General features: G+C 60.1%; 57 protein-coding genes and 2 pseudogenes (2 of these 59 only partly in view). 37 read left to right on the forward strand and 22 right to left on the reverse strand.

What is annotated here, in order from left to right; translation table 11 throughout:
• From CFE47_RS18935 to CFE47_RS18945, 3 genes are all read right to left on the reverse strand, one after another.
• Positions 1-340 carry the 5' portion of a superoxide dismutase gene (locus CFE47_RS18935; protein ID WP_017125974.1) on the reverse strand. It extends 257 nt beyond the left edge of the window, so 340 of the gene's 597 nt are visible here — the first part of the coding sequence; it begins with the start codon at positions 338-340; the stop codon falls past the left edge of the window.
• A gap of 178 nt (positions 341-518) precedes the next feature.
• Positions 519-1,118 carry a LysE/ArgO family amino acid transporter gene (locus tag CFE47_RS18940; RefSeq protein ID WP_185707982.1) on the reverse strand — a complete coding sequence of 200 codons (600 nt, stop codon included), beginning with the start codon at positions 1,116-1,118 and terminating at the stop codon, positions 519-521.
• A gap of 5 nt (positions 1,119-1,123) precedes the next feature.
• A complete protein-coding gene (locus tag CFE47_RS18945) occupies positions 1,124-1,525 on the reverse strand; it encodes an ACT domain-containing protein (RefSeq protein ID WP_286839363.1) in 402 nt (133 codons plus the stop codon).
• A gap of 98 nt (positions 1,526-1,623) precedes the next feature.
• Between CFE47_RS18945 and CFE47_RS18950 the strand changes: the two genes are divergently transcribed.
• The 10 genes from CFE47_RS18950 to CFE47_RS18995 all read left to right on the forward strand — a co-directional run bounded on the left by CFE47_RS18950 (position 1,624) and on the right by CFE47_RS18995 (position 12,871).
• Positions 1,624-2,517 carry a LysR family transcriptional regulator ArgP gene (locus tag CFE47_RS18950; RefSeq protein WP_185707979.1) on the forward strand — a complete coding sequence of 298 codons (894 nt, stop codon included), beginning with the start codon at positions 1,624-1,626 and terminating at the stop codon, positions 2,515-2,517.
• 52 nt (positions 2,518-2,569) lie between these two features.
• Positions 2,570-3,568 carry an NAD-dependent epimerase/dehydratase family protein gene (locus CFE47_RS18955; RefSeq protein ID WP_185707977.1) on the forward strand — a complete coding sequence of 333 codons (999 nt, stop codon included), beginning with the start codon at positions 2,570-2,572 and terminating at the stop codon, positions 3,566-3,568.
• 123 nt (positions 3,569-3,691) lie between these two features.
• Complete coding sequence (locus tag CFE47_RS18960; protein WP_185707975.1) at positions 3,692-4,522, forward strand: ATPase; 831 nt, start codon at positions 3,692-3,694, stop codon at positions 4,520-4,522.
• 279 nt (positions 4,523-4,801) lie between these two features.
• Positions 4,802-6,061 (forward strand): D-mannose isomerase, encoded by a 1,260-nt coding sequence (locus CFE47_RS18965; RefSeq protein WP_286839366.1) that lies wholly within the window; start codon positions 4,802-4,804, stop codon positions 6,059-6,061.
• 104 nt (positions 6,062-6,165) lie between these two features.
• On the forward strand, positions 6,166-7,452 hold the full coding sequence (locus tag CFE47_RS18970; RefSeq protein WP_185707971.1) for an ABC transporter substrate-binding protein: 1,287 nt from the start codon (positions 6,166-6,168) through the stop codon (positions 7,450-7,452).
• An 80-nt stretch (positions 7,453-7,532) separates the two neighbouring features.
• Complete coding sequence (locus CFE47_RS18975; RefSeq protein WP_053257700.1) at positions 7,533-8,441, forward strand: carbohydrate ABC transporter permease; 909 nt, start codon at positions 7,533-7,535, stop codon at positions 8,439-8,441.
• Positions 8,434-9,279 (forward strand): carbohydrate ABC transporter permease, encoded by an 846-nt coding sequence (locus CFE47_RS18980; RefSeq protein WP_185707969.1) that lies wholly within the window; start codon positions 8,434-8,436, stop codon positions 9,277-9,279. Before CFE47_RS18975 ends, CFE47_RS18980 begins: the two co-directional genes overlap by 8 nt.
• A 2-nt stretch (positions 9,280-9,281) precedes the next feature.
• Positions 9,282-10,442 carry an ABC transporter ATP-binding protein gene (locus tag CFE47_RS18985; RefSeq protein WP_185707967.1) on the forward strand — a complete coding sequence of 387 codons (1,161 nt, stop codon included), beginning with the start codon at positions 9,282-9,284 and terminating at the stop codon, positions 10,440-10,442.
• Positions 10,443-10,527: 85 nt separating this feature from the next.
• Positions 10,528-11,874 (forward strand): carbohydrate porin, encoded by a 1,347-nt coding sequence (locus CFE47_RS18990; RefSeq protein WP_185707965.1) that lies wholly within the window; start codon positions 10,528-10,530, stop codon positions 11,872-11,874.
• Between the two features lie 151 nt (positions 11,875-12,025).
• Positions 12,026-12,871: a D-hexose-6-phosphate mutarotase gene (locus tag CFE47_RS18995; protein ID WP_286839371.1), complete on the forward strand. Its 846-nt coding sequence runs from the start codon at positions 12,026-12,028 to the stop codon at positions 12,869-12,871.
• Between the two features lie 113 nt (positions 12,872-12,984).
• Here CFE47_RS18995 and CFE47_RS19000 read toward each other — a convergent pair whose 3' ends face one another.
• A complete protein-coding gene (locus CFE47_RS19000) occupies positions 12,985-13,845 on the reverse strand; it encodes a MurR/RpiR family transcriptional regulator (protein ID WP_185708207.1) in 861 nt (286 codons plus the stop codon).
• A gap of 219 nt (positions 13,846-14,064) precedes the next feature.
• On the opposite strand from CFE47_RS19000, the gene zwf reads away from it, so the two are divergent.
• The 3 genes from zwf to CFE47_RS19015 are packed head-to-tail and all read left to right on the forward strand — an operon-like array spanning position 14,065 to position 16,914.
• The gene (zwf, locus tag CFE47_RS19005; protein ID WP_185707961.1) at positions 14,065-15,531 is read left to right on the forward strand and encodes a glucose-6-phosphate dehydrogenase; all 1,467 of its coding nucleotides are present in this window, start codon (positions 14,065-14,067) and stop codon (positions 15,529-15,531) included.
• On the forward strand, positions 15,518-16,231 hold the full coding sequence (pgl, locus tag CFE47_RS19010) for a 6-phosphogluconolactonase (protein WP_286839373.1): 714 nt from the start codon (positions 15,518-15,520) through the stop codon (positions 16,229-16,231). The genes zwf and pgl overlap by 14 nt, the downstream gene beginning before the upstream one ends.
• A 17-nt stretch (positions 16,232-16,248) precedes the next feature.
• On the forward strand, positions 16,249-16,914 hold the full coding sequence (locus CFE47_RS19015; protein ID WP_185707957.1) for a bifunctional 4-hydroxy-2-oxoglutarate aldolase/2-dehydro-3-deoxy-phosphogluconate aldolase: 666 nt from the start codon (positions 16,249-16,251) through the stop codon (positions 16,912-16,914).
• A gap of 205 nt (positions 16,915-17,119) precedes the next feature.
• On the opposite strand, the gene CFE47_RS19020 is transcribed toward CFE47_RS19015, so the two are convergent.
• The gene (locus CFE47_RS19020; RefSeq protein WP_286839377.1) at positions 17,120-18,295 is read right to left on the reverse strand and encodes an aminotransferase class V-fold PLP-dependent enzyme; all 1,176 of its coding nucleotides are present in this window, start codon (positions 18,293-18,295) and stop codon (positions 17,120-17,122) included.
• 10 nt (positions 18,296-18,305) lie between these two features.
• On the reverse strand, positions 18,306-18,542 hold the full coding sequence (locus CFE47_RS19025) for a DUF3820 family protein (RefSeq protein WP_017139191.1): 237 nt from the start codon (positions 18,540-18,542) through the stop codon (positions 18,306-18,308).
• Positions 18,543-18,747: 205 nt separating this feature from the next.
• On the opposite strand from CFE47_RS19025, the gene CFE47_RS19030 reads away from it, so the two are divergent.
• Positions 18,748-19,215, forward strand: a complete 468-nt coding sequence (locus CFE47_RS19030) for a ferritin-like domain-containing protein (protein WP_286839381.1) — start codon at positions 18,748-18,750, stop codon at positions 19,213-19,215.
• 88 nt (positions 19,216-19,303) lie between these two features.
• Here CFE47_RS19030 and CFE47_RS19035 read toward each other — a convergent pair whose 3' ends face one another.
• Entirely contained in the window at positions 19,304-19,774 is a 471-nt protein-coding gene (locus tag CFE47_RS19035) for a MaoC family dehydratase (RefSeq protein ID WP_105523957.1), read from the reverse strand.
• 54 nt (positions 19,775-19,828) lie between these two features.
• Positions 19,829-20,773 carry an alpha/beta hydrolase gene (locus CFE47_RS19040; RefSeq protein WP_185707953.1) on the reverse strand — a complete coding sequence of 315 codons (945 nt, stop codon included), beginning with the start codon at positions 20,771-20,773 and terminating at the stop codon, positions 19,829-19,831.
• 209 nt (positions 20,774-20,982) lie between these two features.
• Between CFE47_RS19040 and fadD2 the strand changes: the two genes are divergently transcribed.
• Positions 20,983-22,671, forward strand: coding sequence for a long-chain-fatty-acid--CoA ligase FadD2 (gene fadD2, locus CFE47_RS19045; RefSeq protein WP_286839385.1), 1,689 nt, complete (start codon positions 20,983-20,985; stop codon positions 22,669-22,671).
• A gap of 402 nt (positions 22,672-23,073) precedes the next feature.
• On the forward strand, positions 23,074-24,765 hold the full coding sequence (gene fadD1 / locus CFE47_RS19050) for a long-chain-fatty-acid--CoA ligase FadD1 (protein ID WP_286839388.1): 1,692 nt from the start codon (positions 23,074-23,076) through the stop codon (positions 24,763-24,765).
• Between the two features lie 173 nt (positions 24,766-24,938).
• Here fadD1 and CFE47_RS19055 read toward each other — a convergent pair whose 3' ends face one another.
• On the reverse strand, positions 24,939-25,316 hold the full coding sequence (locus CFE47_RS19055) for a hypothetical protein (RefSeq protein WP_135309899.1): 378 nt from the start codon (positions 25,314-25,316) through the stop codon (positions 24,939-24,941).
• Positions 25,317-25,516: 200 nt separating this feature from the next.
• Here CFE47_RS19055 and CFE47_RS19060 point away from each other — a divergent pair, with 200 nt between their 5' ends.
• The 3 genes from CFE47_RS19060 to def all read left to right on the forward strand — a co-directional run bounded on the left by CFE47_RS19060 (position 25,517) and on the right by def (position 27,366).
• On the forward strand, positions 25,517-25,702 hold the full coding sequence (locus CFE47_RS19060) for a CsbD family protein (protein WP_016973106.1): 186 nt from the start codon (positions 25,517-25,519) through the stop codon (positions 25,700-25,702).
• A gap of 170 nt (positions 25,703-25,872) precedes the next feature.
• On the forward strand, positions 25,873-26,823 hold the full coding sequence (locus tag CFE47_RS19065; protein WP_286839394.1) for a YihY/virulence factor BrkB family protein: 951 nt from the start codon (positions 25,873-25,875) through the stop codon (positions 26,821-26,823).
• Positions 26,824-26,826: 3 nt separating this feature from the next.
• Positions 26,827-27,366 (forward strand): peptide deformylase, encoded by a 540-nt coding sequence (def, locus tag CFE47_RS19070; RefSeq protein ID WP_286839396.1) that lies wholly within the window; start codon positions 26,827-26,829, stop codon positions 27,364-27,366.
• A 136-nt stretch (positions 27,367-27,502) separates the two neighbouring features.
• Here the strand turns inward: def and CFE47_RS19075 are convergent, their stop codons facing one another.
• Entirely contained in the window at positions 27,503-28,321 is an 819-nt protein-coding gene (locus CFE47_RS19075) for a class I SAM-dependent methyltransferase (protein WP_286839399.1), read from the reverse strand.
• 60 nt (positions 28,322-28,381) lie between these two features.
• A complete protein-coding gene (locus CFE47_RS19080; protein WP_185707938.1) occupies positions 28,382-28,819 on the reverse strand; it encodes a GNAT family N-acetyltransferase in 438 nt (145 codons plus the stop codon).
• Between the two features lie 301 nt (positions 28,820-29,120).
• Here CFE47_RS19080 and CFE47_RS19085 point away from each other — a divergent pair, with 301 nt between their 5' ends.
• From CFE47_RS19085 to CFE47_RS19110, 6 genes are all read left to right on the forward strand, one after another.
• Positions 29,121-30,050, forward strand: a complete 930-nt coding sequence (locus tag CFE47_RS19085; protein ID WP_286839402.1) for a fatty acid desaturase — start codon at positions 29,121-29,123, stop codon at positions 30,048-30,050.
• A 9-nt stretch (positions 30,051-30,059) separates the two neighbouring features.
• Positions 30,060-30,851 carry a phosphate/phosphite/phosphonate ABC transporter substrate-binding protein gene (locus CFE47_RS19090; RefSeq protein ID WP_286839404.1) on the forward strand — a complete coding sequence of 264 codons (792 nt, stop codon included), beginning with the start codon at positions 30,060-30,062 and terminating at the stop codon, positions 30,849-30,851.
• Positions 30,852-30,959: 108 nt separating this feature from the next.
• Positions 30,960-31,484 (forward strand): sigma-70 family RNA polymerase sigma factor, encoded by a 525-nt coding sequence (locus CFE47_RS19095; protein ID WP_286839406.1) that lies wholly within the window; start codon positions 30,960-30,962, stop codon positions 31,482-31,484.
• The gene (locus CFE47_RS19100; protein ID WP_286839408.1) at positions 31,481-32,419 is read left to right on the forward strand and encodes a FecR domain-containing protein; all 939 of its coding nucleotides are present in this window, start codon (positions 31,481-31,483) and stop codon (positions 32,417-32,419) included. The genes CFE47_RS19095 and CFE47_RS19100 overlap by 4 nt, the downstream gene beginning before the upstream one ends.
• A 235-nt stretch (positions 32,420-32,654) precedes the next feature.
• Positions 32,655-35,291, forward strand: coding sequence for a TonB-dependent receptor (locus CFE47_RS19105; RefSeq protein WP_286839409.1), 2,637 nt, complete (start codon positions 32,655-32,657; stop codon positions 35,289-35,291).
• Between the two features lie 159 nt (positions 35,292-35,450).
• Entirely contained in the window at positions 35,451-36,455 is a 1,005-nt protein-coding gene (locus CFE47_RS19110; RefSeq protein ID WP_286839412.1) for an ABC transporter substrate-binding protein, read from the forward strand.
• Between the two features lie 50 nt (positions 36,456-36,505).
• Here CFE47_RS19110 and gstA read toward each other — a convergent pair whose 3' ends face one another.
• Positions 36,506-37,108, reverse strand: a complete 603-nt coding sequence (gstA, locus tag CFE47_RS19115; RefSeq protein ID WP_286839414.1) for a glutathione transferase GstA — start codon at positions 37,106-37,108, stop codon at positions 36,506-36,508.
• A gap of 96 nt (positions 37,109-37,204) precedes the next feature.
• On the opposite strand from gstA, the gene CFE47_RS19120 reads away from it, so the two are divergent.
• From CFE47_RS19120 to CFE47_RS31805, 3 genes and pseudogenes are all read left to right on the forward strand, one after another.
• Entirely contained in the window at positions 37,205-38,074 is an 870-nt protein-coding gene (locus CFE47_RS19120; RefSeq protein ID WP_286839415.1) for a LysR family transcriptional regulator, read from the forward strand.
• Between the two features lie 167 nt (positions 38,075-38,241).
• Positions 38,242-39,018 (forward strand): annotated as a pseudogene (locus CFE47_RS31800) (PAS domain-containing protein); the annotation flags it as partial.
• Between the two features lie 129 nt (positions 39,019-39,147).
• Positions 39,148-39,561 (forward strand): annotated as a pseudogene (locus tag CFE47_RS31805) (methyl-accepting chemotaxis protein); the annotation flags it as partial.
• A 142-nt stretch (positions 39,562-39,703) separates the two neighbouring features.
• Here CFE47_RS31805 and CFE47_RS19130 read toward each other — a convergent pair.
• Positions 39,704-40,213 (reverse strand): hypothetical protein, encoded by a 510-nt coding sequence (locus CFE47_RS19130; RefSeq protein WP_185707918.1) that lies wholly within the window; start codon positions 40,211-40,213, stop codon positions 39,704-39,706.
• 253 nt (positions 40,214-40,466) lie between these two features.
• On the opposite strand from CFE47_RS19130, the gene CFE47_RS19135 reads away from it, so the two are divergent.
• Positions 40,467-40,883, forward strand: a complete 417-nt coding sequence (locus CFE47_RS19135) for a hypothetical protein (protein WP_286839420.1) — start codon at positions 40,467-40,469, stop codon at positions 40,881-40,883.
• Positions 40,884-40,955: 72 nt separating this feature from the next.
• Here the strand turns inward: CFE47_RS19135 and CFE47_RS19140 are convergent, their stop codons facing one another.
• From CFE47_RS19140 to gntR, 3 genes are all read right to left on the reverse strand, one after another.
• Positions 40,956-41,693: an NAD-dependent epimerase/dehydratase family protein gene (locus CFE47_RS19140; RefSeq protein ID WP_286839422.1), complete on the reverse strand. Its 738-nt coding sequence runs from the start codon at positions 41,691-41,693 to the stop codon at positions 40,956-40,958.
• Between the two features lie 15 nt (positions 41,694-41,708).
• Positions 41,709-42,341, reverse strand: a complete 633-nt coding sequence (locus CFE47_RS19145) for a glutathione S-transferase family protein (protein ID WP_286839424.1) — start codon at positions 42,339-42,341, stop codon at positions 41,709-41,711.
• A 221-nt stretch (positions 42,342-42,562) separates the two neighbouring features.
• On the reverse strand, positions 42,563-43,594 hold the full coding sequence (gntR, locus tag CFE47_RS19150) for an HTH-type transcriptional regulator GntR (RefSeq protein ID WP_286839519.1): 1,032 nt from the start codon (positions 43,592-43,594) through the stop codon (positions 42,563-42,565).
• Between the two features lie 213 nt (positions 43,595-43,807).
• Between gntR and CFE47_RS19155 the strand changes: the two genes are divergently transcribed.
• Complete coding sequence (locus CFE47_RS19155; RefSeq protein WP_185707910.1) at positions 43,808-44,341, forward strand: gluconokinase; 534 nt, start codon at positions 43,808-43,810, stop codon at positions 44,339-44,341.
• Positions 44,342-44,426: 85 nt separating this feature from the next.
• On the forward strand, positions 44,427-45,779 hold the full coding sequence (locus CFE47_RS19160; RefSeq protein ID WP_185707908.1) for a GntP family permease: 1,353 nt from the start codon (positions 44,427-44,429) through the stop codon (positions 45,777-45,779).
• 138 nt (positions 45,780-45,917) lie between these two features.
• Here CFE47_RS19160 and alaC read toward each other — a convergent pair whose 3' ends face one another.
• Positions 45,918-47,129 (reverse strand): alanine transaminase, encoded by a 1,212-nt coding sequence (gene alaC / locus CFE47_RS19165; protein WP_286839427.1) that lies wholly within the window; start codon positions 47,127-47,129, stop codon positions 45,918-45,920.
• 196 nt (positions 47,130-47,325) lie between these two features.
• Here alaC and CFE47_RS19170 point away from each other — a divergent pair, with 196 nt between their 5' ends.
• Positions 47,326-47,808, forward strand: a complete 483-nt coding sequence (locus tag CFE47_RS19170) for a GyrI-like domain-containing protein (RefSeq protein WP_286839430.1) — start codon at positions 47,326-47,328, stop codon at positions 47,806-47,808.
• A gap of 60 nt (positions 47,809-47,868) precedes the next feature.
• Here the strand turns inward: CFE47_RS19170 and CFE47_RS19175 are convergent, their stop codons facing one another.
• Positions 47,869-48,369 (reverse strand): GNAT family N-acetyltransferase, encoded by a 501-nt coding sequence (locus tag CFE47_RS19175; RefSeq protein ID WP_286839432.1) that lies wholly within the window; start codon positions 48,367-48,369, stop codon positions 47,869-47,871.
• Positions 48,370-48,511: 142 nt separating this feature from the next.
• Here CFE47_RS19175 and CFE47_RS19180 point away from each other — a divergent pair, with 142 nt between their 5' ends.
• Positions 48,512-48,991 (forward strand): SRPBCC family protein, encoded by a 480-nt coding sequence (locus CFE47_RS19180; RefSeq protein WP_286839434.1) that lies wholly within the window; start codon positions 48,512-48,514, stop codon positions 48,989-48,991.
• A 1-nt stretch (position 48,992) separates the two neighbouring features.
• Here the strand turns inward: CFE47_RS19180 and CFE47_RS19185 are convergent, their stop codons facing one another.
• Complete coding sequence (locus CFE47_RS19185; protein WP_286839436.1) at positions 48,993-49,718, reverse strand: SDR family oxidoreductase; 726 nt, start codon at positions 49,716-49,718, stop codon at positions 48,993-48,995.
• A gap of 112 nt (positions 49,719-49,830) precedes the next feature.
• On the opposite strand from CFE47_RS19185, the gene CFE47_RS19190 reads away from it, so the two are divergent.
• On the forward strand, positions 49,831-50,673 hold the full coding sequence (locus tag CFE47_RS19190) for a LysR family transcriptional regulator (RefSeq protein WP_286839438.1): 843 nt from the start codon (positions 49,831-49,833) through the stop codon (positions 50,671-50,673).
• A gap of 56 nt (positions 50,674-50,729) precedes the next feature.
• Here the strand turns inward: CFE47_RS19190 and CFE47_RS19195 are convergent, their stop codons facing one another.
• Positions 50,730-51,584: a LysR family transcriptional regulator gene (locus CFE47_RS19195; RefSeq protein WP_286839441.1), complete on the reverse strand. Its 855-nt coding sequence runs from the start codon at positions 51,582-51,584 to the stop codon at positions 50,730-50,732.
• Between the two features lie 89 nt (positions 51,585-51,673).
• On the opposite strand from CFE47_RS19195, the gene CFE47_RS19200 reads away from it, so the two are divergent.
• Positions 51,674-52,135 (forward strand): multidrug/biocide efflux PACE transporter, encoded by a 462-nt coding sequence (locus CFE47_RS19200; RefSeq protein ID WP_185707893.1) that lies wholly within the window; start codon positions 51,674-51,676, stop codon positions 52,133-52,135.
• Here CFE47_RS19200 and CFE47_RS19205 read toward each other — a convergent pair.
• Positions 52,092-52,850, reverse strand: coding sequence for an SDR family NAD(P)-dependent oxidoreductase (locus CFE47_RS19205; protein ID WP_286839444.1), 759 nt, complete (start codon positions 52,848-52,850; stop codon positions 52,092-52,094). The genes CFE47_RS19200 and CFE47_RS19205 overlap by 44 nt on opposite strands.
• Before the next feature lie 105 nt (positions 52,851-52,955).
• Between CFE47_RS19205 and CFE47_RS19210 the strand changes: the two genes are divergently transcribed.
• Positions 52,956-53,852, forward strand: a complete 897-nt coding sequence (locus CFE47_RS19210; RefSeq protein WP_185707889.1) for a LysR family transcriptional regulator — start codon at positions 52,956-52,958, stop codon at positions 53,850-53,852.
• On the opposite strand, the gene CFE47_RS19215 is transcribed toward CFE47_RS19210, so the two are convergent.
• Complete coding sequence (locus tag CFE47_RS19215; RefSeq protein WP_286839446.1) at positions 53,849-54,766, reverse strand: LysR family transcriptional regulator; 918 nt, start codon at positions 54,764-54,766, stop codon at positions 53,849-53,851. The two genes, CFE47_RS19210 and CFE47_RS19215, sit on opposite strands and share 4 nt — an antisense overlap.
• A gap of 120 nt (positions 54,767-54,886) precedes the next feature.
• On the opposite strand from CFE47_RS19215, the gene CFE47_RS19220 reads away from it, so the two are divergent.
• Positions 54,887-55,627 carry the 5' portion of a 5-oxoprolinase subunit PxpA gene (locus CFE47_RS19220; protein WP_286839448.1) on the forward strand. 18 nt of this gene lie beyond the right edge of the window, so only the first 741 of its 759 coding nucleotides appear in the window; its start codon is at positions 54,887-54,889; the stop codon falls past the right edge of the window.

A 55,627-nucleotide genomic window follows, 5' to 3' on the forward strand; every position in this document is an offset into this window, starting at 1 on the left:
TCTTGGTGAATTCTTCTTTGAACTTGTCGAACGAACCGAACGCAGCGTTGATGGCTTCAGCCAGCGCGCCGGTAGGTTGACCGCCGGCGTTTGGCGCCAGGCAGTTCCAGTAGAAAGTGTGGTTCCAGACCTGAGCGGCGTTGTTGAAGATGCCGCCCGAGGAAGACTTGACGATTTCTTCCAGGGTCTTGCCTTCGAACTCGGTGCCAGGCACCAGGTTGTTCAGGTTCACGACGTAGGTGTTGTGGTGCTTGTCGTGGTGGAATTCCAAGGTTTCCTTGGAAATGTGCGGCTGCAGGGCATCGTGTGCGTAGGGCAGCGGCGGCAATTCGAAAGCCATGATGATTCTCCTAATCAGGTCAGTTGCGGTGAGCGCAAGGCCGATCACGGGCGGCCAAACAAGCGTCGGGGAGTTTGTACTCTTTGCGGCGCAGGGGCTGGATCATAGCACCGGGGGTGCGGCAAAACCACGCAACAACTGTGTGGGATAGAGGTTCCAGAGCGTTTTGGAATATTCCCTACGCGGCGATCAATTGGTAGGCCACGCTGAACATCATCACGGCCACCAGCAAGTCCAGCAGGCGCCATGTTGCCGGGCGTGCCAGCCACGGTGCCAGCCACGCGGCGCCCAGTGCCAGGGTGGAAAACCACAGGAATGATGCACTGGCAGCGCCTGCGACATAAGCGCCGGGTTCGGTTTGCTGCGCGCCCAACGAGCCGATCAGCAGCACCGTGTCCAGATACACATGGGGGTTGAGCAGCGTCACCGCCAGCGCACTGAGCATCACCGCGCGCAACGACCGTACCTTGAAGTTGCCGCCTTGCTCCAGACTCTGCTTGGAAAAAGCCCGGCGCAATGCCAGCGTGCCGTACCACAACAGGAACGCCGCACCGCCCCAGCGCGCAACCGCCAGCAACAGCGGGTTTTGCGCCAGTACCGTGGCCAGGCCGAACACCCCGGCGGCGACCAGCAACGCATCGCACACCACGCACAGCGCCGCGACGGGCAAATGATGTTCACGGCGTAGGCTTTGTGCCAAGACAAACGCGTTCTGGGTGCCGATGGCCATGATCAGGCCGAGGGCCACCAACAGGCCATTCAAATAGCTTTGCCACATAGGATCTACTCCGCGTCCGCCGCCAATTGCCGTAGTACCTGCAGGGCGCGTTCAGCATCGGCGCGGCCGACGAACAGGTGATCGTGGTAATAGCCGGCAATCACATTGCAACTAATGCCGGCCTTGCCCAGCGCACTGGCGAAGGCGGCGGTCAGGCCAACGGCTTCCAGGGCTGAGTGCACATTCAAGGTGATCCACGCTGCCACATAGTCGAAGGCCAGCCCGGCCTGTTCCGCTTGTTGGCGCTCGACAATCAGCGTCAGGCCTTCCTGTTCGCGAAAGCTGCCGATCACTTCGCAACCTGTCGGGATACGGTTGTCGGGCAGCGTGCAGAACACGTAGTCGCCGTCATTCAGATGCGGGCTCATGCTGCGCAGCAGGGTCGCCAGGGCGGTTTCGCCAGCCATGTGAAGTTCCTTTGATAGAGATAAGCAATGCTGGCCATTCTCAAGCGCTAAGCTGTATAAGAAAAACCAATATTGCTGATCGCTCATTAGAGAAACTGATGTTCGACTATAAATTGCTTTCCGCCCTCGCGGCGGTGGTGGAACAGGCTGGCTTTGAACGGGGTGCCCAGGTGCTGGGGTTGTCGCAGTCGGCGATTTCCCAGCGCATCAAGTTGCTCGAAGCGCGTATCGGCCAGCCGGTCCTGATTCGGGCCACGCCGCCAACACCGACTGATATTGGCCGGCGCTTGCTCAACCATGTGCAGCAGGTGCGTCTGCTGGAGCGCGACCTGCAAAGCCAGGTGCCGGCCCTGGACGAGGAGGGCATGCCCGAGCGGCTGCGCATCGCCCTGAACGCCGATAGCCTGGCCACCTGGTGGGCTGAGGCCGTCAGCGGTTTTTGCGCAGAACAACACTTGTTGCTGGACTTGGTTGTCGAGGACCAGACCGTCGGCCTCAAACGCATGCGCGCCGGTGAAGTGGCTGCCTGCATCTGCGCCAGCGAACGCCCCGTAGCGGGTGCGCGCAGCTTGCTGTTGGGCGCCATGCGCTACCGGGCGTTAGCCAGCCCGGCCTTTATCGCCCGGCACTTTCCCGAAGGTGTGCGTGCAGATCAGCTCGCGCGCACGCCAGCATTGGTGTTCGGACCGGACGATTTCCTGCAACACCGTTACTTGGCGTCCCTCGGCGTGGATGGTGGTTTCGAACATCATCTGTGCCCATCGTCTGAAGGGTTTATCCGCTTGACTGAGGCTGGCCTCGGTTGGGGGCTGGTGCCGGAATTGCAGGTGCGTGACCAGTTGGCGAAAGGCGTGCTGGTGGAGTTATTGCCAGATAAGCCCATCGATGTGCCGCTGTACTGGCATCATTGGCGCAGTGGCGGGCAACTGTTGGGCTTGTTGACCGACCATCTGGCCCAGGCATGTGGGCAATGGTTGGTGCCGTTGGAGTGATGGCGGGCGTCAAGGCAACAGCGATGAAAAACGAAAGAACACGGGGTAATACATGAAAATTCTGGTCACCGGCGCAAGCGGCTTCATTGGCGGGCGCTTTGCGCGTTTTGCCCTGGAGCAAGGCCTGGACGTGCGGGTCAACGGGCGGCGCGCCGAAGGTGTGGAACACCTGGTCAGGCGCGGCGCCGAGTTTATCCAGGGTGACCTGAATGATGCCGACCTGGTGCGCAACTTGTGCCGCGATGTCGAAGCCGTAGTGCACTGTGCCGGCGCCGTCGGGCTATGGGGCAAGTATCAGGATTTCCATCAGGGCAATGTGCTGGTGACTGAAAACGTCGTTGAAGCCTGCCTAAAGCAGCAGGTGGGGCGCCTGGTGCACTTGTCCTCGCCGTCGATCTATTTCGACGGGCGCGACCATCTTGGCCTGACCGAAGAGCAAGTGCCCAAGCGCTTCAAGCACCCCTATGCCGCCACCAAATACCTGGCCGAGCAAAAGGTGTTCGGCGCCCAGGAATTCGGTCTCGAAGTTCTGGCTCTGCGCCCGCGCTTTGTCACCGGTGCCGGTGACATGAGCATCTTCCCGCGCCTTCTGAAAATGCAGCGCAAGAACCGGTTGGCAATCGTTGGCGACGGCCTGAACAAGGTCGACTTCACCAGCGTGCACAACCTAAACGAAGCGCTGCTCAGCAGCTTGCTTGCTCCAGGCTCGGCGCTGGGCAGGGCCTACAACATCAGCAACGGCGCGCCGGTCCCGGTGTGGGATGTGGTGAACTACGTAATGCGCCAAATGGAAATGCCCCAGGTGACGCGTTACCGGTCCTACGGTTTGTCCTACAGCGTCGCGGCGCTCAATGAAGCCTTTTGTGCGATGTGGCCGGGGCGTCCGGAGCCGGCGTTATCGCGTCTGGGCATGCAGGTCATGAACAAAGATTTCACCCTCGATATCAGTCGTGCCAGGCATTATCTGGATTACGAGCCCAAGGTCAGCCTGTGGACCGCCCTCGACGAGTTCTGCAGTTGGTGGAAAGCCCAGGATCCGGGGTTCAAGTAAGCTCACAACCGGCAACACTTCGGGAACCGAATTCGTGGTTCCGGGTCGATCAGTGCGGCGGGAACGCGGTTTATACTCCCGTCGCTCGGCTTTCCAGCCACCTCACCGATTCAGGGTTGATTCATGCGCAACGATGCTAAAGACGACTTCGACAATGTGCCCAGCCTGCGGGCCGACGTTGGGGATGACGATGATTTCGAGCCCTCGCCCGCCACGTCGGTGCGGTCGCGCAATACACCCGTGGTCAAGGTCAAGAGCGCCAGCACCGGCCCGCTGTGGGCCTTGATCGGTGCACTGCTGATCGCCTTTGCGGGCCTTGCCTGGTGGAGCTTCCAGCAGATCTCCCTGATGGGCCAGCAATTGGTCGCCACCCAGGAAAGCTTTGCACGCATCAGCGAAGAAGCCGCGGGGCGCCTGCAGGACATTTCCGGCAAGGTCGTGGCCAGCGAGGCCAGCGTAAACAATGGCAGCGAAGCGCTGAAGCTGCAGATCAAGCAACTGGAGACCCAGTTGCTGGAGCAGGGCAAGCAACAAGTCGGCGTGGCCGGCCAGGCCACCGAACTGGATAAGCGCCTGGCGCAAATGACCGCCAGCACCACCGACCTGTCCAACGCCAACAGCAAGCTGCAAGGCCAGGTACAGGCCCTGACCGACGCTGTTGCCACCCTCAAGGCGGCGCAAGGGGATACTCAGGTCAAAGACCTGGCTGCTGACGTCGCTGCGTTGAAGAAACAGGGCAATCCGAGCGCCGCTATCGCCCGACTGGAGCAGGACCTGGTGGTGCTTAAAAGCGAGCAGGACAACAAGCCAGCCAACAGCGATGCGCCGACCAATAAAGAGTTCGACGTGTTCCGCATCCAGACCACACGCAATATCACCACCTTGCAGAGCCAGGTGCAGAACCTGCAGCAGCAACTCAATTCTCCGGCGCGGGCGACACCGCTCGGCCAGTGACACCCTACTGTGGTGAGCGGGCTTGTCCCGCGCTGGGTGGCGAAGCCGCCCCAAAACCAGCCACTTTGGTCTTGCTGACACACCGAGCTGCCTGGGTTTAGGGCGGCTTCGCCACCCAGCGCGGGGCAAGCCCGCTCACTACAGAACGCGTTCGGCAAGCATCTCCCCATATTTTTAATTGTCACCAGTCAGTGACATTTCCCTTGCCCTTCGTTACTTGCCCCCACCCCACCCTTGTTTAGACTCCGGTCATCCCGCCAACAATAATAAGGGCCACCCATGACCACCCAACCACTGCCTGCCAGCAGTTGGCTGAACGCACCTGCCCATCACGCCTGGCTCGACGCCGAAGGCCAGCGCCTGCTGGCATTCGCCAAGGCGTCCCGGCTGCCCGACGGCTTCGGCAACCTGGACGATAAAGGCCAACTGCCGGTCAATGCCCACGCCGAAACCATGAACACCGCCCGCATGACCCACAGCTTCGCCATGGCCCACGCCATGGGGCTGCCCGGTTATGCCGAGTTGGTGGCGCACGGTGTCGCGGCGCTCAGCGGCCCATTAAAGGATGCTGAACACGGTGGCTGGTTCGCCACGCCCCATGCCCTCGATGGCAATCGTGGCAAGGCCGCTTACCTGCATGCGTTCGTGGCCTTGGCGGCCAGCTCTGCGGTGGTGTCGGGCGCCCCCGGTGCGCAAACGCTGTTGAACGACGCGATTCATATCATCGACCAGTTCTTCTGGAGTGAGGAGGAGGGCGTGATGCTCGAGTCCTTCGCCCAGGATTGGAGCGGGGTCGAGGCCTATCGCGGCGCCAACAGCAACATGCACGCCACCGAAGCATTCCTGGCGCTGGCCGATGTGACCGGTGATAACCGCTGGCTGGACCGCGCCTTGCGCATCGTCGAGCGCGTCATCCACACCCACGCCGCCACCAACCAGTTCATGGTGATCGAGCATTTCGATGCCCATTGGCAACCGTTGCTTGGTTACAACGAAGACAACCCCGCCGATGGTTTTCGACCCTACGGCATCACCCCTGGCCATGGTTTTGAATGGGCGCGGCTGGTGCTGCACCTGGAAGCCGCACGCCTGCGCGCCGGGCTGGCTACACCGGACTGGCTGCTGAGCGACGCTGAGGGCTTGTTCGCCAGTGCCTGCGAATACGCCTGGGCGGTGGATGGCGCCCCCGGCATCGTCTACACCCTGGACTGGAACCAACGCCCCGTGGTGCGCGAGCGCTTGCACTGGACCCACGCCGAAGCCAGCGCAGCCGCCCAGGCCTTGCTCAAGCGCACCGGCCAGTTGCATTACGAAACCTGGTACCGGTGCTTCTGGGAGTTTTGCGAAACCCACTTTATCGACCGTGTCCACGGCAGTTGGCACCACGAACTCAGCCCACACAACCAACCCAGCAGCAACATCTGGGGCGGCAAGCCGGACCTGTACCATGCCTGGCAAGCGGTTCTGCTGCCTGCGCTACCGTTAGCGCCAAGCATGGCCAGTGCATTGGGGGCCGGATCTTATGTCACCAGCTGGTGACATTTGTACGTCCCTTTGTTACCTGCGCCCTAAACATCCCTGTTTAAACTCCGTGCAGCGCAAGCTCTAGACTTGCATGCATAACAACAAAAAAAGGTACTCAGATGAACGCGATTAATCGCCTCGCCGTCGCTATTTCCATTGCCTCGTTGTTTCCCCTCAGTGCATTTGCCGCCGACTCGAAAGGGACGGTTGAAGTTGTGCATTGGTGGACCTCTGGCGGTGAGAAAGCGGCTGTAGATGTCCTGAAGGCCCAAGTTGAAAAAGACGGCTTCACCTGGAAAGACGGTGCCGTTGCAGGCGGCGGCGGTGCCACTGCCATGACTGTGCTGAAAAGCCGTGCAGTCGCTGGCAACCCGCCTGGTGTAGCCCAGATCAAAGGTCCGGACATTCAGGAATGGGCGTCCACTGGCCTGCTCGACACCGACGTGCTCAAAGACGTCGCCAAAGAAGAAAAATGGGACTCCCTGCTCGACAAGAAAGTCTCCGATACCGTGAAGTTCGACGGTGACTACGTCGCCGTACCGGTCAACATCCACCGCGTGAACTGGCTGTGGATCAACCCGGAAGTCTTCAAGAAAGCCGGTATCACCAAGAACCCAACCACCCTTCAAGAATTCTACGCAGCCGGCGACAAGCTCAAAGCTGCGGGCTTCATTCCGCTCGCCCACGGTGGCCAGCCTTGGCAGGACAGCACCGTGTTCGAAGCGGTGGTTCTGTCGGTAATGGGCGCGGATGGCTACAAGAAAGCCCTGGTCGACCTGGACAACGCCGCGCTGACTGGCCCGGAAATGGTCAAGGCGCTGACTGAGCTGAAGAAAGTCGCGACCTACATGGACGTCGACGGCAAAGGCCAGGACTGGAACCTCGAAGCGGGCAAGGTCATCAACGGCAAGGCCGGCATGCAGATCATGGGTGACTGGGCCAAGTCCGAATGGACGGCTGCCAAGAAAGTCGCCGGCAAGGACTACGAGTGCGTAGCCTTCCCGGGCACCGACAAAGCCTTCACCTACAACATCGACTCCCTGGCGGTGTTCAAGCAGAAAGACAAAGGCACTGCGGCTGGCCAGCAGGATATTGCCAAAGTCGTGCTGGGTGAAAACTTCCAGAAAGTCTTCAGCATCAACAAAGGCTCGATCCCGGTTCGTAACGACATGCTGCATGAAATGGACAAGCTCGGCTTCGACGAGTGCGCCCAGACTGCGGCCAAGGACTTCCTGGCCGATGCCAAGACCGGCGGCCTGCAACCAAGCATGGCGCACAACATGGCCACGACCCTGGCCGTGCAAGGTGCGTTCTTTGATGTCGTGACCAACTACATCAACGACCCGAAAGCCGACCCGGCCGACACCGCCAAGAAGTTGGGCGCTGCGATCAAGTCTGCCAAGTAACGGTTGACCTTGTGAGGGGGACCCCTAACCCCTCACAAGGCCTGTTCCTGTAGTCCTTTTTCCCTGTATTGGATTTCCCCATGAGTTCTGTTGCTGTGTTCAGCAAAGCCTCGCCGTTCGATGCACTGCAGCGCTGGCTACCCAAACTGGTGCTGGCGCCGAGCATGTTCATCGTGTTGGTGGGCTTCTACGGCTACATCCTGTGGACGTTTGTGCTGTCGTTCACCACGTCTACATTCCTGCCCAGCTACAAGTGGGCGGGCCTTGCGCAATACGCGCGGTTGTTCGACAACGACCGCTGGTGGGTTGCCAGCAAGAACCTGGCGGTGTTTGGCGGAATGTTTATCGGCATCACCCTGGTCATCGGCGTGACGCTGGCGATTTTTCTCGACCAGAAAATCCGTCGCGAAGGCTTTATCCGCACCATTTACCTGTACCCGATGGCGCTCTCGATGATCGTTACCGGTACGGCCTGGAAATGGCTGCTCAACCCGGGCATGGGCCTGGACAAACTCCTGCGGGACTGGGGCTGGGAAGGCTTCCGTCTCGACTGGCTGATCGACCCCGACCGCGTGGTCTACTGCCTGGTGATCGCTGCCGTGTGGCAGGCCTCGGGCTTCATCATGGCGATGTTCCTCGCCGGCCTGCGTGGTGTCGACCAGTCGATCATCCGTGCAGCCCAGATCGACGGCGCGAGCCTGCCGCGCATCTATTGGAGCGTGGTGCTGCCAAGCCTGCGTCCGGTGTTCTTCAGTGCGGTGATGATCCTGGCGCACATTGCGATCAAGAGCTTCGACCTGGTAGCGGCAATGACCGCCGGCGGCCCGGGCTACTCGTCCGACCTGCCCGCGATGTTCATGTACTCGTTCACCTTCAGCCGTGGCCAGATGGGCATGGGCTCGGCCAGTGCAATCCTGATGCTCGGTGCGATCCTCGCGATCATCGTGCCTTACCTCTACTCCGAGCTGAGGACCAAGCGTAATGACTAGTCTCGCCTCCAAACCTTCCATCAGCCTGAGCCGCATCGCGATCTACGCGGTGCTGATCTTCGCTGTGCTGCTGTACCTGGTGCCGCTGGTGGTGATGTTGCTCACCAGCTTCAAGACCCCGGAAGACATCAGCACCGGCAACCTGCTGAGCTGGCCGACCGTGGTCACCGGCATCGGCTGGGTCAAGGCCTGGGCCACCGTGGATGGCTACTTCTGGAATTCGATCAAGATCACCGTTCCTGCCGTGCTGATCTCCACCGCCATCGGCGCATTGAACGGTTATGTGCTGTCGTTCTGGCGCTTCCGCGGTTCGCAACTGTTCTTCGGCCTGCTGTTGTTTGGCTGCTTCCTGCCGTTCCAGACCGTGCTGCTGCCGGCGTCGTTCACCCTCGGCAAGATGGGCCTGGCCAGCACCACCACCGGCCTGGTGTTTGTGCACGTGGTCTACGGGTTGGCCTTTACTACACTGTTTTTCCGTAACTACTACGTGAGCATTCCGGATGCGCTGATCAAGGCGGCACGCCTGGACGGTGCAGGTTTCTTCACCATCTTCCGTCAGATCATTCTGCCGATGTCCACACCGATCATCATGGTCTGCCTGATCTGGCAGTTCACCCAGATCTGGAACGACTTCCTGTTCGGCGTGGTGTTCTCCAGTGGCGACTCGCAGCCCATCACGGTGGCGCTGAACAACCTGGTCAACACCAGCACCGGGGCCAAGGAATATAACGTGGATATGGCAGCGGCGATGATCGCCGGGCTGCCGACCCTGCTGGTCTATGTGATCGCAGGCAAGTATTTCGTGCGCGGCCTCACGGCCGGCGCGGTCAAGGGGTAATCATGGCTACGCTTGAACTTCGCAATGTAAACAAGACCTATGGCGCCGGCCTGCCCGACACCTTGAAGAACATCGAACTGTCGATCAAAGAGGGCGAGTTCCTGATCCTGGTCGGCCCTTCGGGTTGCGGCAAATCCACGCTGATGAACTGCATCGCCGGCCTTGAGACCATCACCGGCGGCGCGATCATGATCGGCGACCAGGACGTGAGCGGCATGAGCCCCAAGGATCGCGACATCGCCATGGTGTTCCAGTCCTACGCGTTGTACCCGACCATGAGCGTGCGCGAGAACATCGAGTTCGGCCTCAAGATCCGCAAGATGCCCCAGGCTGATATCGACGCCGAAGTGGCGCGCGTGGCCAAGCTGCTGCAGATCGAGCACTTGCTTAATCGCAAGCCGGGCCAGCTCTCCGGTGGTCAGCAACAACGTGTGGCCATGGGCCGTGCGCTGGCGCGTCGGCCGAAGATCTACCTGTTCGACGAACCGCTGTCCAACCTCGACGCCAAGTTGCGTGTCGAGATGCGTACCGAAATGAAGCTGATGCACCAGCGCCTCAAGACCACTACGGTCTACGTGACCCACGACCAGATCGAAGCAATGACCCTGGGCGACAAGGTTGCGGTGATGAAGGACGGCATCATCCAGCAGTTCGGCACGCCCAAAGACATCTACAACAACCCGGCCAACCAGTTCGTGGCGAGCTTTATCGGTTCGCCGCCGATGAACTTCGTGCCCCTGCGCCTGCAGCGCAAGGACGGACGTCTGGTGGCACTGCTCGACAGCGGGCAAGCGCGTTGCGAGCTGGCGCTGAACGTGACGGATGCCGGCCTGGAAGACCGCGACGTGATCCTGGGTCTGCGCCCGGAGCAGATCATGTTGGCGGCGGGCGAGGGCGACAGTGCGTCGAGCATTCGTGCCGAGGTGCAAGTCACCGAGCCGACCGGCCCGGACACCCTGGTGTTTGTGCAACTCAATGACACCAAGGTCTGCTGCCGCTTGGCACCCGACGTGGCACCGCAGGTGGGCGAGACGCTGACCCTGCAATTCGATCCCTCCAAGGTTTTGCTGTTCGACGCCAATACCGGCGAGCGTCTGGGCACTGCTTCTTCATTGCCTGCACAGGGGCATGCCGACAATGTGGCCCAATTCAAAGGCCGCTGAAGTAGATAAGCTGTTGTTTTAGATAAAAAAAGTAAACCGCGTTAGATAAAAACAGTTTAATAACAATAAAGACGAGGATGTAGGGATGAAAAAGCAACACAACAACACCCGGCTGATCTGCCAACTGTCAGCAGCAGCAGCCCTTGTACTGTCCGCCAATGCGATGGCGGACGATGCATTCAGCGCCGATTCCAAGTGGATGACCGGCGATTGGGGCGGCGAGCGTACCAAGCTGATCGAGCAAGGTATCGACATCAAGGCGGACTACGTCGGCGAAGTCGGTGGCAACCTGCACGGTGGCTACAACAACGACAAAACTGCCCGTTACGCTGACCAGTTCGGTCTGGGCGTAGCACTGGACCTGCAAAAGCTGTGGGGCTGGGATAACACCCAGGCCAAGATCCAACTGACCAACCGTAATGGCGCGAACATCTCCAATGACCGCATTGGCGACCCGCGTGCCGGCACCTTGAGCTCGTCTCAAGAAGTCGATGGCCGTGGCCACATGGTGCGTCTGACCCAGTTCTGGATCCAGCACCAGATGTTCGACAACAAGCTGGATGTGAAACTCGGTTACTTCGGTGAAGGCGAAGACTTCAACACCTTCCCGTGCGACTTCCAGAACCTGTCGTTCTGCGGTTCCCAAGTGGGTAACTACGTGAACACCTGGTACAACTGGCCTGTCAGCCAGGCGGCCATCCGCGTGAAGTACAACATCACGCCTGAGCTGTATGCGCAAATCGGTGCCTACAACCAGAACCCATCGCAGCTGGAGCACGGCAACGGCTTCAAGCTCAGCGGCAGCGGCACCAAGGGCACCGTGATTCCGGTGGAATTGGTCTGGTCGCCGAAGGTCAATGGCCTGCCGGGTGAATACCGTGTGGGTTACTACAAGAGCACCGCCGATGCTGCCGACGTACGTGAAGACGTCAACGGCGGTGACGCTGGCACCACCGGCGCGGCCTACCGTGTTCGCAGCAGCAAGACCGGCTACTGGGGTGTGCTGCAACAACAACTCACCACTCACAATGGCGACGCTTCCCGCGGCCTGAACATCGCAGCCAACGTGACCTTCCACGACAAGGACACCAACCTCGTCGACAACTACCAGTCGGTCATGCTGGTGTACAAAGGCCCGTTCGACGCGCGTACCAAGGATGACGTGGGTATCGGCATCGCCCGTATTCACGCCAACAGTGACGTGAAGAAAAACGCCGAGTTGATCAATGCCGCTGGTGGTTTCACCGATTACGACCAATCGGGTTTCGCACCCCTGCGCAACACCGAGTACAACGTCGAAATCAACTACGGTTTCCACGTCACCAACTGGCTGACCGTGCGTCCCAACCTGCAATACGTCGCCAACCCAGGCGGCGTGAAAGAAGTCGACAACGCGTTGGTAGCGGGCCTGAAAATTCAGTCTACGTTCTAACGCTGTTGCGATAAGCTCCTTCTCTCTGTGCGCATTTTGCGGGTAGCCATGGCTATCCGCTTTTTTTTGGGGAAGGGGAGCACATCTCCCTGTGGGAGCTGGCTTGCCTGCGATCCAGGAGCTCCCACAAAGACATTCAGGACTGTGGCAAATGCACGAGCAACCGCTGCAACGCTTTTTCAAATCCCTGCGCGAACGACCGGTGTTTGCGTGGGAGCGTTTTCAGATGCGTGATGTGTTGGTGATCGACCATCCACTGTGCCAGGCGGTGTTCAGTCGCCAGGGCGCGCAACTGCTGCACTTTCAGCCCACGGGGCAAAAACCCTGGTTGTGGTGCGCGGCCAAGTGGCCACAGGTCGGTGCCATTCGTGGTGGCGTGCCGGTGTGCTGGCCGTGGTATGGCCGTCATCCCAGCGAAAACGCCTGGCCGTCCCACGGTTGGGCGCGCCTGATCGACTGGAAATTGCTCGACAGCAGCACCGACGACGACGGCGTGCGCCTGCACTGGCAATTGCAGCTGTGCGACTGGCAGGTCGACCTGCACGCGCACCTGGGCGAAACCCTGGAACTGCGCCTGAGCACCGAGCATCAGGATGAACTGCCGTGTCAGCTGAGCCATGCGTTGCATGCTTATTGGCGTATTGGTCATGTTGATGAGATAGCGCTGTCTGGGCTCGACGGGGCGCAAGGTTATGACCAGCTCAGTCGCCAAACCTGTCAGCAGGAAGGTGAGCTACGGGTGGACGGTGGCTGCCAGCGGGTGTTCCAGCATGACGGCGAACTGCAGCTTAAAGACCACGCCTGGCAACGCGAACTGTGCATCGACACCGGCGACAGCGCCGACACCGTGGTGTGGCATCCGGGCAGCCGGCCGCTGTTGGGGGTGAGCTTCAACGAGGCATCGGGGTTTGTATGTGTGGAATCGGCGATGGCCGGGGCGAGCCTGGCGCCGGGGGAGAGGGCGCATTTGAGTTTGCAGGCTCGGGCAGGGGTTTAGCGGTGATGCTGATGGCGCTATCGCAGGCAAGCCAGCTCCCACATTTGGAATGCATTCCCCTGTGGGAGCTGGCCTGCCTGCGATAGGGTCGGTACTGCGGGTGGAGATGCCTGCTAGTTAAACTCATCCCCCACCGGATACCGGCTGTCATTCAAGCTCTCTTTGATCTTGCGCAAATGCGGCTGGAAATCCACCCCGCGACGCAAGGTCATGCCGGTTGCCAGTACATCCAGCACCGTCAACTGGATGATCCGCGAGGTCATCGGCATATAGATGTCGGTGTCTTCCGGCAATGGAATGTTCAGGCTTACCGTACTGGCCTTGGCCAATGGCGAGTTCTCAGCCGTCACGCCCAGCACCGAGGCACCGTTGCTGCGGGCGATACGCGCCACTTCCACCAGCTCACGGGTACGCCCAGTGTAGGAAATGATCACGAACAACTCACCCGTGTGGGCCACCGAGGCGATCATGCGCTGCATCAGCACGTCGGCATGGGCGGTAACGGCCAGGTTGAAACGGAAGAACTTGTGCAGTGCGTCCATGGCCACCGGTGCCGAAGCACCCAGGCCGAAGAAGTGGATCTGCCGCGCCTGGATCAACAGGTCCACGGCCTTGCTGATCAGGGCCGGATCCAGGGCCTGGCAGGCGCTGTCCAGGGACGCGATGGCGCTGCCAAAGATCTTCTGGGTGTAGGCCTCGGGGTTATCATCGGCTTCCACGGCGCGGCTGACGTACGCCGCGCCACTGGCCAGGCTTTGCGCTAGCTGCAATTTCAGTTCAGGGTAACCGCTGACGCCGAACGAACGGCAGAAACGGTTGACCGTCGGTTCACTGACCGAGGCGGCTTGGGCGAGGGCGGCGATAGAGAAGCGGGTCGCCTGCTGTGGGTTGAGCAGGATGACCTCGGCGACTTTTTTCTCGGCCTTGTTCAATTCTTCGAGGCGGTTCTGGATCTGTTCCAGAAGATTTCGCACGCGGTCCATTCAGTCTTTCCTTCGGGCGACGATGCAAATAGGGGGTGGCAACCAATCGACCAGTGGTCTTTTGCGGTGGCCTATCCTACTGAGGGTAGCTGAACACCACCACTCGGAATGCGTATTTCGGGAAAATGTTGTGGTTATTACTACATTTTTCCTTGAGTGATGCCTTGAAAAAAGGTATTTGTAGCTTAACTTGATAAAAGAACAAACATCATGCCTTCGATAACCGTAGAACCCTGCACCTTTGCCCTGTTTGGCGCCTTGGGTGATCTGGCGCTGCGCAAGTTATTTCCTGCCCTCTATCAACTCGATGGCGCCGGGCTTCTGCACGACGACACCCGTATCCTGGCCTTGGCCCGTGAGGCCGGTTCCGCGCAGGAGCACGTGGCCCATATCGAAAAAGAGTTGCGCAAGTACGTCGGCAAAGAGCTGGACGAAGCCATTGCCCAGCGCTTCCTGGCTCGTTTGACCTACGTACACGTCGATTTCAAAAATGCTGACGACTATGCCGCCCTGGCGGAAATTGCCGGTACTGCACCGACCCTGATCGCCTACTTTGCTACACCGGCTGCGGTGTATGGGGCGATTTGCGAGAACCTGGCCAAGGTTGGCCTGGCGGAAAACACCCGCGTCGTGCTGGAAAAACCCATCGGTTCGGACCTGGAATCCTCGCGCAAGGTCAACGACGCCGTGGCGCAGTTCTTCCCGGAGAACCGTACCTATCGCATCGACCACTACCTGGGCAAAGAAACCGTCCAGAACCTGATCGCCCTGCGTTTTGCCAACAGCCTGTTCGAAACCCAGTGGAACCAGCATTACATTTCCCACGTAGAAATCACCGTGGCCGAGCAGGTCGGGATCGAAGGCCGTTGGGGCTATTTCGACAAGGCCGGGCAGCTACGGGACATGATCCAGAATCACCTGCTGCAACTGCTTTGCCTGATCGCCATGGACCCGCCGGCCGACCTGTCCGCCGACAGCATCCGTGACGAGAAGGTCAAGGTGCTCAAGGCCCTGGCGCCGATCAGCCCGGAAGGCCTGACTACCCAGGTGGTGCGCGGCCAGTACATCGCCGGCTACAGCGCGGGTAAAGCCGTGCCGGGTTACCTGGAAGAAGACAACTCCAACACCCAGAGCGACACCGAGACCTTCGTCGCCCTGCGTGCCGATATCCGCAACTGGCGTTGGGCCGGGGTGCCGTTCTACCTGCGCACCGGCAAGCGCATGCCGCAAAAGCTGTCGCAGATCGTCATCCACTTCAAGGAACCGTCCCACTACATCTTCGCTCCCGAGCAGCGCTTGCAGATCAGCAACAAACTGATCATCCGCCTGCAGCCGGACGAAGGTATTTCCTTGCGCGTGATGACCAAGGAGCAGGGCCTGGACAAGGGCATGCAACTGCGCAGCGGTCCGCTGCAACTGAATTTTTCCGACACCTATCGCAGCGCGCGGATTCCCGATGCGTACGAGCGGTTGTTGTTGGAAGTGATGCGCGGCAATCAGAACCTGTTTGTGCGTAAAGATGAAATCGAAGCCGCGTGGAAATGGTGTGACCAGTTGATCGCCGGGTGGAAAAAATCCGGTGATGCACCCAAGCCGTATGCGGCGGGTTCCTGGGGGCCGATGAGCTCCATTGCACTGATCACGCGGGATGGGAGGTCGTGGTATGGCGATATCTGATTTGAAACTGCCTCAGGGCGTAACACCCCATGAGTACCGCACGCCGGTGCTGCTGGCCGAAGGCTTGGCCAATGACGTGGCCGAGCAACTGCGCACAGCCATCAGCGCCCGTGGCGAGGCGACGTTGGTGGTGTCCGGTGGCCGCAGCCCCGTGGCATTTTTCCAGAACCTGGCCAAGCAAGGCCTGGACTGGTCCAAGGTGACCATTACCCTGGCCGACGAACGCTGGGTGCCGGTGGAGCACGCCGATAGCAATGCTGGCCTGTTGAAGCAGCACTTGCTGCAAGGCCCGGCAGCCAAGGCAAAGTTCCTCAGCCTGTACAGCGCCGCCGCCAACCTTGAAGAGGCGGCCGAGCAGGCTGATCGCTTGCTCGCGGAATTGCCGACGATTGATGTGCTGGTGCTGGGCATGGGCGATGACGGTCACACCGCATCGCTGTTCCCCAACAGCCCAAACCTGACCGAAGCCCTGCAGCCCGACGGTACCCGCCGTTGCTGGCCGATGCTGGCACCGACCGTGCCGCACCAGCGCCTGACCATGAGTCGCGCGCTGTTGGCCTCGGCGAACTACACCGTACTGTCGATTTCCGGCAGTTCGAAATTGACCACCTTGAGCGCCGCGCTGGCCAGTGACGACGTCTCTGCCATGCCGATTCGCGCGTTTTTGCAACCTACATTAGAGATTTACTGGTGCCCATGAGCCAAGGATCAGCCGCTATGAACAGCCCTCAACCGACCGTGTCCATGGCGGACAAAGTTGCCCTGATCGACAGCCTCTGCGCCAAGGCGCGGATCCTGCCGGTGATCACCATCGCCCGCGAACAGGACATCCTGCCGCTGGCCGATGCCCTGGCCGCGGGTGGTTTGACTGCATTGGAAGTGACCCTGCGTTCGCAGTTCGGCCTCAAGGCCATTCAGGTATTGCGCGAGCAACGCCCGGAACTGTGCACTGGTGCCGGTACCGTGCTGGACCGTCATATGCTCGAAGCAGCCGAAGTTGCCGGTTCGCAGTTTATCGTCACCCCGGGCATTACCCGCGACCTGCTGGAAGCCTCGGTACACAGCCCGATCCCGCTGCTGCCGGGCATCAGCAATGCCTCGGGCATCATGGAAGGCTATGGCCTGGGGTATCGCCGCTTCAAGTTGTTCCCGGCTGAAGTCAGCGGCGGCGTGGCGGCGATCAAGGCGCTGGGTGGCCCGTTTGGCGAAGTGAAATTCTGCCCAACCGGCGGCGTCGGCCCGGCCAACATCAAGAGCTACATGGCGTTGAAAAACGTGATGTGCGTGGGCGGTAGCTGGATGCTCGACCCGGAATGGGTCAAGAACGGCGACTGGGGCCGTATCCAGGAAGTCACCGCCGAGGCGCTGGCGCTGCTGGATTGATCTGATTTAACGAATCGTTGTTGCTGTGCTTAACGGCATTTTTGCGGCGCACTTGGTCGGTGTGCCGCTTTTTTTTTTGCCTGGATAAAGACCTCCAGGCACCGTGATTCGAATGTGGGAGCTGGCTTGCCTGCGATAGCGGTCATTCAGTCAATGCGACTGGGACTGGCCCACCGCCATCGCAGGCAAGCCAGCTCCCACATTTTTAATCTGTGTTCAGTTCGGTAATGGCGTTGACCAACACACCGATATCCGCCGCCGACGTCACCAACCCCGGTGTCACCCGAATACAGGTGCCAAACGCTGCGCCGGTACGCGTGGTGGTGAACAGGTTGAAGTCCTTGAGCAGTCGATCTGCCATCACCTGCTGATCTCGTCCAGCAAACGTGAACGCCGTGATCCCGCAATACAACCTTGGATCATCCGACGTCAGCACCTCAATCCCCGGCAATGAACGCACCTGGCTTACCCAAAGATTGCGCAGGTGATTCACCCGTGCCCCTTTGGCTGCCGAGCCACCCAAGGCGCGGTGTTCTTCAAACACCAGTGGCAAGGTCATCAGTGCTGGAAAGTTCGGCGTGCTGTAGGACGTGCGGGCGCGCACGTCCGTAATGGGGTAGTGAAACTCGCCCATGTCCGGGTCGATATCGGCCAGGCGCTCAGGGGCGATGTACAAAAAGCCCAGGGTCAGCGGTGCACCGATCCACTTGTGCAGGTTGAAGCCGGCAAACTGGATGCCCAGCTCGGCGAGGCTGAACTCGATCTGGCCCAGGGCGTGAGCGCCATCGAGGATCACGTCGACATCATGCGCGCGTGCCGCTTTGGCAATCGCCTCGACCGGCATCACCAGGCCGGTGCGATGGGTGACGTGGGTCAACGCCATCAGCTTGAGGCGGGGGTATTGCTCAAATGCATCGCGATAGGTTTGCAACAGGCTGTCGAAAGTGGCCGGGTGTGTGTGGGACAGTTCGATCACCTCCACCCCTCGCACGCCAGCCAACCAGCGCATGGCGCCTTTGACCGTGTCGTACTCCAGGTCGCTGATCAACACTTGGTCGCCCGGCTGCAGGCGGTTGTAGTTACGGATCAGCGACTGCAAGGCTTCGGTGGCGTTGCGGGTGAAGGCGACCGCCTGGGGGTCGACGTCGATGAGTTCGGCCAGTTGGCGACGGATCTCGACGTTTTCGCCTGTTTCGAAACGCTGACGCACATACAGCGAGTTGCTGCGGTTGATAAACGCCACGTACTCCAGGTACTGGGCGCGCACAGCACGGCTCATGCGCCCGAAGTAGCCGTTTTCCAGGTTAATCGGGCCGGGCTCCAGCTCATAGCGCTGGGCGATGGCGTGCCAGTGGTGTTCGTTATCAGCATTCCTTGGCATGGCGAGGCTCTTAATGGCGAGGGGCAGGTTTACCGTGTTTTACACGCAGAGGTTCGAGCAGTTCGGACAGACCGTTGTGGTCGATTTCCTGCATCAGTGCCAGCAGGCCGCCCAGTTCACCGTGGGGAAACCCTTCACGGGCGAACCAATTCAGGTAGGGGCCGGGCAGGTCGGCGATGATCCTTCCCTTGTACTTGCCGAAGGGCATTTCGCGGGTGATCAGCAGTTCGAGTTTTTCCGGGTTCATGGGCTTCAAGCGATTGAGTCGAGGCCTTGGAAAATACAGGCATTCTGCATGAAGGCCAAATGACAGATCATGCAAATAACGTACATACAGATGGTTCAATAATTATTAAGTTACTGATAAATAAGGAAAATAACGTTTTCGAAAACTTGGCACGGGCGCTGCAATCATTAAGACAACCTTCCTAACCCGCACAAGGAATTAGAAAATGACTGACATCAATAAAGAATCGATCTCCGTACTCAACGACCTGATCGAGACCAGCAAAGACGGCCAGAAAGGTTTCGCCACCTGTGCTGAAGATATCAAGCATCCAGAGCTCAAAGCGTTGTTCGTCAAGCGCTCGGCCGACTGTGCAACCGCCGCTGCCGAGCTGCAAACCGCTGTACGTGCCTTGGGCGGCGATCCGGAAGAGTCCGGCAGTGTGGCCGGTGCCTTGCACCGTGGCTGGGTCGACGTGAAGTCGCTGGTCACCGGTAAAGACGAAGAAGCGGTGCTGAACGAAGCCGAGCGCGGTGAAGACCACGCCCTGAAGGCTTACAAGGAAGCGATCGAGAAGATCAACAAGCACAACCTGCTGGGTATCCGCGACCTGGTAGAGCGTCAGTTCCACGGTGCGCAACGCAATCACGACCAGGTGAAAGCCCTGCGTAACCAGGCTCGCGCTCGGTCGTAAGCCCGGTGCTGTAAATGCTGTAAAAAAATGTGGGAGGGGGCAGCAAGCCCCCTCCCACATTTGTGCTGTGTAAAACTTTAGATCGAGATCAGCCGATGGTGATCGGCGGCAACTCGGTCAAGGTAACTTCCTGCTGTTTACGCGGCGCCAGAATCTCCGCTTCACCGTCCACCACCAACTCATCGCGCTGGTTGAACACACGCGTTGCGATGCGCACACGAAACTTCGGCAGCTTCTCGAGGATTTCCAGGCGCACGGTCAGGGTGTCACCGATTTTCACTGGTTTCTGGAAGCTCATCTGCTGGCCGATGTAGATCGTGCCCGGCCCAGGCAGCTCGCATGCAACGGCTGCGCTGATCAAGGCGCCGCTGAACATACCGTGGGCGATACGCTCCTTGAACATGGTGGCCTTGGCGTACTCGGCGTCCAGGTGCACCGGGTTGTGGTCACCGGACATCGCGGCGAACAGCTGGATATCGCGCTCTTCCACCAATTTGCTGTAGCTGGCGGTCTGGCCGACTTCGAGGGCTTCGTACGGGGTGTTGGTTACCTGGGTCATCTAAAGGTGCATCCTGTGGCTAATCGGTAATTTAATGGGCTGATTTTAAACAAATTATTCGCAGCGAGTCGGCCTGCGCAAAGTCAGGGCCTGATCGAGCCACGTCAGCACATCCGCTGTGACTTCATCGCGGTTGGTTTCATTGAACACTTCATGACGCGCCTGCGGGTAGATCTTCAATTGCAGGTGCTGGCAGCCGGCTTCGCGCAGGGCGTTGGCCAGGCTGGTGAGACGCTTGCCTTCACTCACCGGATCACATTCGCCGCCGGTCACCAGGATCGGCAAGCCCGGATCGATCTGGGCGAGATTGGACGCTTTGCTGATCTGCTGCAACCCGCCCAGCAAGTCGATCCACAGCTGGTTGGTGCAACGGAACCCGCACAGCGGATCATTGATGTACTTATCGACTTCGGCCGGGTCACGGCTGAGCCAGTCGAACGCCGTGCGGTTGGGCTTGAACGCCTTGTTGAACGACCCGAACGACAGGAATTCGATCAACGCACTGCGCCCGCGTAGCCCCTGGCGTGCTCGCTCGATACGCGCGATCACCCGTGCGGCGCGGTACAGCGCCACTGGTTGGAAATTCGAACCGCTGAGCACCACCCCACTCAGGCTGGCGCTGTGGTGCAGCAGGTAAGCCTGAGCGATATAGCTGCCCATGCTGTGCCCGAGCAAAATGATCGGCAGCCCCGGTTGTTGATGGGCGATGTGCTGGTTGAGGCTGGCCAGGTCGCCGACCACTTTGTTCCAGCCATCCTGTTCGGCATACAGGCCCAGGGTGCCTTCGTCTGCAGTGCGGCCATGGCCGCGCTGGTCCAGCGCATATAAGCCGTAGCCCGCGCCACACAACGCTTCGGCCAGCCGCCCATAGCGTCCGCTGTGCTCGGCCATGCCATGGGACAGCATCACCAGGGCTTTGGCCGGGCCCTCTGGCATCCATTGATTGACGTACAGGCGGCTGCGGTCATTCGCGGTCAGCCAGAATGTGCTGTGGTTCATGGCGATTCCTTTGCTCAGGGTCGTTGCAGTGTATAGCGCATCCCAGGGAAAGCGCCTGATCAGTGCAAGGCCGTGTAGGAAGATTCACGCAGTTAATGACGCTCTTTCCTGTATTTGCCTGTTTGGCCATAGCTGCTAACGTCCCCAAAGCTCCGCTTTTTATAAAGTCCAAAAGCGGCCGGACACATTCAGGTAAGAGGACAAGAATAATGCAACCTGATTTCTGGAATGACAAACGCGCCGCGGGCGTTCCCAATGACATCGACCTCACGGCGTACAAGTCGGTGATCGAAGTCTTCGAGCGTTCCTGCAAGGCCTTTGCCGACCGTCCGGCGTTCAGCAACATGGGCATTACCCTGACCTACGCCGAGCTTGAGCGCCAAAGCGCGGCGTTTGCCGGCTACCTGCAACAGCACACCGACCTCAAGCCCGGCGACCGTATCGCCGTGCAGATGCCCAACGTGCTGCATTACCCGATTGCCGTGTTCGGCGCCCTGCGTGCCGGGTTGATCGTGGTCAACACCAACCCGTTGTACACCCCGCGTGAGATGCGCCACCAGTTCAAGGATGCAGGCGTGCGTGCGCTGGTCTATCTGAACCTGTTTGGCTCGCGGGTGCAGGAGGTGTGCACTGACACCGAGATCGACTACCTGATCGAAGCCAAGATGGGCGACTTCATGCCAGCCGCCAAGGGCTGGCTGATCAACACGGTGGTCGACAAAGTCAAGAAGATGGTCCCGGCCTACAGCCTGCCACGCGCCGTGTCGTTCAAGCGTGCACTGCGCATGGGCGCGGGCCTGGGAGTAACCCGCCATCCGGTGAGCCTGGAGGATATCGCCGTGCTGCAATACACCGGCGGCACCACGGGCCTGGCCAAGGGCGCGATGCTGACCCATGGCAACCTGGTGGCGAACATGCAGCAGGTACGTGCCTGCATGTCCCAGACGGGCGAGGACGGCCACCCGCTGATCAAGGAAGGGCAGGAGGTGATGATCGCGCCCCTGCCGCTGTACCACATCTATGCATTCACCGCGAATTGCATGTGCATGATGGTGTCCGGCAACCACAACGTGCTGATCACCAACCCGCGGGACATTGGCGGCTTTATCAAGGAACTGAAAAAGTGGCGGTTTACCGGGGTGCTGGGGCTCAACACGTTGTTTGTGGCGTTGATGGATCATCCGCAGTTCAAGACCCTGGATTTTTCTCACCTAAAGCTCACCAACTCCGGCGGCACTGCCTTGATCAAGGCCACCGCCGAACGCTGGCAGCAAATCACCGGCTGTGCGATTGGCGAGGGTTATGGCCTGACCGAAACATCGCCAGTCGCCAGCACCAACCCCTATGGCAATAAATCGCGGCTGGGCACCGTGGGCATTCCGGTGCCGGGCACGGCGATGAAGGTGATCGACGACCACGGCGTCGAGCTGCCCTTGGGCGAGCGCGGAGAGTTGTGCATCAAGGGCCCGCAGGTAATGAAGGGCTACTGGCAGCAACCGGCCGCTACTGCTGACACCCTTGATGCTGAAGGTTGGCTCAAGACAGGCGACATTGCCGTGATCGACGAGGATGGGTTTGTGCGCATCGTCGACCGCAAGAAGGACCTGATCATTGTGTCGGGCTTCAACGTGTACCCCAACGAAATCGAGGACGTGGTGATGGCCCACCCGGCGGTGGCCAACTGCGCGGTGATCGGAGTACCGGATGAGCGCACGGGAGAGGCGGTGAAGCTGTTTGTAGTGGCGCGTGCCGAGGGCGTGAGCCTTGAGGAGTTGAAGGCGTACTGCAAGACCAACTTCACGGGGTACAAGGTGCCCAAGCATATTGTGCTGCGCGAATCGTTGCCGATGACGCCAGTGGGCAAGATCCTGCGCAGGGAGCTGCGCGACATCGCCTGACCTTGAATTGAAATGCAATAAAACTGTGGGAGCGGGCTTGTGTGGGAGCTGGCTTGCCTGCGATAGCATCACCTCGGTTTTGTCTGACGTACCGAGGTGCATGCATCGCAGGCAAGCCAGCTCCCACATTGTTATTTATTGATCTGTAAAGCCCGTTCCAGAGCCTTCCATGAGGCCATTTCAGGCCAGTTTAAAGTGTGACCAGATGTTGTAGGACAGTCGTGATTATGACTGTAGGGCCCGCTTTTGGCTCTAGGCGGCCTTTGGCAAAGCTGCTACTCTCGGCGCGCTTTGTGACATCTCGGCCTGCTTGAAAGCGCCAGACTCACCTAAAAAAACATACACCAATAATAATCGCATCAAATGCGATGATGAATTCGCGTCGCTGAGGAGTGGGCTTCCATGAACGAAGACTTTTGGAAGGATAAGTACCCCGCCGGGATTGCTTCAGAGATCAATCCAGACGAGTATCCGAATATTCAGGCGGTACTGAAACAGTCCTGCCAGCGCTTCGCCAACAAACCGGCTTTCAGCAACCTGGGCAAGACAATCACCTACGGTGAGTTGTACGAATTGTCCGGCGCATTCGCCGCGTACCTGCAACAGCACACCGACCTGAAGCCCGGCGACCGCATCGCCGTGCAATTGCCCAATGTCCTGCAATACCCGGTCGCCGTATTCGGCGCCATCCGTGCCGGCCTGATCGTGGTCAACACCAACCCGCTGTACACCGCGCGGGAAATGGAACACCAATTCAACGACTCCGGCGCCAAGGCTCTGGTCTGCCTGGCCAACATGGCCCACCTGGCGGAAAAGGTCGTACCCAAGACCACCGTCAAGCACGTGATCGTCACCGAAGTCGCCGACCTGTTGCCGCCGCTCAAGCGCCTGCTCATCAACAGCGTCATCAAGTACGTGAAGAAGATGGTTCCGGCCTTTCACCTGCCGAACGCGATCAAGTTCAACGACGTGCTGGCCAAGGGGCACGGTCAACCGGTCAGCGACGCCAGCCCGGCCAGCAGCGATGTTGCGGTTCTGCAATACACTGGCGGCACCACCGGCGTGGCCAAGGGTGCGATGCTTACCCACCGCAACCTCGTCGCCAACATGCTGCAGTGCAAGGCGCTGATGGGCTCCAACCTCAACGAGGGCTGCGAGATCCTGATCACCCCGCTGCCGCTGTACCACATCTATGCGTTCACCTTCCATTGCATGGCGATGATGCTGATCGGCAACCACAACATCCTGATCAGCAACCCGCGCGACCTGCCGGCGATGGTCAAGGAACTGTCCAAGTGGAAGTTCAGTGGCTTTGTCGGCCTGAACACGCTGTTCGTGGCGCTGTGCAACAACGAGGCGTTCCGCAAGCTGGACTTCTCCGCGCTGAAGGTCACCCTGTCGGGCGGCATGGCCCTGCAACTGGCGGCCGCCGAACGTTGGAAAGCCGTGACCGGCTGTGGCATCTGCGAAGGCTACGGCATGACCGAAACCAGCCCGGTAGCCACGGTGAACCCGATCCAGAATATCCAGATCGGCACCATCGGCATTCCGGTCCCGTCCACTGTCTGCAAGGTCATTGCCGACGACGGCACCGAGCTGGCGCTGGGCGAAACCGGTGAGCTGTGCGTCAAGGGCCCGCAAGTGATGAAGGGCTACTGGCAGCGCCAGGACGCTACCGACGAAATGCTCGACAGCGAAGGCTGGCTCAAGACCGGCGACATCGCCATCATCCAGCCAGACGGCTACATGCGCATTGTCGACCGCAAGAAGGACATGATTCTGGTCTCGGGCTTCAACGTGTACCCCAACGAACTGGAAGACGTGCTGGCAGGCCTGCCGGGCGTGCTGCAATGCGCGGCCATCGGTGTGCCGGATGAAAAATCCGGGGAACACATCAAGCTGTTTATCGTGGTCAAGCCAGGCGCCACCCTGACCAAAGACCAGGTGATGGAGCACATGCGCGCCAACGTCACTGCCTACAAGGTGCCTAAGGCCGTCGAATTCCGCGATGCGTTGCCGACCACCAACGTGGGCAAGATCCTGCGCCGTGAGTTGCGTGATGAAGAGCTGAAAAAGCTGGGCCTGAAAAAGTAACCCATAAAAAACCCCGCGAATGCGGGGTTTTTTTTGCCCGCTGATTCCTTTGATTGGAATGCAATCCAATGTGGGAGCTGGCTTGCCTGCGATAGAGGTTCTTCAGTCACTGTTGGGCTGGCTGATGCACCGCTATCGCAGGCAAGCCAGCTCCCACAGTTTTGACCGAGTCGTTACAAAGCGAAGTGCGCGAAGCTCACGTTAGCGCCTGCTGGACGCACATCCTTCAAGAACGAATCCTTATCCGCACTCAGCTCCAGGGTGATCTCCGGCTTGCGCTTGCCGGCATTGCGCACCACCAACCCTTCGATGTGCTCACGCAGGAATGCCGTCGGCACCTTCAGGTGCAGCAACTGGTCGGTCTCGGCGTTGTGCATCAACAAGTGAATCCACTCGTACTGGCCCACGGCAATACGGCCCACCGGCAGGTCGAACCACCAGATGTTGCGCTTGCGGTCCAGGTCGGTGAAGTGGCAGTTGTTGACGCCGAGTACGGCACCGCCCAGTTCGGTGTTTCTGCGGGCGATGGCCTGTGCTTTATTGAGTTTCATAACCTTCCTACGGGATCTGTTATTCAGCGTTATAGCCTGAATGTGCCGGGCATTCTCGTGGGTTGGCTGCAAAACATAAAGCCAAACCTGCGACCGGCGATGAAATGCGCATCGAAAATAATTGAAACTCTGCCGAACCGCCCCGGGTCAATCTCTAGGTAATGACCAAAAACCCTTGATTGTTCTTCTGGAGAAATACCATGGGCAGCACAGCGGATAAGGCAAAAGGTTTGAAAGACGAGGCCGTCGGCAACATCAAGCAAGGCGTCGGCAAAGTCACCGGTAACGATAAACTGCGCGCTGAAGGCGTGGTGCAGGAAAAGAAAGGCCAGGTCGAAAAGGCCGTCGGCGACACCAAGGACGCAGTGAAGAAAGCGACCAAGTAAGCGCGCTTTCAAGCAGTCCAGACGGCCATCCACGGATGGCCGTTTTTATGTCACATACCGTGATTAAAGTTTCGAAATTGTTTCAAGGTCGCCAAATAGGCTACCTTGATGTAGAAAACGGCCCCTGAGTCGCCCACGAACTCAACCTTTTTGCGGCGAAAGGAGACGCTATGATTTTCCCGGTACTCGATGGTCTCAAGCTGCACAAAGTGCTGGTGCGCACCGTCACCGAATTCGTCGATGACGAGATGCCCACCTACGCCTCGGCTCTGGCTTACCAGATGCTGTTTTCGCTGTTCCCCTTCCTGCTGTTCCTGATTGCCCTGATCGGTTTCCTGCACCTGCCGGACTTCTTCACGTGGCTGCGCATGCAGTCGGAATTGGTGTTGCCGCCCCAGGCCCTCGAGCAGGTCAACCCGGTGATCGACCAGTTGCAGCAATCCAAGGGTGGCCTGCTGTCTGTGGGTATCGTGATTGCGCTGTGGACAGCTTCGGCCGGTGTGCGCCTGATGATGAGCGCGATGAACGCGGCCTATGACGTGGTTGAAGGCCGGCCAATCTGGAAGCGCTTCCCGCTGTCGATTTTCTACACCATCGGCATTGCCGGCATGCTGCTGGCCGCTGCTGCGCTGATGGTGCTGGGTCCGCAAGTGATGGAGTGGCTGGCCGGGCAGATCGGCATGCAGGAATTCGTGGTCACCTTGTGGACCATCCTGCGTTGGCCGTTGATCGTGATTTTGCTGATGTTCGCCGTGGCCCTCATGTACTACGTGATGCCCGACGTGAAGCAGAAATTTCGCTTTATCACCCCAGGCTCCGTGCTGGCGGTGGTGGTGTGGATCGTCGCGTCCCTGGGCTTTGGCTACTACGTCAAGACCTTCGCCGACTACAACGCAATGTATGGCAGTATCGGTGCGATCATCGTCTTGCTGCTGTACTTCTATATTTCTGCCGCCGTGCTGTTGCTGGGTGCGGAGATGAATGCCGTGATCGAACACATGTCGGCCGAAGGCAAGGACCCCGGTGAGAAAGATTTTGATGAACACACTGTCACGGATGAAAAACAACACGTCTCAGGCCTAGGCCGTGACCACTCCAAGCCCACTACCGATGAAGTCTGATCGATGATCCGTGAAATCCTGAAAATGGGCGACGAGCGCCTGCTGCGTATCGCCCCCCCGGTTCCGCCGGAAATGTTCGACAGCCCTGAGCTGTGGCAGTTGATCGATGACATGTTCCAGACCATGGAACACGTGGGTGGCGTAGGCCTGGCCGCACCGCAGATCGGCGTTGATTTGCAGTTGGTGATCTTTGGTTTTGAAGCGAGCGAACGCTACCCGGACGCGCCACCCGTGCCGCAGACCATCCTGATCAACCCACTGATCACACCGCTGAGCCCGGTGTTGGAGGAAGGTTATGAAGGTTGCCTGTCGGTGCCAGGCTTGCGCGGTGCGGTGGACCGTTACCAGCAGATTCGTTATGAAGGGTTTGACCCGAAGGGTGAGCCGATTGTGCGAGTGGCCGACGGGTTCCATGCGCGGGTGGTGCAGCATGAGTGCGATCACTTGATTGGTAGGTTGTACCCGTCGCGGATTACGGATTTCAGCAAATTTGGCTTCATCGAAGTGATGTTCCCGGACATGGACCCCACAGCCGACGAATAACCTCCGACACAACGACAATCAAAACTGTGGGAGCTGGCTTGCCTGCGATAGCGGCGGGTCTGCCACATTTGATGGAAACTGGCAGACCGCTATCGCAGGCAAGCCAGCTCCCACATTAGTTTTGTATTTAGCCTGTTTACTTGGCGGGTTTAATGAACCGCAACGTCATCCGATCCGACTCCCCAATCGCCACATAGTTGGCTTTATCCTGCTCCCCCAACTTCAACGTTGGCGGCAAGGTCCACACACCTGCCGGATAATCCTTGGTGTCCTTCGGATTGGCGTTCACTTCACTTTGCCCTGCCAGCTTGAACCCGGCATCGGTCGCCAGCTTCACCACCTGGTCCGTGGTGAGGTAACCCGTGTCCTTGATCGCCTCAAGATCTGCTCCGTCCTTGGCTCGATGATCTTCCACACCCAGTACGCCGCCCGGTTTGAGCACCTTGTAAAACGCGCTGAAGGTGGCCGGCGCAGTGCCTGCTTCCACCCAGTTATGCACGTTGCGGAACGTCAGTACGGCATCCGCCGACGCCGGCTTGCCGAATACTGGCGCCTTGGGATCGAACTCGACGACTTGGGCATTGCCGTAACGCGTCGGGTCCGCGGCGAATTTGTTTTTCAGGTTCTCCTCGGATGTGCGCGCATAGGCGCTGGTGCTGGCGGCCTGCACGGCGGCGATGTACTGCCCGTGATCCTTGAGCAGTGGTGACAGCACCTCGCTGTACCAGCCGCCGCCCGGGGTGATTTCGATCACCGTCTGCTTGGCGCCCAGGCCAAAGAACTCCAGGGTCTGCTGTGGATGGCGATAACCGTCGCGGGCGCTGTTGGCCGGGTCGCGCCAGCTGCCGGCCAGTACGCTTTGGTACTGCTTGGCGCTGATCGGCGTGTCGGCGGCCTGGCTAAAGGTGGGGAGGAGGAGGGCAGTAAGGGACAGCGCTGCAAACGTCGTTTTCATGATTATCCGAAAAGTGGGCCACTGTGCCGCCGAGGCTAGCATGGGCCCTCTGTCGGCTGATCACACATTATCCGAGGTCGTCCTTACCAAACGTTCTAAGCCCATGGCGATCATGGGCTTGTTGCGTTTGTAACGCACCAGCCGCTCGCTCAAGGATTGGGGCAGCACTGTGTCCTGGGTGAACCCCATGCGTTGATACAACCCTTCCAGGTCTGGATGGCACAGCAACCAAACCGTGCCCTCCACTGAGGCCACCGCCTCAAGAATCAACGTCGCCGCCAACCCCTGGCCGCGATACGCAGGGTCCACGAATACGCCCGTCAACCACTGCCCGCCCACCACTGGCGTCAGGCACAACCCGGCGACTATTTCGCCATCGCGCGCCACCCACAGTTGACCCCCCTTGAGCGCCTTCATCGACGAATTGTGGCTGCGGTAAAACTTGTTCAGCAGCGGCCACAGGGGCTCTGCCAGCAGATCGATGGTCAACTCGGGCATGGTGTTCAGGCAGCGTTATGAAGGGCCGGGGATTATAAGCGCCTTCTGCCGCGCAATAGGTGGTATACCCAGTGCTACATCCCCTGTTAGTGGAGTACGCATCATGGCCAAAGGTATGGATTCAAAGAAAGCCGCGAAGAAAAAACCGGCAAAGACCGCCGATGAAAAACGCGCCGACAAGAAAGCCAAGAAATCCGAGACCGGCTTGTTCGGCCATTAAGTTCCAAGCTTAGAACCAAACAATCTGCAAGATTTTCCCGCGCCAGTGCACAGAGCAGGAAACACCTGCTCTGAGCTGCCGATGGCCAACTACCTTGATCCTACCCAACGCCGGGAAATCGAAGCCCTGGCGCAACGCTTCACCGCAAAAACCGAATGGCCGACCTGGCTGTTATTGATTGGCGTGTATACCGGCTGGTTCGCCGTGATCCTCGGCAGCCATTGGCTGGGCCTGTGGCTGAGCACGCTGTTGCTGATACCGCTGGTGACGCTGTGGTTGTCGGTGCAGCACGAACTGCTGCATGGTCATCCCACCCGTTCACTGCTGCTGAACAAACTGCTCGGCTACGCACCGTTTGCCGTGTGGTATCCCTACACCCTGTACCGCGACAGCCATCTGCTGCACCACAACGACGAGGACCTGACCCTGCCGGGCATCGACCCGGAAAGCCGCTACCTCAACCAGCAGCAGTGGGACAGCAGTTCACTGTTCGAACGCGGCGTGCATTGGCTGACCAAGACTGTGCTCGGCCGCTTCTTGCTGGCGGCACCGTTGGCGATTGGTCGCTTGGCTCGCCATCAATTGCAGTGCCTGCCAACGGTATGGCCGATGTGGCTGGCCCACGGCGCCGTTACCGTCCTGATGCTGAGCTTCATCGCCCACTACAGCGCGCTGTCGGTGTGGCACTATCTTTTGCTGGTCAGCGTGCCGGCTTTGTCCCTCGCGTCGATCCGTTCCTACTATGAACACCGCCCGCATCCGCAACCGGAGCAGCGCACCGTGCTCAACGAGGCCTCGTGGCCATGGACCTGGTTGTACCTCAACAACAACCTGCACCTGGTGCATCACGACTTGCCGAAACTGCCGTGGTATTTGTTGCCCACGGTCTACCGCGCCCGCCGCGAGCAATGGGTGGAACGCAGCGGCGGCTTCCTGGTGCACGGCTACGGCCAACTGATCAGCCGACACGGCCTCAAGGCCATCGACAGCCCCCGGCATCCTTTTGCGTGAGAGACGATCATGAGTGACCACTACGCCGAGCTGCTGATGTATGTGGCGCCCGAGCCCATTCAGCAGGCCAACCAGCAGTGGCTGGCGCGCATATTCGAACGCTTGGACCTAGACCGTCGCAACGCCGACCACCTCGACCTGCACGGCCTCTGGCTTGCGCCGGAACTGCTGGTCACCCAAACCTGCGGCTACCCGTTGATGACCCAACTGCGCGGCCAGGTCCGCGTCATTGGCCGCCCCCGTTATGAGTTGCCCCACAGCAGCCGTGGCGAGCATTGCAGCCTGCTGCTGACCCGCGACGACAACCCGCGCACCACCCTCGCGGCGTTCTACAACAGTCGTGGCGTGATCAACGGCCACGATTCCAACAGCGGCATGAACCTGTTGCGCGAACGCCTTGCCCCGCTGCAGCGCGACGGCCGCTTCTTTAGCAGCGTCGACATCAGCGGCGCACACCGTGAGAGCCTGCGCTGGCTACGGGAAAACCGTGCCGACCTCGCCGCCATCGACAGCGTGACCTACGACTATCTGGCGCGTTTTGCACCGGAAGAAGTGGCGGGGCTGCGCATTGTCATGCGCAGCGCGCCGAGCCCGACCTTGCCGTATATCGGTCCGCTGGGCCTGAGCGACGAACAGGTCACGCAGATTCGTCAGGCGATGAACCAGACGCTGCGCGACTTGCCGCAGGTGGTGGAAACACTCGGTGTACAGGAAGTGCTCCCGGCCAGTGAGGACGACTACCAAGTGCTGCTGGACTACCAAAAGCATGCCGCCAGCATCGGCTATCCGGTCCTTAAATAAGGTTATATAAAAATACCTTTTAAATATTATTAAAGAATAAGCAGCCTTGCTAGGATCGCCCCACCGGAACACCGGACATAACGCGCAACCTACCCAGATGGAGCCACTATGTCCGGCGCCGACACTTCTCACAGCGATTACGTGGGCGGATTATTCCGCAGTCATTACGACTGGCTGTGCAGCCGTTTGCACCGCCATCTGGATTCCCGTGCCCACGCCGAAGACATCGCCGCCGACACCTTCGTGCAGCTCCTGACGTCGCCGGGCCTGAGTGAGTCTGGAGAGCAGGCCATCCGCCAGCCCCGCGCCTTGCTGACCACCATCGCCCAGCGCTTGATGTATCAGCTGTGGCGTCGCCGTGACCTGGAGCGCGCCTACCTCGATGCCTTGGATAACGACGAGACCTGCACCGCGCCGTCCCCCGAAGAATTGGCGCAAATGCTCGAAGCCCTGCAAGCCATCGACCAGTTGCTGGACGGCTTGCCGGCCAAGGTCAAGGCAACGTTCCTGTTGTCCCAGCTCAATGGCCTGACCTACCCGGAAATCGCCGCCGAATTGGGCATCTCCCAGCGCTCGGTCAGTGACTACATGACCCGCGCCTTCAACCGTTGCCTGCGGCTGTGCCTGGAATGAGCGAAGAGCTGATCGACAGCGCCACCCGCTGGTATGTGCTGCTGCGGTCCGGCCAAGCCACGGCGGGCGACTGGCAACGCTACGAACAATGGCGCGCCGCCGACCCGCGCCACGATGCGCTGTGCCGACAGTTGGAAACCCGCCTCGGCGTGTTCCAGGTTCCCCAGGCCCAAGGGGTGAGCGGCAAGGTGTTGCAGCAGGCGCTGGAGGCGCCGTCCAGCCGTCGCCATGTGTTGCAGGTCGCGTTGGCCGGTGCCGGCGTGGCGGTGGGTGCGGCGTTCCTGGCCAAGCCCATGGGGCTCACCGAACTCACGGCCGATATCCGCACCGGCACCGGCGAGCGCCGCACGGTGACGCTGGACGATGGCAGCGAGTTATTGCTGAACGCCCAGAGCGCGGCGGATATCCAGTTCAACCCGCAACGGCGCCTGGTGCGCCTGCGCGAAGGCGAGTTGCTGGCCAAGGTTGCCAGCGACCGCCGCCGGCCCTTTTTGATCCAGACCGACCAGGCCCGCTTATGTGCCTACGGCAACCGCTTCCTGGTGCGCGAACGGGAAGGGCAGGGGCAGGTAGTCGCGCTCAACGGCGCGGTGGAAATCGACAACAGGCACGGTGAACGCCTACAACTCGCCGCCGGCCATGAAGTGCATTACGACCGCAACGGTTTTGGCCCGATAGAAATCAGTTCTTCGGGTGCCACCGCTTGGGTCGATGGTTTCCTGCAAGTGCGCGACCGTCCATTGGCCGAAGTCATCGAGGCGTTGCGGCCCTATCACAACGGCGTGCTGCGCCTGGACCCGGCGGTGGCCGAGTTGCGCGTCAGCGGCCTGTACCGGCTGGACAACCCCCAGCAGATCCTCGACACCCTGGCGCGTACGTTGCCGATCCACATCACCCGGCGTACGGGGTTGTGGGTGACGGTCAGTGCGACCTGATCTTTGTGGGAGCTGGCTTGCCTGCGATGCAGCCGACTCGGTGCTCAAGACAAACCGAGTCGATGCAATCGCAGGCAAGCCAGCTCCCACACTCGATCGAGTGTGCACACCACTCTTGTTCTTGGGTTCTAAGGACATAACCAAACGATCTGCAAGTTTCCTCCGCGTCATCCCACATCACTCCCGTAAGCGCTGCGGGGAGCAGTGCAACCGAGTTTCCTTGGGGGGAGCCACAGTGAGTCAGTTCAACCGTGTGTCGCGTCGAACCTTTGCCCTGGTGCCGTTGGCCAGCCTGTTGTTGTCGTTTGCCGCCAGTGCCAGCGATGCGCGTCAGGTCTATCACATCGCGCCGGGTCCGCTGGATGAAGTGTTGCTGAACATCAGCCGTCAAAGCGGCCAGGTGATCTCTTTCACCCCGCAACTGGGAAACTATTCCTCGGCCAGCGTGGACGGTTCGCTGTCAGCGCAACAGGCAGTGGATGCCGCACTCAAGGGCACCGGCCTGCAAGTGCAGGTCAGCCCGGATGGCGCGTTTATCATCAAGGAAGGCGGGCCCAAAAGCGCGACCAGCAACGTCAAGGCGCAAACCAGCGCCGCCCAGGCGCCGACCCTGGACCGCGTGGTCGCCATCGGCACCCGGCGCAGTGACGCAACGGCCCTCACCAGCGCTGCGCCGGTGGACGTGATCAACGCCGAAGAACTCAAGCAGACCGGCGCCACCAGCCTCAACCAGGCGCTGTTCCAATTGCTGCCGTCGTTCAACTTTCCGCAGAACAACAGCGCCACCCGTGGACAGGATCCCAAAGGCGCGTCGCTGCGTGGCCTGTCACCCGACCAGACGCTGGTGCTGATCAACGGCAAGCGCCGACACACCTCGGCGGTGGTGAACATTTCCGGTGGCGTGCCGTTCATTGGCGCCCAGCCGGTCGACCTGGACATGATCCCCATCAGCGCCATCGACCACGTCGAAGTGCTGCGTGACGGTGCCTCTGCGCAGTACGGCTCCGACGCGGTGGCCGGGGTGGTCAACATCGTGCTCAAGGAGCGCGACAGCGGTGGCGGCATCAACACCCAGTTGGGCAAATACGCCCAGGGCGATGGCTTCAGCAAAACCACCGATGGCTGGTACGGCATAGGCCTGCCGGGCGATGGTTTCCTGACCCTGAGCTTCAACACCTTGAACAACAAGCCGGACGATATCGGCGACAAATACGTGGCCGATGGCCGTGTGCAAGACCCGCGCTGGGGCGGTGCCGGGCGCGACAAATACAACCTGGCGGCCAACGCCGAAATCGGCCTGAACGATCAGTGGCGCGTCTACAGTTTCGCCACGTTCGGCCAGGACACCTCGGTCAACAACACGCCGCCGCTGCTGGCCAGCAGCCCGAACAACGTCACGTCGATCTACCCAAACGGCACCATTCCCAAGTACCGCTATCGCTATGAAGACGGCGCCATCACGGTGGGCACGCGCTATGAAGACGACAGCATCGGCCGCTTCGACCTGAGCGCCACGTACGGTCGGGACGAGCACGATGAGCTGGCCTTCAATACCGTCAACCCCAGCTACGGCGCCAACAGCCCGACCAAATTCAACGTCGCCACGCTGGTCAACGACCAGACCAACGTCACCCTCGACTACGCCAAGGACCTCGACGTGAACTGGTCCAGCCACCCGCTGACCGTCTCGGCCGGTGTGGCCTACCGTCACGAGCAGTACCGCTTGGAAGCCGGTGACTACGACTCTTACTCCTACGGCGGTATCGACAACGTGCAAGTGGGTGCAGTGCAGGCGTCCGGCCTGACCCCGGACGATGCGGGCACGTTCAAACGTGATGTCGGCGGCGTGTATTTCGGTTTGGAAAACCAGGTCACCGACAAGCTGCAAGTCGGCGTTGCCGGGCGCACCGAGCATTACTCGGACTTCGGCTCGGCCACCACCGGCAAGCTCTCGGCGCGTTATGACTTTACGCCGCAAGTGGCGCTGCGCGGCACCATCAACAACGCCTACCACGCCCCGAGCCTGGGGCAGGTCGGTACGTCGTGGACCACCACCACCAACCTCGATGTGAACGGCAACCCAGTGCTGACCCGCATGTTGCCGGCAGACAATCCCGCGGCACGTGCCCTCGGCGCGCAACCGCTCAAGCCAGAGAAGTCCACCAACTACTCCCTCGGCCTGGTATTGCGCCCTGCCGAAAACGCGTCGCTGACCATTGACGCCTACCAGATCTCGATTCGCGACCGGCTGGTGTTCAGCGGCGGTATTTCCGGGCCCTTGGCCGAGCAGATCCTGACCAATGCCGGCTACGGCCAGTATTCCTGGGCGCAGTTCATGACCAATGCCGCCGACACCCGCACCCGTGGCGTCGATATCGTCGGCAAGTACAACCTGGACCTCGCACAGTTCGGCAACCTGAACCTGTCGGCGGGCTACACCAAGGCGCGTACCACCATCGAGAAAATCCACGAAAACCCCAACGGCTTCGAAGTGCTGACCCGCGAAGCCCGTGGCTTTATCGAGCATGGCTATCCCGAGGACAAGTTGGTGTTTGGCGCGGTGCACAAACTCAACCAATGGACCATCGCCCTCAACGAAACTCGCTACGGCAAATACCGCAAATATGCCTCCGACGCCGCCAACGCCCAATACGACCAGACCTTCAGCGCGCAGTGGACCACCGACCTCGACGTGAACTACGCGTTCACTAAGCAACTGCGTGTATCGGTGGGCGTGAACAACCTGTTCGACAGCAAGCCCGACGACTTCAACACCCGCCTGCGCCAGACCCCGGGCCAGCAGTACAGCTACCTTTCGCCGACCGCGCCGGAAGGGGCGTTCTACTACACGCGGCTCAGTTATGACTTTTAAGAACATGGCGTAGATCAACTGTGGGAGCTGGCTTGCCTGCGATTGCATCACCTCGGTACCACTGAAATACCGAAGTGTCCGCATCGCAGGCAAGCCAGCTCCCACATTGACCGTGCCCACTTTGAATGTGTTGTGAATCGAATCTCCAAGAGGCTACTCATGAAAAAACTTAAAAACCTGCTGGGTGGTTCGCTGCTGGCACTCGCTGTATTGGCTCAGCCGACACACGCCGCTGAACCCATCCACTTCGGCGATATCACCTGGGAAAGCGGCAGCTTCATCACCGAAGTGCTGCGCCTGATCGTCGAGAAAGGCTACGGCCTGCCCACCGACACCTTGCCCGGCAGCACCGTGAGCCTGGAGGCCGCCCTGGCCAAGAACGATATCCAAGTGATCGGCGAAGAGTGGGCCGGGCGCAGTCCGGCATGGGTCAAGGCGGAGAGCGAAGGCAAGGTATTCGGCCTGGGTGACACCGTCAAAGGCGCGACCGAAGGCTGGTGGGTACCTGAATTTGTGATCAAGGGCGACGCCGCGCGCGGTATCAAGCCGCTGGCGCCGGACCTCAAGTCAGTGGCCGACCTGCCGCGCTACAAGGACGTGTTCCGCGACCCTGAAGACCCCACCCGTGGCCGCTTCCTCAACAGCCCCACCGGTTGGACCTCGGAGATCGTCAACAGCCAGAAGATCAAGGCCTACGGCTTGACCGACAGCTTCGTCAACTTTCGCACCGGCTCCGGCGCGGCGCTGGATGCCGAAGTGGCGTCGTCGATCCGTCGCGGCAAACCGGTGCTGTTCTACTACTGGTCGCCCACGCCGCTGCTGGGGCGCTTCAAACTGGTCAAGCTGGAAGAACCGCCGTTCAACGCCGAAGCCTGGAAGACCCTCTCCGACGCGAAAAACCCCAACCCCATCGGCACCCGCTCGATGCCCGCGAAGTTGGCGATTGGCGTATCGGCGCCGTTCAAGGCGCAATACCCGCAATTGGTGAGCGTGTTTGAAAAGGTCGACCTGCCGATTGACCTGCTTAACGGCCTCCTGGCTGATATGAGCGAGAAGCGCACGCAGCCACGTCAAGTGGCGTTGGCGTTCCTCAAGGAGCAGCCGCAGGTGTGGCAGCAGTGGGTGCCGGCGCAGGTGGCGGCGAAGGTCAGCGCCGCCCTTTAACCACCGAAGATCAACTGTGGGAGCGGGCTTGTGTGGGAGTGCACTTCAGGTCATTCGGCTTCGGCGGCCAGGGCAGCAACGACTGCCGGACGCTGACTGACCCGTTGTTGAAAATTATCCAACGCCGGCCATTCGAGCAGGTCAATATCGTGGAAAGCCGCCCAACGCAGCACCACGAACAAATACGCATCTGCCACCGAATACTGCGAGCCCAGCAAATAGTCCTGGCGCTCCAGCGTCTGCACCAGCACCGCAAATCGCTTGAACAGCGTGGCCTGGAACGTCGCCCGCACCTCGCCCTGAATCGCGTCGTTGAAAAACACCGCCAAGCCGCCATGAATCTCGGTGGCAATGAAGTTCAGCCATTCCTGCAACCGCACGCGCTCCCAACTGCCGTTGGCCGGGGCCAGTTCGGCTGTGGGTTTCAGGTCGGCGAGGTACTGCAGGATCGCGCTGGCTTCGGTCAGCACCTGGCCGTTGTCCAATTGCAGTGCCGCCACGTAACCCTTGGGGTTGATGTGCAGGAAATTCTCACCGTTGGCGGTGGTCTTGGCTTTGTTATCCACCAACACCAGGTCGAACGGCAACGCCAATTCGCGCAGCACGATATGGGGCGCGAGTGAGCAGGCGTTGGGGAAGTAATAGAGTTTCATCGAGGGCAGCTCCTTAGGGTTTGCGCCAGTCTCGCGGGCATGGCACCGTGCGTAAAATTAAACCTTCAGACCCCTGCCATAAGGACCGCTACTGCCATGATGAACCTGATGCACTGGCGCTTGCTGGTCGCCGTGGCCGATCACGGCAGCATCACCGCCGCCGCTGAGCGCGTGGGCATGACCCAGTCTGCTGCCAGCCAGGCGATGGCCGGCATGGAGGCAACCTTGGGCGCGCAACTGTTTACTCGTGAGCCGCGCAAGACGTTGCCCACGGCCTTGGGGTTGAGTGTGATCGAGCAGGCGCGGGTGATGTTGGGCGCATTGCAGGCCATTCGCAGCACTGTGGATGCCGCCAAGCCCACACTGCGTGGGACGATCCGCATCGCCAGTTTCCCCATGGTGCTGGCGACGTTTCTGACGCCGCTGTTGCAGCGTTTCGCGCAGCTTTATCCTGGCATCGAAGTCACCACCCTGGATGTCACCGATAACGAAGTGCACACGCTGCTCGACGCCGACCTGATCGACCTCGGCGTGGTGCTCAACCCCAAGCCCGAGCGCAACGCTACCGTGCTGGGCCGCGATTTCTGGATGGCAGTGCTGCCGGCCCACCACCCCCTGGCGCTGCGCCCGGCGGATGCCACGGTGTCGTTGGAAGAGCTGCTCGACCAACCCTTTGTGCTCGCCACCGGTGGTTGCACCGCCAACGCTCGCAGCCTGGGCGCCGCAGCGGGGCTGACCCTGCGCGATATCCGCGTGGAAGTACGCGAATGGAGCAGCGCCTTCAGCCTGGTGCGCGAAGGTGTCGGTGTGACGCTGGTGCCGGAAATGGCCTTGCCAGCGCAACGCAACGGCTTGCGCGTGATGCCGTTGACGGTGCCGCTGCACCGCGAATTTGCCTTGGTCAGTTCTCCAGCCCGCCCGCCGTCGGCCGCCACCTGCGCATTGTTAAAAATGCTGGCTGACTAGTGGCCTTGCATAGCGCCAAGCCCTGTCTATGCTCACCCAGAACCGTGATGACGCTTGCCATATAAAAGCGATTCGGATGGTTTTTTCCCCATGAAGGTTTGCCAGCACTATCCAACTGAAGAATGGAATGCGCCTTCCAGGCGCCGGGAATCAAGGGTGATCTGACCATGTTCAACCGCCATCACAAATCCGACCTGCTTGAAATCGAACGTTTCTCCTGCGCCCTTACCGAAGCCAACGCCAAACTCGCCGCCATCAGCCGTTCCATGGCGATGATCGAGTTTGACCGCAACGGCGTGATCCTCGACGCCAACGACAACTTTTGCAAAGCCATGGGCTACAGCGCCGAGGAGATTCGCGGCAAGCACCATCGTCTCTTCTGCGAGGAGGCCTATACCCACACCGAGGCCTACGCCAAGCTCTGGCGTGATTTGGCACGGGGCGAGGCCATCAGTGGCACGTTCATGCGCTTGAACAAACGCGGCCAGGAAGTGTGGCTGGAAGCCAGCTACATGCCGGTGCTGGACAGCGACAAACAGGTGCAAAGCGTGATCAAGGTGGCGTCGGACATTTCCGCGCGGGTTCACCATGAACACGAAAACCAGAGCCTGATAGACGCCATCGGCCGTTCCATGGCGGTGATCGAGTTCACCCCACAGGGCCAGATCCTCAACGCCAACGACAACTTTTTGCGCACCGTGCAGTACTCGCGCGAGGAAATCATCGGCCAGCACCACAGCATGTTCTGCCATCGTAGCGAAGTGGAATCACCGGCCTACAAGGCGTTCTGGGCATCGCTCAACCGTGGCGAATACCACTCGCACCGCTTCGAGCGCAAAAACAAATACGGCAAGACACTGTTCCTGGAAGCGTCCTATAACCCGATCTTCGACACCAATGGGCGCTTGTACAAAGTGGTGAAGTTCGCCAGCGATATCACTGACCAAGTCACCACTCTGCGCACCGCCGCCGATTCGGCCCACGCCACCTCAGTACAAAACGACGCCTGCGCCCGCAAGGGCTCGGAGGTGGTGCAGCAAACCGTACAAATCATCGAAGAAATTTCCCACGACCTGAACCAGGCGGCGCAAAGCATCGATGCGGTGAGCAAGCAGTCCGACATTATCGGCGCCATCGTGCAGACCATCCGCAGCATTGCCGAACAGACCAATATGCTCGCGCTCAATGCGGCCATTGAAGCGGCACGGGCCGGTGAGCATGGGCGTGGGTTTGCGGTGGTGGCCGATGAGGTGCGCAGCCTCGCGGCACGAACCAGCCAGGCGACGGTGGAGATTGTGGATGTGGTGCGCAAGAACCACGACCTGTCACTGAGCGCGGTGTCGAGCATGCAGTCGAGCCTGAGCCGCACAGGGCTTGGGGTGGAGTTGGCGAATGAGGCGGGGCAGGTGATCCTGGAGATTCAGGAGGGGTCACGGCATGTGGTGGATGCGATCAGCCAGTTCAACTCGACCTTGCAGTTGCAATAATGTAGTGAGCGGGCTTGTCCCGCGCTGGGGGGCGAAGCCGCCCCAATAAGACCGCTGCGGTGTATCAGGTACACCGTAGTGGTATGTTTTAGGGCGGCTTCGCCCCCCAGCGCGGGGCGAGCCCGCTCACTACAAGCCAAGCTTAGATTGCGGCCAGGGTTTCTTTCACGGTTTGCGCCGGGTCAGTGGCTTTCGCCGCTACCTGTTGCTCTTGCTGCTGTTTCACACGGTCCGCCACTTGCTTGGCAATCGCGTCCTGTTTTTCCTGGGACATGTTCTGCACATCCGCCTCGGTCAAACCCTGTTCCTTGAGCAATTGCTCACGGATGCGCTCGGCCGGGGATTTGCTCATGTAGTCGGTGAAGTCAGCACGGGCGGTGCTGGTGCTGGAACCGGCTGCCGGCACATCCGTCGTTGCCGTGGTGGCTGCGGTGGTGGCTTGCAGCTGCACACGGGTCTTGGCGAAGGCTTCATCGATACGATCGTTGGCCTTGTCCAGCTCCTTCTGCGCAGCCGGCACGGTCACGCTTTGCTGCGCTGCTTGCACGGCACCGCTGTAGAGCGCGCTGGCGGCGGCGTTGGCGGGGTCCATGTCGGCGCGCTTGAGCTGTTGGATCGTCGATACGGCTTGGGTGTTGTTGTTAACCAGCATGATCGGTCACCTGTGGAAATGTTCGTGTGCCACCGGTGGAGCAAATAACGTGCCGCAGGTGATATCCCCGATTTCAAAGGCCTAGGGCGGGGTAATGAGGCAATACCTGTCCTTGTAGTGGTCATTCTTTGCCGCTAACTGGCAACACTTGCTTGGACTTGCTGAATCGTTTATCTGTCAATTCCGACAGTTTTTTTCTGGGTGGAATGATGCTGAATTGAACGTGGATAGTTACCGGCAATGGAGAGATGACATGAGCAAGCAGCACCTCCAGATTTTGGACCCTTCACTAAAGGCCAACATTTCTTTTGAGAATGAGCACTTTGTCGCCAAGCATGTTACTTACCATGCCGCCGATGGTGGGTATCTTGTAGAAGGAACATCCGAGGACGGGAGAAGACGTTTAATCATATTCAGCCCAACTATATTTGACGTCACTAAAACCTATAAATTAGTCCCTTATTCTCCAAAGGACGGTGAGGCAAGAGTTGTTTTTTATCGCCCCACCTCATCAATTGGGTATTGGAACTTTCATTCCGATCGCGGGACACTGTCTTTCATTGCCCAAGCGAGCGGACTGCACGGTGTTTTCAACTCATTCAGCAATGCTAGCCCCGGTAATTTTCCTGACACGCAGATCAATGGATCGTTTCAGGTACGCAATATCTAATATAGCCAATCACACCTTCGCTACCGTTGTGGAGGATGTCATCGGTGGTAGAAGGTGCGGGCATGGGAGTACTCAGTAAGTAATCGGAATCTCAAACTCCTGGAAGGCGTCATCCTGGGGCTGATAGCCCAGTACTCGCGTGGTTTCGCTCAGGTCCAGGCGCTTGAAACGGTTATTGGAAATGCCATGGGCGATCAGGTGCTTCACGCCCTCGGCCTCTACCGAGCGCTGCAGCAGGTGCACCGCATCGCGAGGGCTGAGCCAGGCGCTGAGGTCGCGCGCGTTGTTGAGGTCGTGGGTTTCGGGGAATTCGAAGGCGCCAATACGCAGGGCAATCGTCGACAACGGGGTTTTCGCCGCATAGAAACCGCACAGCGCCTCGCCGTAGCATTTACTCACGCCATACAGGTTGGCGGGCATCACTTGCATGCCGGGGGTGATCTGGCGGTCCACCGGGTAGCCTTCGATGGTTTGCGCGCTGCTGGCGAACACCAGGCGTTTCACCCCGGCGGCCACAGCGGCCTCGAACAAATAGGTGGTGGCGAGGATGTTGTTGGGCAGCAACTCATCGAACGACGCGCTGGCGTGGGGGATGCCCGACAGGTGCACGATCACGTCGATGCCATCGAGCAGGGCGGCCAGGCTGGTTTTGTCGCTGAGGTCGGCATGCACGAAACGGTGCTCGCCAACGGCAAAATCCGGCGCAATGCGGTCGGTGAGGGTGAAGCGGTAGCGGTCTTTCGAGGCTTCGAAAAACGTCTTGCCGATTCTGCCGCAAGCGCCGGTTAGCAGTACGTTGAGTCCTTTCACGGTGTCGTCCTTGTTTTAGTTATGGCCATCGAGGGCAAAGGCTTGGAAGCCGGGGCGCTGGCTGAGGCGTTGGTAATACGCCTCGACAGCGGGGTAGGGCGGGTGGTCCAGCGGTGCGTTGTGCCAGCGGTGCACCGACAGGCCGATGAGGATATCAGCCAGGGTAAATTCACTGCCGGCCACAAAGGCGCCGGTCTTGATGAGTTGTTGTTCGAGCAGGCCCATCTTGTCGTTCCAGGCTTGCACGCCGGCCTGGATGCGCTGCGGGTCCTGGTAGTCCGGGTTCTGGCGCACCAGCGCGTGGAACGCATAGCCCCAAGAAGGGTTGAGCTCGGTGGCTTGCCAGTCCATCCATTGCTCCACGCGGGCGCGTGGCGCGGGCTCGACGGGCAGCAGGTCATCACGTTGGTAGAGGCCGACCAGATAGCGGCAGATGGTGTTGGACTCCCACAGCACGCCGTGGTCGTCGATCAGCACCGGCACCTGGGCGTTGGGGTTCAGCGCCAGGAACTCGGGGGATTGGGTGGGGGTGTAGCCGATGCCCCAGTCTTCGCGCTGATAGTCGATGCCCAGTTCCTGGCAAGTCCACAGCACTTTGCGCACGTTGATGGAGGACGTGCGGCCGAGGATTTTCAATGAGTGTCCCATGGTGCTTTCCTTGCGGAGGAGAGCGGCCAATCTAGCAGGGCTGGTCACATTTTTGTAGTGAGCGGGCTTGTCCCGCGCTGGGTGGCGAAGCCGCCCTAAACCCAAGCAATTCGGTCTTCCTGAAACACCGAGACGGTCTTATTGGGGCGGCTTCGCCACCCAGCGCGGGACAAGCCCGCTCACTACAGGGATCGTGTTAAACCCGGTTTTCGAGGGCGCTTTCAGGTGCTCTCCCGCACCTGCAATTCAAACCCCATATCCACCACCGGCTTGGCCACTTTGTTCCCCGCCATGATCGTCAACAAATGCTCGGCCGAACGCCGACCAATCGCCTCACGCGGGGTGCTGATGCTGCTCAGGCGCGGCACCATGAAGGACGAAGCCGGCAAGTCGTTGAAGCCCAGCACCGCCACCCGCTCCGGTACGTTGATGCCGTGGCGCAGCGCTTCCAACAGCGCGCCCTGAGCCAAGTCATCGTTACCAAAGAAGATCGCGTCCACATCCGGATGAGTCGCCAGCAACTGCAAGAACAACTCACCGCCCAGGCCCACAGAGGACGGGCGTGGCGTCAGCACTTCCAGCGCCGGGTCATACAAGCCCGCCTGTTGCAGTGCGCGGCGGAAGCCTTCGCCGCGCAGCAAGGTGCGTTGGTCCAACTGCGCACCTATATAAGCCAGGCGCTTGCGCCCACGGGACAGCAGATGTGCCGCCGCCGTTTCACCTGCGGCCAACTGCGAGAAACCCACGCAGTTCACGCCGGCGTTGGGGTCCAGGTCCATCATGTAGACGCAGGGCACATTGCTGGCCTCGACCATTCGTCGGGCGCTTTCGGTGCGATCGAAGCCGGTCAGCAGCAAACCCCGTGGCTGGTAGGCCATGTAGTTGCGCAGCAGGTTTTCTTCTTCGTCACGTGAATAGTGGGAGTTGCCGATCAGCACTTCAAAACCCTTGGGCCGCAGCACTTGGTGGATGGCTTCGAGGGTTTCGATAAACAGCAGGTTGGACAGCGACGGCACGATCACCACCACCGAATGGCTCTGCGCCGAGGCGAGGGCGCGGGCGGCGGGGTTGACCACGTAGTTCAGTTCGCTGGCGGCCTTTTGCACTTTTTCCACCAGTTCGGTGGCCACGGTGCTGATGCCGCGCAACGCGCGGGAGGCGGTAATCGGGCTGACACCCGCCAGGCGGGCGACTTCGTTGAGGGTCGGACGACCCGTGGTGCGCAATTTTTTATCGTTCTTGGAGGTCATCAGGCGGCTTGCCAAACAAAAATCGAGGCACTAAGGTAGCGCTGTCTCCAAAAGGCTGCAAATGCTTGAACGTCGGGTTGCCTGATCCCGTTCAAATCATTGGAGCGGATGCACGCGTCACTCCATAAAAAAAGACAAGACGGCGCGGGAAAAGCCTGTTTTTGCACTAGCCTTACAGCGTGCAAAGGTAGCGCTATCTGCGTCCTGAGGTGTTTCATGAGTCAACCTGTTACTGCCCTGGTCATCATGGGTGTTGCTGGCTGTGGCAAGACCAGCGTCAGCGAAGCCCTGTGCCGTCTGAACGGCGCCACCGCCATTGAAGGCGACAGCTTCCACCCTGCCGCGAACATCGAAAAGATGAGTGCCGGCCACCCCCTCAACGATGACGACCGTGCCGGCTGGCTCGACATCCTCTGCGATGAATTGCGCCGCTCGCTCAAGGCCGGGGAACACCCGGTACTCACCTGTTCCGCGCTGAAAAAGAAATACCGTGACCACCTGCGCGAAGCTGCGCCGGGCCTGGGTTTCGTGTTTCTGGAGCTGACCCGTGAAGTCGCTTCCGACCGCGTGTCCCATCGCCCTGATCATTTCATGCCGGCAAGCCTCATAGACAGCCAGTTCGCCACCCTTGAATCGCCCGTGGGCGAGCCGCTGACCCTGGCCCTCAATGCCAGCGTAGACAGCGTCGAGGCGTTGGCCGAGCAAACCAATGCCTGGTGGCTGCAACACGGCTTCGAACCTTCCAAGTAATTTTTTGCCAGAAAAGATAGCGCTATCTGCGGCAGGAAATTCAACACCCGCTTTAATAACAACAACAAACAGGAGAGACCCCCCCATGTTTGGCATGTCCCACGAGTCTTACCTGCTGCTAGATGCAGTGGTCACTATCATCGGGTTGATCGTTCTGATCACCAAGTTCAAGGTGCACCCGTTCATTGCGCTGATCATCGCGGCCGGCTTCCTCGGCCTGACCTCGGGCATGCCCGTGGACAAGATCATCAAGGCGTTCCAGGACGGTTTCGGCGGGGTGCTCGGCTTTGTCGGCATCATCCTCGCGCTGGGTACGATGCTCGGCAAGATGATGGCTGAATCCGGCGGTGCCGATCAGATCGCCCAGACCCTGATCCGCGCCTTCGGCAAGGAAAAGGTCCAGTGGGCCATGATGTTCGCCGCATTCCTGGTGGGCATTCCGCTGTTCTTCGAGATCGGTTTTGTGTTGCTGATCCCGCTGGTGTTTATCGTTGCGCGCCGTACCGGCGTGTCGCTGATCAAGATCGGCATCCCGTTGCTCGCCGGCCTGTCGGCGGTGCACGGCCTGGTGCCACCGCACCCGGGCCCGCTGCTGGCCATCGGCGTGTTTGGCGCGGACATCGGCAAGACCATCCTCTACGGCCTGATCGTCGCTCTGCCGACCGCCATCATCGCCGGGCCGATCTTCGGTACGTTTATCGCCAAGTACATCCCGGGCAACCCGTCCCAGGAACTGGTGGACCAACTGGCCCGCGAGTCGGAACACAAAAGCCTGCCGAGTTTCAGCATCACCCTGATCACCGTGCTGCTGCCGGTATTCCTGATGCTGCTCAAAACCTTCGCTGACATCGGCTTGCCGGACGGCCACATCGTGCGCAACTGGATGGACATGATCGGTCACCCGATCTCCGCCCTGTTGCTGGCGCTGCTGCTGTCGCTGTACACCTTTGGCCATCGCCAGGGTATCCACTCCAAACAGATCCTCAAGCTGCTCGACGCCAGCCTTGCGCCGACCGCCGCGATCATCCTGATCATCGGTGCCGGTGGTGGCTTCAAGCAGATGCTGGTGACCAGCGGTGTGGGCGACGTGATCGGCCATATGGCGGTGAACGCGCAGATCAACCCGATTCTGCTGGCATGGCTGGTGGCGGCGGTGATTCGTGTGGCAACGGGTTCGGCGACCGTGGCAACCATTACCGGCGCGGGCATTGTGGTGCCGGTGGTGGGGATGATTCCGGGCGTCAACCGTGAGCTGCTGGTGTTGGCGACGGGGGCGGGGTCGTTGATCTTGTCTCACGTCAACGATGCGGGGTTCTGGCTGGTGAAGCAGTACTTCAATATGACCGTGGCTGAGACGTTCAAGACGTGGACGGCGATGGAGACGATTCTGTCGGTGGTGGCGCTGATCTTTATCATGTTGTTGTCGCTGGTGGTGTAACCCACACCGCAAAAACCATGTGGGAACCCAATCAAAATGTGGGAGCTGGCTTGCCTGCGATGGCGGTGGTGAATTCACCGCCGCTATCGCAGGCAAGCCAGCTCCCACCTTAATTGGGTTTCTACAGAGCGATCGGGGTCAGGCTCTAGGGCCTAGCCCATCCGCCCGAAACATCCCCCGAATCCCGCGCACCGCCTGCCGAATCCGGTCCTGGTTCTCGATCAGCGCAAAGCGCACATGATCATCCCCGTACTCACCAAACCCGATGCCCGGTGATACACACACCTTGGCCTCCAGCAGCAGCTTCTTGGCAAATTCCAGCGAACCCATGGCAGCGTACTGCTCGGGAATCTTGGCCCAGACGTACATCGACGCCTTGGGGTTTTCCACCATCCAGCCCAGCTCATGCAGGCCCTTGACCAGCACGTTGCGGCGCTGGCGATACTGCTCGGCAATGTCTTTCACGCACTGTTGGTCGCCTTCCAATGCCGCAATGGCGGCCACTTGCAGCGGCGTGAAGGTGCCGTAGTCGTGGTAGCTCTTGATACGCGCCAGGGCGTTGACCAGTTCCGGGTTGCCCACCATGAAACCGATGCGCCAGCCCGCCATGTTGTAGCTCTTGGACAGGGTGAAAAACTCCACCGCAATGTCCTTGGCGCCTGGTACCTGCATGATCGACGGGGCTTTCCAGCCGTCGTAGACGATGTCGGCGTAGGCCAGGTCGTGCACCACCAGTACGTCGTACTGCTTGGCCAGGGCGATCACACGCTCAAAAAAATCCAACTCCACACACTGCGCGGTTGGGTTGGACGGAAAACCGAGGATCATCATCTTCGGCTTGGGGATCGAACCGCGAATCGCCCGTTCCAACTCGGCGAAGAAGTCCACGCCAGGAATGAGCGGCACCGAACGCACCTGGGCGCCGGCAATCACGGCACCGTAGATGTGAATCGGGTAGCTCGGGTTTGGCACCAGCACCGTGTCGCCCTGGTCCAGGGTGGCCAGCATCAAGTGCGCCAGGCCTTCCTTGGAACCGATGGTCACAATGGCTTCCGACTCGGGGTCGATGTCCACTTCATAGCGGTCTTTGTACCAGCGCGAAATCGCCCGGCGCAGACGCGGAATGCCTTTGGAGGTGGAGTAGCCGTGGGTGTCTTCACGCTGGGCGACGGTGACCATCTTCTCCACGATGTGGGGAGGTGTGGCGCCGTCAGGGTTACCCATGCTCAAGTCGATGATGTCTTCGCCGCGCCGACGCGCAGCCATCTTCAGCTCGGCAGTGATATTGAAAACGTAAGGGGGGAGTCGATCTATGCGCGCAAAGCGGCGCGGCGAACCTTGGTCTGCCATTTGTTGCCTCGAAGTACGTAAGCGCCCGGAACCGTCCGAGCGACGTCGGCCACTGCGGTGGCCTGCGGGGCAGACAATACGGTCGATGATGGCCAGTTGTCCAGATGCGTAGGAAAAATTTCTGCATGGAGTGCGGCGCGGATATGCCCCTATACTCGATGCGGGTTTGTTCCCTCATAAGAAGGAGACTGTTCGTATGGATCAGCAGACAAAACAACCGCTGGAGCCACACATGGAAGCGGGTAAAGCCTTGGTGATCGCCGGGGTGCAAGGGCGTTATTCAAAAGCCACTGTAGGGGATGTCCCCAAGCTGTGGGAGTTGTTCGACACCTGCATCAAGGACATCAAGAAGCGCGTCGGCGGGGTGACTTACGGCGTGTGCCATAACCCCAGTCACGGCGAATTCGATTACATGGCCGGGGTGGAAGTACCGAGTAAAAGCGACGTGCCGGGCAACTTTGAATGTATCGAAATACCGCCGCTCAACTATGCCGTGTTCCCGCATTACGGGCCGGTGCAGGCGCTTGAACAAACGTACGAACGCATCATGTTCGAGTGGTTGCCGCACTCGGGTTACAAGGTGATGGGAGCGGACTTCGAGCGTTACAGCGCCGATTTTGATGTGCGCAAGGGCACCGGGACGGTGGAAATCTGGCTACCGGTGGGCGAAAGAGGCTGAAGCCGCAGCCAATGTCACGTAAACAAGACATGTACTTCTGAATGTCATGTTTACGTGACATCAGCGTTGTGGATTTAACACCCACCTCAACCGTCGTTCATGCCCAATCCGCCCCCTGTACGCCTCCCCGCTGTCCACCCAGCCAGTCTTCAGATACAACCCCATCGCCGCCACATTGTCCGCGTCTACCGACAACTCCAACCCCTTGATCTGCGGCCACGCCAGCAACGCCGCCTCCGGCAGCGCCTGCAGGCACGCCTTGCCAAACCCTCGGCCCTGCTGGTCGCGGTCCACTTGCAGCGCATGCAGCGTGGCGCTGTTTTCATCGGCCCAATGCGGCAGGCAAGGAGGGCGTTTCAGCAACAGGAAAGCCACGGGCAGATCGCCTGCGAGCAGGACGAAGCCCTTGACGCTGGCAGGGTTGGGGTTGACCAGCAGGCTGTTCAGCGCGCAGTAGATATCGCCGGAATACGCCAGTTGCTCGGGATGCACTTGCAGGGTGTCGAGCTGCTGTTTTTGCGCGTTGCTCAGCGTCTCATAGGGGACGAGGCGGGTTTCCATCGGGGTGGCGTCCCAAAGACTACACAGAGGCGGCGATTCTAGCGGTTTTGGCATTGCTCCGGTCGACCACGAACTATAGTGAATACCGTTCGCCCACTGAATCCCTGACCACAACAACCCCAAGACTCAGGAGGTTTACCCCATGACTGCCCAACCAGCCGAATTCGAACTGTCTATCAGCCGTGTGATTGATGCACCCCGCAGCCGGGTGTTTCGCGCCTGGACCGAGCCTGCCTTGCTGCAACAGTGGTGGGGCCCCCATGGCATGACTACCCCGGAGTGCGAAATGAACCTGTGGGTGGGTGGGCTGTTTCGCACCCTGATGCGTGCGCCGGATGGCAGCGAATACCCGACCCAGGGAGTGTTCCTGGAAATCGTCGCGCCGCGGCGCCTGGTGTTTACCGATGCGTTCACGCCGGGTTGGATTCCTTCAGGCAAGCCGTTCATGACCGCCGAAGTCACCCTGCAGGAAGTCGAGGGCAACAAGACCCTCTATACCGCCCGAGCCATGCATTGGACTGCCGAAGACAAAAAAGCCCATGAGGCCATGGGCTTTCACGACGGCTGGGGCCAGAGCCTCGACCGTTTGGTGACGTTGGTCACCGAAGGGATGGGCGAGTGACTTACGGCTGCTGACGCGTAGCCGCCAGCACGATCTCGCGAATGCATACGTGTTGCGGCTGCTGGTAGGCGTAGGCAATTGCCGAGGCCACGTCATCGGCGCTGAGCACGGTGCCGCCCATGTCCTGTTTCCAGGCCTGGTAACCGGTTTTGATCGCTTCGTCGGTGGTGTGGCTGAGCAGCTCGGTTTCCACCGCGCCCGGGGCGATGGTGATCACGCGTACGTTGCTGGGGGACAATTCTTCACGCAGGTTTTCCGAAATCCCATGCACGGCGAACTTGGTGCCTACATAGGCGACATGATTCGGGAAGGTCTTGCGCCCGGCTACGGAGCTGACGTTGATGATGGTGCCGCCTTTACGCGCAACCATGCTGCCGGCGACTGCATGAATACCGTTGAGCAGGCCCTTCACGTTTACATCGAGCATCTGCTCCCACTGCGCCGGGTCTTGCTCGCTGACCGCGCCCAGCAACATCACGCCGGCATTGTTGATCAGTGCGTCTGCCGGCCCGAATTGCGCTTCGGCTTCCTGCACGGCGGCAACCAAGGCGGCGCGGTCGGTGATGTCTACGCCACGGTTCAAGGTGTTTGGCAGGCCCAGACCGTTAAGGCGGTCGATGCGTCGCGCCAGCAGCAACAACGGGTGGCCGGCGGCAGACAAACGGCGGGCGGTGGCTTCGCCGATGCCGGAACTGGCGCCGGTGATGATGATCAGTGGCTTGCTCATGAATCTACTCCTGAAATAAGAAAAACCGATAACTGAAAGCGTGGGCGCAGTATATTTAGCGTCGACGAGGCTGAAAAATGCCTTATTCCTCTGTCTGCTATCGGATAAAGCTATGGATGTTCGCCACCTCAAGGCATTTCTCGCGGTGTTCGAAGAACGCAATATCACCGCAGCGGCCCAGCGTTTGTTTATCAGCCAGCCGACCTTGTCGGTGACCATCAAGCAGCTGGAAGATGAGCTGGGCGTGGCGCTGTTCGTGCGTCAGCCCCGGGGTGTGGAAGTGAGCGGCGAAGCGCGGGTGCTGTATCCCCAGGCACGGCGCATGGTGGCCGAAGCCGATGCGTTGAGCCGCCTGTTTCGCGGGCGCGAAAATCGGGTTGCCTTGGAGCTGGGTGTGGAAGGCGATATTGCCGACAGCCAGATCGAAACCTTCCTGCGCATGGCACACCAGGGCTTGCCCGGGTTGCTGCTGACGCTGCAGGAAGGCTGCGAAGGCGAAGGTCGCCTGGCGGTGGAGGAAATGTGCTGCGAGGACGAGCTATTCCTGCCGCTTTGGGAAGAGTCCTACGTGATGGCGTTACCGGCCAGCCATCCGATGGCCCAGGCGGGCAACGAGCAAGCCTGGGCGCCGATTGAAGACTGGATCACCTGCCCACAACACGATTCCCATCAACGTTTGATGGCGCTCTACGGCCGCTCGCCGCAAGCGGTGGCCGGGCATGCCGGGTCGTTGACCCAGGCGTTGCATATGGTGGCGGCCGGTGTGGGCGTGGCCATGTTGCCGCAATCGCTGGCGGTGGAGCGCGCCGGGGTGGTGATTCGGGAGTGGCACTTGCCGGCGCCGACCCGGCGGGTGGGGTTATGTTTTGCTGCGCAAGCCTTGGAGCTACCGGCGTTGCGTGCCTTGCACGAGTACTTCCAGAACCACCGGCCGCCGCAGCTTTCAGCGGCCTGACCCCAACCCGACCAACACCACCAGCTCCCACAGGGACTTTCACTGTCTGGAAGACATCATTCGAGCATCTTGCCCAGCAACCAACTCCCCGCCGGCCCCGGCGGGTGATGCCGCGACCACAACGCATCCACCGCTACAAAGCGCGGCCAGCTGCGCGCCTTGAGCTCCACCAATTGCCCGCGATCAAAGCGCTCCACCAGCCAGCGCGGTAGCGGCGTCCAGCCAAACCCCAACTGGGCCATTTCCATCAGCATCAGGTAACTGGGCGCCGACCATACACGCCCGCTGGCGCGGATTTCTGTAGGGTTGATGATGCTGGCCAAGCGCAGTTCACGGTGTTGCTGCAGGGTATCGGCCGAGATGTTTTCCTGCGTGGCCAATGGGTGTCCGGGGGAAACGAATAACGCAATTTCCGTGCGTTCTTCCACCGGCGCCCCCGTGAGGTCGGGCGGGTAAACCTCTTGTTTTTCGATGAATGCGATGTGCGCGCGGCCACTTTGCACCAGGTCGATCAGGTCTTCGCATTCAGCGATCAGGCATTCCAACTCAAGGTCGGGATAGCGCTGCTCAAAGACTTTCAGCGCGACTTCGAATCGGTCGGATTGGTAAGTATCGGACATGGCGATGGTCAGCTTCGGCTCCAGACCCTGGGACAATTGGCTCGCCGTGAGTTCCAGGCGGCTGCTGGCTTCCAGTACCTGCTCGGCACGCTGCAGCAATACGTGGCCCGCCGGGGTCAGCGTCGGCTTGCGGCTGCTGCGGTCGAACAGCACCACATCCAGGTCAATCTCCAGGCTCGCCACTGCCGCGCTGACGGTGGACTGGCTCTTGCCCAGCTTGCGCGCGGCCGCTGAAAACGAACCCTGGGTGGCCGCCTGCACAAACGCCTGCAGCACTTCATTGGAGGCCATAAGTATCGCCTTGATCGATGGTTATTGGTTATGAAGTATCGGTTCAAGGGGTAATCATGGCAACACTCTTCACTCAACGAGCGCAGGTTATGAGCCCTACCAAGTCGATTACTGAACGTGTCTGCCAAGCCCTGGGTTTTGAAGGCTTGGCCCTATTGATCTGTACACCGCTGCTGGTGTGGATCACCGGCCGGCCAGCCTTGGAAATGGGCGCGGTCACCTTAGGCCTGAGCCTGCTGGCGCTGACGTGGAACATCATTTTCAACAGCCTGTTCGACCGTTTGAAGGTGCGCCTGCAACTGTCCGGCGGCGCAGGGACGCGGGTGCTGCATGCGCTGATGTTCGAAGGCGGGCTGATTATCGTCGCCGTGCCGCTGATCGCCGCGTGGCTGAATATCAGCCTGATGCAGGCGTTTATGCTCGACATAGGTGTACTGCTGTTTTTCCTGCCGTACACCTATGTGTATCACTGGGGCTATGACGTGCTGCGCGAGAAGCTGCTGCGAGTCAAAGAAACATCCCGCCCGAAGCCTCAATGCGCTGACCAGTGATCCAGTTGCTGCCATCGGCCAGCAGGGTGGAAATGGCCCCGCCAATGTCATCCGGCAGGCCGGCGCGACCCAGCGCGGTGTTGTTGGCAACCATGGTGTTGAGGGCGGCATTGTCGCGTACGGCGCCGCCGCCGAAGTCGGTTTCGATGGCGCCCGGCGCGAGAATATTCACGGTGATACCACGCCCGCCCAGCTCTTTGGCCTGATAGCGGGTGAGCACTTCCATCGCACCTTTCATCGCCGCATACGCTGCATATCCCGGCAGGCTGAACCGCGCCAGGCCGCTGGAAATATTAAGGATGCGGCCGCCGTCGGTGATCAACGGCAACAGCTTCTGGGTCAGGAAAAACGGGCCTTTGAATTGGATCGCCAGCAGTTGATCGAACTGTTCTTCGGTGGTTTCGGCAAAGCTGGCATGCGCGCCAATCCCGGCGTTGTTGATCAGAAAGTTGAAATGATCCTGTGCGAAAACATCCTTGAGAACGTTGCCGACTTCGCCAACGAAATCGTTGAAGGTTGTGCTCTGGCTCACATCCAGCCGCAGCATGGCGGCGCGGCCACCCAAGGCCTCGATTTGCTCGACCACCGCTTGGGCTTCGCCCGCAGCGCTGTGGTAGGTGCCGATGATATCGACGCCCTGCGCCGCCAAGTGCAGTGCAGCGCTTTTGCCCAGGCCACGGCTGGCGCCAGTGATGAGTGCGATTTTACGGGTCATGGTGCAGTCCTCTCAGGTGATCGTTGGAGAGAGTGTATTTGTCCGCCTGTAACGTGATAAACAGGGCTATACCGGAATCACTGGCCGGATAGGGCGAACAATCCAATGAACAAATTAGAGTTGCTGCGTACCTTCGTGCGCGTTACCGAACTGTCGAGCTTTACCGGCGCCGGCGAAAGCCTGGGGTTGCCACGCTCCACCGTGTCCGAGCATGTGCAGGCGCTGGAAGAACTGCTCGGCACGCGCCTGCTGCAACGCACCACGCGCAAGGTGCAGGCGACCCAGGATGGTCGCGTGCTGTATGAACGCAGCAAGGATTTGCTGTCGCACATGGAAGAACTGGAAGGGCTGTTTCGCCAAGATGAAGCCCAACTCAGCGGGCGAATTCGGGTGGACATGCCCAACGTGATGGCGCGGGAACTGATCCTGCCGCGCCTGCCTGAATTCATGGATGCACACCCGCTGATCGAGCTGGAAATCAGCAGCACCGACCGCCAGGTCGACCTGCTCGCCGAGGGGTTCGATTGCGTGCTGCGAGTGGGCGCGCAGCCAGACCAGACGGTGGTGGCGCGGCTGCTGTGCAGCATGCCGATGATCAACTGCGCGAGCGCGGCTTACCTGCAACGTTACGGCGTGCCTACAACGCTGGCCGACCTGGCGCACCATCAGTTGGTGCATTACGTTCGGCCCCTGGGCTCGCGTTCGCCGGGCTTCGAATACGTGCAGGGCAACAAGGTGCACCGCGTGCCGATGGCGGGGCGGGTCACGGTCAATAGCACGGATGCCTACCGAGTCGCGTGCCTGGGAGGCTTTGGCATTACTCAGGTGCCCGCGCTGGGGATTCGCGAATTATTGGCCAGCGGTGAACTGGTGGCGCTGTTGCCCGATTACCCGGCGCCGCCGTTGGACGTGTCCTTGTTATACGCCGGCCAACGCCACTTACCCCAGCGGGTGCGGGTGTTCATGGATTGGCTGGCCGGGCTCTTGCAGTCCCAGCTCTAACGCCGTGCCGACAACTGCTGAGGCGTCAGGAATGCGTCGTGGAAGTAATCGCGCACCGCCTGCATGGCCGGGGTGAACGCACGTTCGCGGTGCCAGGCCAGGCCGACGCTCATCGGCGTGACGGGGTCGGTCACCGTCAGGGTCTCGATGCGCTTGCCTTCCAGGGACCATGGCCGGTGCACCAGGTCTGAGAGGATCGCCACGCCACTGCCATTGGCAACCATGCTGCGCACGGCCTCCACCGAACTGGTGCGCAAACGCACCTTGGGGGTTTGCCCGGCTTGCTCCCAATAGCGCATGGCGCTGTGCTCGGCCTCATCGACGGTGAGCAGGATGTAAGGTTCTTGCGCCACATCCGCCAGGCTCACGGCACCGCGCTCGCACAGCGGATGATGACTCGGCAGCCACAGGCGGCGCTCCGAGTTGAAGAGAATTTCGGAGACGATATCCGGGTGGGTGAGGTTGGCGGTGAGCACCACGGCCATGTCGAACTGGCCGTCCAGCAAGCCTTGCTCGATGGCCTGGCGTTCCTGCTCGAACACCTCGATGGTCACGTCCGGGTGCCAGTGCTCCATGCGTTGCAGGTGGTGGGGCAGGAAGTAACCCAGCACCGTGTAGCTGGCGGCCAGACGCAGTACGCCGCTGGCGCGATAGTCGGGCAGCGGGCTGTTGAGTGCGTCATCCACGCTGCGCAGGATCACGTAGGCGCGGTTGAGGAAATGCCGCCCGGCGTCAGTGAGGTTCATGCCCTGGGCCGAACGCACAAACAATTGCACGCCGAGCATGGCTTCCAGTTCCTTGATCGCCGTGGTCACCGCTGACTGGGAAATATTCAGGTGAATCGCCGCCTGGGAAATCTGGCCGATTTCGGCGGTGGCAACGAAGTAGCGGACTTGGCGCAAGGTCAGAGACATCTGTTGCTCCCGAACATAGTGTTATCTGATTTTCAGAAGATACCCTATCTGATAATAGATCTTCCCAAGGGGTTAAGCCGCAGCCTACTTTTTGCCCATCACTTAGGCGGAGCGACCCCGATGCAGGCAGTGGATTTCAACTCGGACATGGGCGAAGGCTTCGGCCCCTGGACCATCGGCGATGGCGTTGATTCGGAGCTGATGGCCTACATCAGCTCGGCCAATATCGCCACCGGCTTTCACGCCGGCGACCCCGGCACCATGCGCCGCACCGTGGAGCGCGCCAAGCAATTGGGCGTGGCCATCGGCGCCCATCCGGGCTTTCGCGACCTGGTGGGGTTTGGCCGTCGACATATCAACGCCCCGGCCCAGGAGCTGGTGGACGACATGCTCTACCAACTCGGCGCCCTGCGGGAAATCGCCCGCGCCCAAGGCGTGAGCCTGCAACACATCAAGCCTCACGGCGCGCTCTACATGCACCTGGCCCGCGACGAAGAAGCCGCACGCCTGCTGGTGCAAAACCTGCAAATCATCGAGCCTACGTTGTTGTTGTACTGCATGCCCAATTCGGTGATCTGGCGTGTGGCCAAGGAACTGGGGCAACCGGTAGTGCGCGAGTTTTATGCCGACCGTGAGTACGATCTCAGCGGCTCCATCGTGTTTACCCGCACTGTGCGGGCGTTGGATCCGGCGACGGTGGCGGCACGCGTCCTACGTGCTTGTCAGACGGGTCTGGTACGCACCGTAGAAGGCGAAGACCTGTACATCGAATTCGATTCCATCTGCCTGCACAGCGACACCCCCGGTGCCCTGGAGCTGGTAGAAGCCACCCGCGAAGCGTTGGACCAAGCGGGCATCGCG

The sequence above is a fragment of the Pseudomonas sp. PGPPP1 genome (assembly GCF_002255865.1).
In the GTDB taxonomy this organism is placed as follows: Bacteria; Pseudomonadota; Gammaproteobacteria; order Pseudomonadales; family Pseudomonadaceae; genus Aquipseudomonas; species Aquipseudomonas cremoris.

Coding starts and splice junctions, on each gene's coding strand:
- CFE47_RS18940 (WP_185707982.1), bottom strand. CDS start 1,118: ATGTGGCAAAGCTATTTGAATGGCCTGTTGGTGGCCCTCGGCCTGATC.
- CFE47_RS18945 (WP_286839363.1), bottom strand. CDS start 1,525: ATGGCTGGCGAAACCGCCCTGGCGACCCTGCTGCGCAGCATGAGCCCG.
- CFE47_RS18950 (WP_185707979.1), top strand. CDS start 1,624: ATGTTCGACTATAAATTGCTTTCCGCCCTCGCGGCGGTGGTGGAACAG.
- CFE47_RS18955 (WP_185707977.1), top strand. CDS start 2,570: ATGAAAATTCTGGTCACCGGCGCAAGCGGCTTCATTGGCGGGCGCTTT.
- CFE47_RS18960 (WP_185707975.1), top strand. CDS start 3,692: ATGCGCAACGATGCTAAAGACGACTTCGACAATGTGCCCAGCCTGCGG.
- CFE47_RS18965 (WP_286839366.1), top strand. CDS start 4,802: ATGACCACCCAACCACTGCCTGCCAGCAGTTGGCTGAACGCACCTGCC.
- CFE47_RS18970 (WP_185707971.1), top strand. CDS start 6,166: ATGAACGCGATTAATCGCCTCGCCGTCGCTATTTCCATTGCCTCGTTG.
- CFE47_RS18975 (WP_053257700.1), top strand. CDS start 7,533: ATGAGTTCTGTTGCTGTGTTCAGCAAAGCCTCGCCGTTCGATGCACTG.
- CFE47_RS18980 (WP_185707969.1), top strand. CDS start 8,434: ATGACTAGTCTCGCCTCCAAACCTTCCATCAGCCTGAGCCGCATCGCG.
- CFE47_RS18985 (WP_185707967.1), top strand. CDS start 9,282: ATGGCTACGCTTGAACTTCGCAATGTAAACAAGACCTATGGCGCCGGC.
- CFE47_RS18990 (WP_185707965.1), top strand. CDS start 10,528: ATGAAAAAGCAACACAACAACACCCGGCTGATCTGCCAACTGTCAGCA.
- CFE47_RS18995 (WP_286839371.1), top strand. CDS start 12,026: ATGCACGAGCAACCGCTGCAACGCTTTTTCAAATCCCTGCGCGAACGA.
- zwf (WP_185707961.1), top strand. CDS start 14,065: ATGCCTTCGATAACCGTAGAACCCTGCACCTTTGCCCTGTTTGGCGCC.
- pgl (WP_286839373.1), top strand. CDS start 15,518: ATGGCGATATCTGATTTGAAACTGCCTCAGGGCGTAACACCCCATGAG.
- CFE47_RS19015 (WP_185707957.1), top strand. CDS start 16,249: ATGAACAGCCCTCAACCGACCGTGTCCATGGCGGACAAAGTTGCCCTG.
- CFE47_RS19020 (WP_286839377.1), bottom strand. CDS start 18,295: ATGCCAAGGAATGCTGATAACGAACACCACTGGCACGCCATCGCCCAG.
- CFE47_RS19025 (WP_017139191.1), bottom strand. CDS start 18,542: ATGAACCCGGAAAAACTCGAACTGCTGATCACCCGCGAAATGCCCTTC.
- CFE47_RS19030 (WP_286839381.1), top strand. CDS start 18,748: ATGACTGACATCAATAAAGAATCGATCTCCGTACTCAACGACCTGATC.
- CFE47_RS19035 (WP_105523957.1), bottom strand. CDS start 19,774: ATGACCCAGGTAACCAACACCCCGTACGAAGCCCTCGAAGTCGGCCAG.
- CFE47_RS19040 (WP_185707953.1), bottom strand. CDS start 20,773: ATGAACCACAGCACATTCTGGCTGACCGCGAATGACCGCAGCCGCCTG.
- fadD2 (WP_286839385.1), top strand. CDS start 20,983: ATGCAACCTGATTTCTGGAATGACAAACGCGCCGCGGGCGTTCCCAAT.
- fadD1 (WP_286839388.1), top strand. CDS start 23,074: ATGAACGAAGACTTTTGGAAGGATAAGTACCCCGCCGGGATTGCTTCA.
- CFE47_RS19055 (WP_135309899.1), bottom strand. CDS start 25,316: ATGAAACTCAATAAAGCACAGGCCATCGCCCGCAGAAACACCGAACTG.
- CFE47_RS19060 (WP_016973106.1), top strand. CDS start 25,517: ATGGGCAGCACAGCGGATAAGGCAAAAGGTTTGAAAGACGAGGCCGTC.
- CFE47_RS19065 (WP_286839394.1), top strand. CDS start 25,873: ATGATTTTCCCGGTACTCGATGGTCTCAAGCTGCACAAAGTGCTGGTG.
- def (WP_286839396.1), top strand. CDS start 26,827: ATGATCCGTGAAATCCTGAAAATGGGCGACGAGCGCCTGCTGCGTATC.
- CFE47_RS19075 (WP_286839399.1), bottom strand. CDS start 28,321: ATGAAAACGACGTTTGCAGCGCTGTCCCTTACTGCCCTCCTCCTCCCC.
- CFE47_RS19080 (WP_185707938.1), bottom strand. CDS start 28,819: ATGCCCGAGTTGACCATCGATCTGCTGGCAGAGCCCCTGTGGCCGCTG.
- CFE47_RS19085 (WP_286839402.1), top strand. CDS start 29,121: ATGGCCAACTACCTTGATCCTACCCAACGCCGGGAAATCGAAGCCCTG.
- CFE47_RS19090 (WP_286839404.1), top strand. CDS start 30,060: ATGAGTGACCACTACGCCGAGCTGCTGATGTATGTGGCGCCCGAGCCC.
- CFE47_RS19095 (WP_286839406.1), top strand. CDS start 30,960: ATGTCCGGCGCCGACACTTCTCACAGCGATTACGTGGGCGGATTATTC.
- CFE47_RS19100 (WP_286839408.1), top strand. CDS start 31,481: ATGAGCGAAGAGCTGATCGACAGCGCCACCCGCTGGTATGTGCTGCTG.
- CFE47_RS19110 (WP_286839412.1), top strand. CDS start 35,451: ATGAAAAAACTTAAAAACCTGCTGGGTGGTTCGCTGCTGGCACTCGCT.
- gstA (WP_286839414.1), bottom strand. CDS start 37,108: ATGAAACTCTATTACTTCCCCAACGCCTGCTCACTCGCGCCCCATATC.
- CFE47_RS19120 (WP_286839415.1), top strand. CDS start 37,205: ATGATGAACCTGATGCACTGGCGCTTGCTGGTCGCCGTGGCCGATCAC.
- CFE47_RS19130 (WP_185707918.1), bottom strand. CDS start 40,213: ATGCTGGTTAACAACAACACCCAAGCCGTATCGACGATCCAACAGCTC.
- CFE47_RS19135 (WP_286839420.1), top strand. CDS start 40,467: ATGAGCAAGCAGCACCTCCAGATTTTGGACCCTTCACTAAAGGCCAAC.
- CFE47_RS19145 (WP_286839424.1), bottom strand. CDS start 42,341: ATGGGACACTCATTGAAAATCCTCGGCCGCACGTCCTCCATCAACGTG.
- CFE47_RS19155 (WP_185707910.1), top strand. CDS start 43,808: ATGAGTCAACCTGTTACTGCCCTGGTCATCATGGGTGTTGCTGGCTGT.
- CFE47_RS19160 (WP_185707908.1), top strand. CDS start 44,427: ATGTTTGGCATGTCCCACGAGTCTTACCTGCTGCTAGATGCAGTGGTC.
- alaC (WP_286839427.1), bottom strand. CDS start 47,129: ATGGCAGACCAAGGTTCGCCGCGCCGCTTTGCGCGCATAGATCGACTC.
- CFE47_RS19170 (WP_286839430.1), top strand. CDS start 47,326: ATGGATCAGCAGACAAAACAACCGCTGGAGCCACACATGGAAGCGGGT.
- CFE47_RS19175 (WP_286839432.1), bottom strand. CDS start 48,369: ATGGAAACCCGCCTCGTCCCCTATGAGACGCTGAGCAACGCGCAAAAA.
- CFE47_RS19180 (WP_286839434.1), top strand. CDS start 48,512: ATGACTGCCCAACCAGCCGAATTCGAACTGTCTATCAGCCGTGTGATT.
- CFE47_RS19185 (WP_286839436.1), bottom strand. CDS start 49,718: ATGAGCAAGCCACTGATCATCATCACCGGCGCCAGTTCCGGCATCGGC.
- CFE47_RS19190 (WP_286839438.1), top strand. CDS start 49,831: ATGGATGTTCGCCACCTCAAGGCATTTCTCGCGGTGTTCGAAGAACGC.
- CFE47_RS19195 (WP_286839441.1), bottom strand. CDS start 51,584: ATGGCCTCCAATGAAGTGCTGCAGGCGTTTGTGCAGGCGGCCACCCAG.
- CFE47_RS19200 (WP_185707893.1), top strand. CDS start 51,674: ATGAGCCCTACCAAGTCGATTACTGAACGTGTCTGCCAAGCCCTGGGT.
- CFE47_RS19205 (WP_286839444.1), bottom strand. CDS start 52,850: ATGACCCGTAAAATCGCACTCATCACTGGCGCCAGCCGTGGCCTGGGC.
- CFE47_RS19210 (WP_185707889.1), top strand. CDS start 52,956: ATGAACAAATTAGAGTTGCTGCGTACCTTCGTGCGCGTTACCGAACTG.
- CFE47_RS19215 (WP_286839446.1), bottom strand. CDS start 54,766: ATGTCTCTGACCTTGCGCCAAGTCCGCTACTTCGTTGCCACCGCCGAA.